This window comes from Sinosporangium album, from assembly GCF_900100605.1.
Classification (GTDB): Bacteria; Actinomycetota; Actinomycetes; order Streptosporangiales; family Streptosporangiaceae; genus Sinosporangium; species Sinosporangium album.
Map to the genome: position 1 here is coordinate 171,475 of NZ_FNCN01000004.1, position 55,792 is coordinate 227,266.

55 protein-coding genes (2 of these 55 running past the window's edge) are annotated in these 55,792 nt (G+C 67.7%); 36 read left to right on the forward strand and 19 right to left on the reverse strand.

Going from position 1 to position 55,792, the window contains the following annotated elements:
- Positions 1–929: the 3' portion of a cytochrome c biogenesis protein ResB gene (gene resB / locus BLQ73_RS05730; protein ID WP_093168995.1), read on the forward strand. The gene continues 658 nt to the left of window position 1, outside the view; only the last 929 of its 1,587 coding nucleotides appear in the window; the start codon falls outside the window, past its left edge; it ends in the stop codon at positions 927–929.
- Positions 916–1,884 (forward strand): c-type cytochrome biogenesis protein CcsB, encoded by a 969-nt coding sequence (ccsB, locus tag BLQ73_RS05735; RefSeq protein ID WP_093168997.1) that lies wholly within the window; start codon positions 916–918, stop codon positions 1,882–1,884. Before resB ends, ccsB begins: the two co-directional genes overlap by 14 nt.
- A gap of 78 nt (positions 1,885–1,962) precedes the next feature.
- Here the strand turns inward: ccsB and BLQ73_RS05740 are convergent, their stop codons facing one another.
- Entirely contained in the window at positions 1,963–2,268 is a 306-nt protein-coding gene (locus tag BLQ73_RS05740; RefSeq protein ID WP_093168999.1) for a PLDc N-terminal domain-containing protein, read from the reverse strand.
- A 130-nt stretch (positions 2,269–2,398) separates the two neighbouring features.
- Between BLQ73_RS05740 and BLQ73_RS05745 the strand changes: the two genes are divergently transcribed.
- Positions 2,399–3,250, forward strand: a complete 852-nt coding sequence (locus tag BLQ73_RS05745; RefSeq protein ID WP_245690821.1) for a hypothetical protein — start codon at positions 2,399–2,401, stop codon at positions 3,248–3,250.
- A 9-nt stretch (positions 3,251–3,259) separates the two neighbouring features.
- On the forward strand, positions 3,260–3,508 hold the full coding sequence (locus BLQ73_RS05750; protein ID WP_093169269.1) for a hypothetical protein: 249 nt from the start codon (positions 3,260–3,262) through the stop codon (positions 3,506–3,508).
- Between the two features lie 140 nt (positions 3,509–3,648).
- Here BLQ73_RS05750 and BLQ73_RS05755 read toward each other — a convergent pair whose 3' ends face one another.
- On the reverse strand, positions 3,649–3,870 hold the full coding sequence (locus tag BLQ73_RS05755; RefSeq protein ID WP_093169003.1) for a BldC family transcriptional regulator: 222 nt from the start codon (positions 3,868–3,870) through the stop codon (positions 3,649–3,651).
- 256 nt (positions 3,871–4,126) lie between these two features.
- Between BLQ73_RS05755 and BLQ73_RS05760 the strand changes: the two genes are divergently transcribed.
- Positions 4,127–4,345 (forward strand): DUF4229 domain-containing protein, encoded by a 219-nt coding sequence (locus BLQ73_RS05760; protein ID WP_093169005.1) that lies wholly within the window; start codon positions 4,127–4,129, stop codon positions 4,343–4,345.
- A 4-nt stretch (positions 4,346–4,349) separates the two neighbouring features.
- Here the strand turns inward: BLQ73_RS05760 and BLQ73_RS05765 are convergent, their stop codons facing one another.
- Positions 4,350–5,618, reverse strand: a complete 1,269-nt coding sequence (locus BLQ73_RS05765; protein ID WP_143020141.1) for a hypothetical protein — start codon at positions 5,616–5,618, stop codon at positions 4,350–4,352.
- Between the two features lie 98 nt (positions 5,619–5,716).
- On the opposite strand from BLQ73_RS05765, the gene BLQ73_RS05770 reads away from it, so the two are divergent.
- From BLQ73_RS05770 to BLQ73_RS05850, 17 genes are all read left to right on the forward strand, one after another.
- Positions 5,717–6,430 (forward strand): demethylmenaquinone methyltransferase, encoded by a 714-nt coding sequence (locus BLQ73_RS05770; protein ID WP_093169007.1) that lies wholly within the window; start codon positions 5,717–5,719, stop codon positions 6,428–6,430.
- A gap of 132 nt (positions 6,431–6,562) precedes the next feature.
- Positions 6,563–7,855 carry a geranylgeranyl reductase family protein gene (locus BLQ73_RS05775; protein ID WP_093169009.1) on the forward strand — a complete coding sequence of 431 codons (1,293 nt, stop codon included), beginning with the start codon at positions 6,563–6,565 and terminating at the stop codon, positions 7,853–7,855.
- 121 nt (positions 7,856–7,976) lie between these two features.
- Positions 7,977–8,336: an NADH-quinone oxidoreductase subunit A gene (locus BLQ73_RS05780; protein ID WP_093169011.1), complete on the forward strand. Its 360-nt coding sequence runs from the start codon at positions 7,977–7,979 to the stop codon at positions 8,334–8,336.
- A gap of 13 nt (positions 8,337–8,349) precedes the next feature.
- Entirely contained in the window at positions 8,350–8,901 is a 552-nt protein-coding gene (locus BLQ73_RS05785; RefSeq protein ID WP_093169013.1) for a NuoB/complex I 20 kDa subunit family protein, read from the forward strand.
- Positions 8,898–9,578 carry an NADH-quinone oxidoreductase subunit C gene (locus BLQ73_RS05790; RefSeq protein ID WP_275936264.1) on the forward strand — a complete coding sequence of 227 codons (681 nt, stop codon included), beginning with the start codon at positions 8,898–8,900 and terminating at the stop codon, positions 9,576–9,578. The genes BLQ73_RS05785 and BLQ73_RS05790 overlap by 4 nt, the downstream gene beginning before the upstream one ends.
- Complete coding sequence (locus tag BLQ73_RS05795; RefSeq protein ID WP_093169015.1) at positions 9,575–10,903, forward strand: NADH-quinone oxidoreductase subunit D; 1,329 nt, start codon at positions 9,575–9,577, stop codon at positions 10,901–10,903. The genes BLQ73_RS05790 and BLQ73_RS05795 overlap by 4 nt, the downstream gene beginning before the upstream one ends.
- Positions 10,900–11,613, forward strand: a complete 714-nt coding sequence (gene nuoE / locus BLQ73_RS05800) for an NADH-quinone oxidoreductase subunit NuoE (RefSeq protein ID WP_093169017.1) — start codon at positions 10,900–10,902, stop codon at positions 11,611–11,613. Before BLQ73_RS05795 ends, nuoE begins: the two co-directional genes overlap by 4 nt.
- Complete coding sequence (gene nuoF, locus BLQ73_RS05805; RefSeq protein ID WP_093169019.1) at positions 11,610–12,896, forward strand: NADH-quinone oxidoreductase subunit NuoF; 1,287 nt, start codon at positions 11,610–11,612, stop codon at positions 12,894–12,896. Before nuoE ends, nuoF begins: the two co-directional genes overlap by 4 nt.
- Positions 12,893–15,340: an NADH-quinone oxidoreductase subunit G gene (locus tag BLQ73_RS05810; protein WP_093169021.1), complete on the forward strand. Its 2,448-nt coding sequence runs from the start codon at positions 12,893–12,895 to the stop codon at positions 15,338–15,340. Before nuoF ends, BLQ73_RS05810 begins: the two co-directional genes overlap by 4 nt.
- A gap of 5 nt (positions 15,341–15,345) precedes the next feature.
- Positions 15,346–16,704: an NADH-quinone oxidoreductase subunit NuoH gene (gene nuoH, locus BLQ73_RS05815; RefSeq protein WP_093169023.1), complete on the forward strand. Its 1,359-nt coding sequence runs from the start codon at positions 15,346–15,348 to the stop codon at positions 16,702–16,704.
- Positions 16,691–17,206 (forward strand): NADH-quinone oxidoreductase subunit NuoI, encoded by a 516-nt coding sequence (gene nuoI, locus BLQ73_RS05820; RefSeq protein WP_093169025.1) that lies wholly within the window; start codon positions 16,691–16,693, stop codon positions 17,204–17,206. Before nuoH ends, nuoI begins: the two co-directional genes overlap by 14 nt.
- Positions 17,199–17,960 (forward strand): NADH-quinone oxidoreductase subunit J, encoded by a 762-nt coding sequence (locus tag BLQ73_RS05825; protein WP_093169027.1) that lies wholly within the window; start codon positions 17,199–17,201, stop codon positions 17,958–17,960. The genes nuoI and BLQ73_RS05825 overlap by 8 nt, the downstream gene beginning before the upstream one ends.
- Positions 17,957–18,253, forward strand: coding sequence for an NADH-quinone oxidoreductase subunit NuoK (nuoK, locus tag BLQ73_RS05830; protein WP_093169029.1), 297 nt, complete (start codon positions 17,957–17,959; stop codon positions 18,251–18,253). The genes BLQ73_RS05825 and nuoK overlap by 4 nt, the downstream gene beginning before the upstream one ends.
- 67 nt (positions 18,254–18,320) lie before the next feature.
- A complete protein-coding gene (gene nuoL, locus BLQ73_RS05835; RefSeq protein WP_093169275.1) occupies positions 18,321–20,162 on the forward strand; it encodes an NADH-quinone oxidoreductase subunit L in 1,842 nt (613 codons plus the stop codon).
- Entirely contained in the window at positions 20,162–21,694 is a 1,533-nt protein-coding gene (locus tag BLQ73_RS05840; protein WP_093169031.1) for an NADH-quinone oxidoreductase subunit M, read from the forward strand. The genes nuoL and BLQ73_RS05840 overlap by 1 nt, the downstream gene beginning before the upstream one ends.
- Positions 21,691–23,241, forward strand: a complete 1,551-nt coding sequence (nuoN, locus tag BLQ73_RS05845) for an NADH-quinone oxidoreductase subunit NuoN (RefSeq protein ID WP_093169033.1) — start codon at positions 21,691–21,693, stop codon at positions 23,239–23,241. Before BLQ73_RS05840 ends, nuoN begins: the two co-directional genes overlap by 4 nt.
- A gap of 8 nt (positions 23,242–23,249) precedes the next feature.
- Positions 23,250–24,245, forward strand: a complete 996-nt coding sequence (locus BLQ73_RS05850; protein WP_093169035.1) for a polyprenyl synthetase family protein — start codon at positions 23,250–23,252, stop codon at positions 24,243–24,245.
- Here BLQ73_RS05850 and rarD read toward each other — a convergent pair.
- Positions 24,221–25,162, reverse strand: coding sequence for an EamA family transporter RarD (gene rarD / locus BLQ73_RS05855; protein ID WP_093169037.1), 942 nt, complete (start codon positions 25,160–25,162; stop codon positions 24,221–24,223). The genes BLQ73_RS05850 and rarD overlap by 25 nt on opposite strands.
- 133 nt (positions 25,163–25,295) lie before the next feature.
- Between rarD and msrA the strand changes: the two genes are divergently transcribed.
- From msrA to BLQ73_RS05870, 3 genes are all read left to right on the forward strand, one after another.
- The gene (msrA, locus tag BLQ73_RS05860) at positions 25,296–25,958 is read left to right on the forward strand and encodes a peptide-methionine (S)-S-oxide reductase MsrA (RefSeq protein WP_093169277.1); all 663 of its coding nucleotides are present in this window, start codon (positions 25,296–25,298) and stop codon (positions 25,956–25,958) included.
- Positions 25,959–26,219: 261 nt separating this feature from the next.
- Positions 26,220–26,531 (forward strand): hypothetical protein, encoded by a 312-nt coding sequence (locus BLQ73_RS05865; RefSeq protein ID WP_176955291.1) that lies wholly within the window; start codon positions 26,220–26,222, stop codon positions 26,529–26,531.
- A 62-nt stretch (positions 26,532–26,593) separates the two neighbouring features.
- Positions 26,594–26,923: a type II toxin-antitoxin system VapC family toxin gene (locus BLQ73_RS05870; protein ID WP_245690822.1), complete on the forward strand. Its 330-nt coding sequence runs from the start codon at positions 26,594–26,596 to the stop codon at positions 26,921–26,923.
- A gap of 199 nt (positions 26,924–27,122) precedes the next feature.
- Here the strand turns inward: BLQ73_RS05870 and BLQ73_RS31005 are convergent, their stop codons facing one another.
- The 5 genes from BLQ73_RS31005 to BLQ73_RS05890 form a co-directional block, all read right to left on the reverse strand.
- Complete coding sequence (locus BLQ73_RS31005; RefSeq protein ID WP_143020142.1) at positions 27,123–27,395, reverse strand: hypothetical protein; 273 nt, start codon at positions 27,393–27,395, stop codon at positions 27,123–27,125.
- Positions 27,392–27,865 carry an ImmA/IrrE family metallo-endopeptidase gene (locus BLQ73_RS05875; RefSeq protein ID WP_245690837.1) on the reverse strand — a complete coding sequence of 158 codons (474 nt, stop codon included), beginning with the start codon at positions 27,863–27,865 and terminating at the stop codon, positions 27,392–27,394. Before BLQ73_RS05875 ends, BLQ73_RS31005 begins: the two co-directional genes overlap by 4 nt.
- A 319-nt stretch (positions 27,866–28,184) precedes the next feature.
- Positions 28,185–30,413, reverse strand: a complete 2,229-nt coding sequence (katG, locus tag BLQ73_RS05880) for a catalase/peroxidase HPI (protein WP_093169044.1) — start codon at positions 30,411–30,413, stop codon at positions 28,185–28,187.
- Positions 30,414–30,446: 33 nt separating this feature from the next.
- A complete protein-coding gene (locus BLQ73_RS05885) occupies positions 30,447–30,884 on the reverse strand; it encodes a Fur family transcriptional regulator (protein ID WP_093169047.1) in 438 nt (145 codons plus the stop codon).
- A 309-nt stretch (positions 30,885–31,193) separates the two neighbouring features.
- Positions 31,194–31,925: an SMI1/KNR4 family protein gene (locus tag BLQ73_RS05890; RefSeq protein ID WP_093169049.1), complete on the reverse strand. Its 732-nt coding sequence runs from the start codon at positions 31,923–31,925 to the stop codon at positions 31,194–31,196.
- A gap of 288 nt (positions 31,926–32,213) precedes the next feature.
- On the opposite strand from BLQ73_RS05890, the gene BLQ73_RS05895 reads away from it, so the two are divergent.
- Positions 32,214–32,618, forward strand: a complete 405-nt coding sequence (locus BLQ73_RS05895) for a hypothetical protein (RefSeq protein ID WP_093169051.1) — start codon at positions 32,214–32,216, stop codon at positions 32,616–32,618.
- Positions 32,619–32,732: 114 nt separating this feature from the next.
- On the opposite strand, the gene BLQ73_RS05900 is transcribed toward BLQ73_RS05895, so the two are convergent.
- Positions 32,733–33,101 carry a DUF742 domain-containing protein gene (locus BLQ73_RS05900; RefSeq protein WP_245690823.1) on the reverse strand — a complete coding sequence of 123 codons (369 nt, stop codon included), beginning with the start codon at positions 33,099–33,101 and terminating at the stop codon, positions 32,733–32,735.
- Complete coding sequence (locus BLQ73_RS05905) at positions 33,098–35,365, reverse strand: sensor histidine kinase (protein ID WP_093169055.1); 2,268 nt, start codon at positions 35,363–35,365, stop codon at positions 33,098–33,100. Before BLQ73_RS05905 ends, BLQ73_RS05900 begins: the two co-directional genes overlap by 4 nt.
- 742 nt (positions 35,366–36,107) lie before the next feature.
- Here BLQ73_RS05905 and BLQ73_RS05910 point away from each other — a divergent pair.
- The 4 genes from BLQ73_RS05910 (at position 36,108) to BLQ73_RS05925 (ending at position 38,475) form a co-directional block, all read left to right on the forward strand.
- Complete coding sequence (locus tag BLQ73_RS05910) at positions 36,108–36,452, forward strand: hypothetical protein (protein WP_093169057.1); 345 nt, start codon at positions 36,108–36,110, stop codon at positions 36,450–36,452.
- A 64-nt stretch (positions 36,453–36,516) separates the two neighbouring features.
- The gene (locus BLQ73_RS05915; protein WP_245690824.1) at positions 36,517–37,401 is read left to right on the forward strand and encodes a DMT family transporter; all 885 of its coding nucleotides are present in this window, start codon (positions 36,517–36,519) and stop codon (positions 37,399–37,401) included.
- Positions 37,398–38,021, forward strand: coding sequence for a GntR family transcriptional regulator (locus BLQ73_RS05920; RefSeq protein ID WP_093169059.1), 624 nt, complete (start codon positions 37,398–37,400; stop codon positions 38,019–38,021). Before BLQ73_RS05915 ends, BLQ73_RS05920 begins: the two co-directional genes overlap by 4 nt.
- Before the next feature lie 46 nt (positions 38,022–38,067).
- Positions 38,068–38,475 carry a hypothetical protein gene (locus BLQ73_RS05925; protein ID WP_093169281.1) on the forward strand — a complete coding sequence of 136 codons (408 nt, stop codon included), beginning with the start codon at positions 38,068–38,070 and terminating at the stop codon, positions 38,473–38,475.
- Positions 38,476–38,489: 14 nt separating this feature from the next.
- Here BLQ73_RS05925 and BLQ73_RS05930 read toward each other — a convergent pair whose 3' ends face one another.
- Entirely contained in the window at positions 38,490–40,076 is a 1,587-nt protein-coding gene (locus BLQ73_RS05930) for a CBM96 family carbohydrate-binding protein (RefSeq protein WP_176955292.1), read from the reverse strand.
- Positions 40,077–40,329: 253 nt separating this feature from the next.
- Between BLQ73_RS05930 and BLQ73_RS05935 the strand changes: the two genes are divergently transcribed.
- From BLQ73_RS05935 to BLQ73_RS05950, 4 genes are all read left to right on the forward strand, one after another.
- Positions 40,330–41,787, forward strand: a complete 1,458-nt coding sequence (locus tag BLQ73_RS05935; protein WP_093169063.1) for a sugar transferase — start codon at positions 40,330–40,332, stop codon at positions 41,785–41,787.
- A gap of 244 nt (positions 41,788–42,031) precedes the next feature.
- Positions 42,032–43,264 carry a phosphotransferase gene (locus BLQ73_RS05940; RefSeq protein WP_093169065.1) on the forward strand — a complete coding sequence of 411 codons (1,233 nt, stop codon included), beginning with the start codon at positions 42,032–42,034 and terminating at the stop codon, positions 43,262–43,264.
- A gap of 26 nt (positions 43,265–43,290) precedes the next feature.
- Positions 43,291–43,740, forward strand: coding sequence for a PssD/Cps14F family polysaccharide biosynthesis glycosyltransferase (gene pssD, locus BLQ73_RS05945; RefSeq protein WP_093169067.1), 450 nt, complete (start codon positions 43,291–43,293; stop codon positions 43,738–43,740).
- A 1-nt stretch (position 43,741) separates the two neighbouring features.
- Positions 43,742–44,278 carry a glycosyltransferase gene (locus BLQ73_RS05950; RefSeq protein WP_093169069.1) on the forward strand — a complete coding sequence of 179 codons (537 nt, stop codon included), beginning with the start codon at positions 43,742–43,744 and terminating at the stop codon, positions 44,276–44,278.
- Between the two features lie 90 nt (positions 44,279–44,368).
- Here the strand turns inward: BLQ73_RS05950 and BLQ73_RS05955 are convergent, their stop codons facing one another.
- From BLQ73_RS05955 to BLQ73_RS05975, 5 genes are all read right to left on the reverse strand, one after another.
- The gene (locus BLQ73_RS05955) at positions 44,369–47,152 is read right to left on the reverse strand and encodes a fibrinogen-like YCDxxxxGGGW domain-containing protein (RefSeq protein WP_093169070.1); all 2,784 of its coding nucleotides are present in this window, start codon (positions 47,150–47,152) and stop codon (positions 44,369–44,371) included.
- Positions 47,153–47,367: 215 nt separating this feature from the next.
- A complete protein-coding gene (locus tag BLQ73_RS05960; protein WP_176955293.1) occupies positions 47,368–48,234 on the reverse strand; it encodes a sulfotransferase domain-containing protein in 867 nt (288 codons plus the stop codon).
- 82 nt (positions 48,235–48,316) lie between these two features.
- Positions 48,317–49,870, reverse strand: coding sequence for an oligosaccharide flippase family protein (locus tag BLQ73_RS05965; RefSeq protein WP_093169074.1), 1,554 nt, complete (start codon positions 49,868–49,870; stop codon positions 48,317–48,319).
- Positions 49,867–51,204, reverse strand: a complete 1,338-nt coding sequence (locus BLQ73_RS05970) for an O-antigen ligase family protein (protein ID WP_093169076.1) — start codon at positions 51,202–51,204, stop codon at positions 49,867–49,869. Before BLQ73_RS05970 ends, BLQ73_RS05965 begins: the two co-directional genes overlap by 4 nt.
- Positions 51,205–51,214: 10 nt before the next feature.
- Positions 51,215–52,177, reverse strand: a complete 963-nt coding sequence (locus tag BLQ73_RS05975) for a glycosyltransferase family 2 protein (RefSeq protein WP_218125636.1) — start codon at positions 52,175–52,177, stop codon at positions 51,215–51,217.
- A gap of 160 nt (positions 52,178–52,337) precedes the next feature.
- Here BLQ73_RS05975 and BLQ73_RS05980 point away from each other — a divergent pair, with 160 nt between their 5' ends.
- Positions 52,338–53,381: a hypothetical protein gene (locus BLQ73_RS05980; protein ID WP_143020145.1), complete on the forward strand. Its 1,044-nt coding sequence runs from the start codon at positions 52,338–52,340 to the stop codon at positions 53,379–53,381.
- A 52-nt stretch (positions 53,382–53,433) separates the two neighbouring features.
- On the opposite strand, the gene BLQ73_RS05985 is transcribed toward BLQ73_RS05980, so the two are convergent.
- Together BLQ73_RS05985 and BLQ73_RS05990 are read right to left on the reverse strand one after the other, a co-directional pair.
- Positions 53,434–54,351, reverse strand: a complete 918-nt coding sequence (locus BLQ73_RS05985) for a polysaccharide deacetylase family protein (RefSeq protein ID WP_093169081.1) — start codon at positions 54,349–54,351, stop codon at positions 53,434–53,436.
- The gene (locus tag BLQ73_RS05990) at positions 54,351–55,466 is read right to left on the reverse strand and encodes a GNAT family N-acetyltransferase (protein WP_093169083.1); all 1,116 of its coding nucleotides are present in this window, start codon (positions 55,464–55,466) and stop codon (positions 54,351–54,353) included. The genes BLQ73_RS05985 and BLQ73_RS05990 overlap by 1 nt, the downstream gene beginning before the upstream one ends.
- Positions 55,467–55,722: 256 nt before the next feature.
- Here BLQ73_RS05990 and BLQ73_RS05995 point away from each other — a divergent pair, with 256 nt between their 5' ends.
- Positions 55,723–55,792, forward strand: the 5' portion of a protein-coding gene (locus BLQ73_RS05995) for a tyrosine-protein kinase domain-containing protein (protein WP_143020146.1). 1,613 nt of this gene lie beyond the right edge of the window; the window shows 70 of its 1,683 coding nt (coding positions 1–70); the start codon lies at positions 55,723–55,725; the stop codon falls past the right edge of the window.

The following is a 55,792-nucleotide window of genomic DNA, read 5'->3' on the forward strand; positions in this document are numbered from 1 at the left end:
CCTACGACCGCTACATCCCCGGCACGATGGTCTCGGCCGAGTCGCTGACGCCGTTCTCCTTCCATCTGGAGGACTTCAACGCGACCTACGTCATCGAGGGGGAGCGCCGGGGCCAGGCGCTGGACTTCGCCGCCAAGCTCAAGGTCACCGACAGGCCCGGGTCGCCGGAGCGCGACGTCACCCTCAAGGTCAACGAGCCTCTCGACGTGGACGGCACGATGACCTACCTGCTCGGCAACGGCTACGCCCCCACCTTCAAGATCACCGACGGGAAGGGGCAGGTGGCGTTCGACGCGCCAGTGCCGTGCCTGGTCGTCGACTCCGCCACCTTCACCTCCGAGTGCGCGATCAAGGTGCCGGACGCCGCTCCGACCCAGCTCGGCTTCCTCACGCGCTTCCTGCCGACCTCGGTCAAACTGCATGACGGCACCTACACCTCGGCGTTCCCCGGAGCGGTCAACCCGCAGGTTGAGGTCTGGGCCTTCTCCGGCGACCTCGGCCTCGACTCCGGCGCGCCGCAGTCCGTCTACCAGCTGGAGACCAAGGGCCTCAAGCCGCTGCTGATGCAGTCCAAGCCGTTGAACGTCGGCGACACCATCGAACTGCCGAACGGCGCGGGCAGCATCACCTACACCGGCGTCAAGCAGTGGATCACCCTCCAGACGACCTACGACCCGGGGCGGGTGCCCGCGCTGATCGCCTCGGTGATCGCCGTGATCGGGCTCATCCTCTCGCTCGGTGTGCGCCGGCGCCGTGTGTGGGTGCGGCTCGCGGAGGTGAAGGACGGCAACGGTACGGTTGTCGAGGTGGGCGGCCTGACGCGCACCGAGGGCGGCGACGCCGCGTTCGCCGGCGAGTTCGACGACATCGTCAGGGCACTCGGTGCCCGATCCGCAGGAACCGCAGGAGAGAAGAATGCCCACCAGTGAGGTTGATGCCGGGCTTGCCACATTGAGCGATCAGCTCGTTCTGGTCACCGTGCTGCTCTATGTGGCCGCGATGATCGGCTATGCGCTTGAGTTGGCCTTCGCCGCCCCTCGCACCAACCAGGTCTCCGGCGCGCGGCGCAAGGTGCTCGCCGGCGCAGGCGGCCCGAGCGCCGACGAATCCGCCGGTTCCGAGGTTTCGGCGACGTCGACGAAGCCGCCCGCGTCGCCCGGCTGGGCGCAGCGGGCCGGCACGGTCGCCCTGGTCGTCGGCTGGCTCGGATGGGCGGCCAACCTCGCCGCAGTCGTCATCCGCGGCCTCGCCGTGGAGCGGTGGCCGTGGGCGAACATGTACGAGTTCGTGGTGGCGATCTGCTTCGCCGCGGTGACCGCGTTCCTGTTCATGCAGATCCGCTTCCCGGTGCGCTTCCTCGGGGCGTTCGTCTTCGTGGCCTCGACGATCGGGCTCGGCTTCGCCGTGCGGTATCTGCATGTGCAGGCGGGGCCGGTGCAGCCGTCGCTCAACACGTACTGGATCGCGATCCACGTCTCGGCGGCCATCCTCGCCAGCGGACTGTTCATGCTGGCCGGCGTCTCGGGCATCCTCTACCTGATCCGCAAGGACGGGCTGTCCCGGCTGCCCACGCGCACCGACCTGGAGCGGGTGGCGCACCGCGCGATCCTCGTGGCGTTCCCGATCTGGACCTTCGCCATCATCGCCGGCGCCCTGTGGGCGGACCGCGCGTGGGGCCGCTACTGGGGCTGGGACCCCAAGGAGGTCTGGTCTTTCATCACCTGGATCGGCTACGCGGCCTACCTGCACGCGTGCACGACCGCGGGGTGGAAGGGTAAGAAGGCCACGATCATCCAGATCATCGCGTTCGCCGCGCTGCTGTTCAACCTGGTGGGAGTCAACATCTTCGTCGGCGGACTCCACTCCTACGCCGATGTGCCCTGACGTGCTCTGACGGGCGCCCCGCACGCGTCGCCCCGCACGCGTCGCCCCGCACGCATCGCCCGAGGACGGGCGCGGCGCTCAGCCGCGCTCGTCCTCGCCGCGCATACGGCGGTCGAGGTCCTTCAAGAACTCGGGGTCGTCGTCCGGCCCCTTCGGCGCCTCCGCCTTCTTGCCGCGCGGCTGCGGACGATAGATCACTTTGGGGCCCAGAGGACGGCCAAGCAGCAACCAGAACAAGCTACCGAAAAGCGGCACCAGGACGACGACGAGCACCCACAGAATCTTGGGTAGGAAACGGACCTGATCGTCTGGTGTGGTGATGACGTCGAACAGGCAGTAAAGCCAGAAGGCCAGCAACACCAGTCCGATGAGCACGCTAGGCATGCCCGAACTTTAAGCCATCATCGCGTCGATCGCGCTTTCGGCTCAGCCGGATTCACATGACTGGAGAAGATCCGCGTCGTACGGTGGAACACGGTGCACTTCCCGAATCTCCGCGCTCGGAGCGGAAACGATGAACGAGAGAGGTGCCATGGCGCAGTCCGGCGACAAGGGGCGCCATCGGCGGGGCAGCCGATGGTGGCAGCGGGTCACTTATGCCTCGTCGCACCGGCGCGGGGCTGAGGGAAATGTCGATCGTCCGGTCCCGCGCACCAGCCCGGTGTCCGCGTCGGTGGTCGACTCTCCCCAATACACCTGGCGGGATTTCGAACTGCCGGAGGAACGGCTACGGGCCCGCCCCCATCCGCCCGACGTCCCGGACTACGGCGACGGATTACGGCATTGCGGGAGCCTCGAACGTATTCTTCACCGGGAGTGGGATGACAGGAACGGGCCTCCGTCGGCCGACGCCGTACGCGCGGTGGACAGTCTCGCGCGGTTGCCGGACCGGTTGAAGGCCAAGCTCGCCGCTGGTCTCGAAGGCATCTACGTCGGGCCGGGCGGCGTGCCCGACCTCGACGACATGGGCTACCTGCGGGGAGCGCCGCTGCCGTCGGGCCGTGCCACGTGGGACGTCTGCGCGGGAGCGTACGGCGACCGCAAGATCGTCGTGGGGGACAGGCCGTCGCCGACGCCCGACGTGATGATGCACGAGGTCGGGCACGCGTTGGACGATGTGGACGCCCCGCCGGGAGGCTGGGTGTCGGACTGCCCGGAGTTCGTGGCCCTCTACGAGAAGTGCGAACCCCTGTTCGCGTCGGCGTTCCACCGGCAGCCCGCGGGTCTCGGGCGCAAGGAGTTCTTCGCCGACGCCTTCGCCGCGATCGCCTCGCGGCAGCGCCCCGCCCTGGTTGACATGCTCGGCGGAAACACTCGGATGGCGCTCACCGTCATGTTGTTCTTCAACCGGCGCTATGGAATCTAGGTGGTTCTCATGTACGTCATCCGGTTAACGGACGGGACGCTGCGCGTGCCGCAGAGCCTGACCGCCCCGGACGGGCGTGTGATCGGCAACGCGTTCATCGAGTTGACGCCGGATGATCCGGACTATGAGCGGTGGCTGCCCGAGGCGCTCAGCGAGGCGGAGTTCGCGGAGATGCGGCGCCGGTGGCGCGAGGAGAACGACGATCTCGAAAGGGAGTTTCTCGCGTTCAAGGCGGAGGCGGAGCAGGACGACGCCTAGACGGGCGGCCTGCGGCGGGGGCCGTGCGAGCCGGTCCGGAAGGCGGCGGACAGGTGGGGAGGGGGCGGGTCAAGCCCCGTGGTGACCCTGCGGTTTCGGGGTAGATCCGCAGGATCACCGAGGCGACGTATTCCTCGTCGTCAGACTCGCGGGGATTCGCCAGTCGGCCGGTCGGCCGCCAGTACGTCCTCGCCACGAAGAAGGGCGTGCACTTCCGATTCACGGAAGCGCCGGTGCCCTCCGGGGGTGCGGATGCTGCTGATGCGGCCTGCCGCGGCCCAGCGTGTCACCGTCTTTGGGTCAACCCGGAAAAGGGCGGCAACCTCACCCGGGGTCAGCAGACGCTCGCTGCTACTCTCCACCAATCTCTCCCCCTCGCATCCCGCTTCCTGCCAGCGGGCGGACAGGTACTCCAGTGTGCCGAGCGAAGCCTGATATATCCGTGGTTTTGAGCAAAGATCACGGGTTGTTATCGGCTGAACGCCCGATTGTTATATGATAGAGCCTCTTTGAGAGTCTCATGGGTGTTTCTTTACAAAAGGGCGTCTTGGGCAGACTAGCAGCGCTCCTGCCCGGTGCGAAGGCACTGGCTCAGGGGGAGTGTCGTAACCTCAAGCTGTGCATCCAGTTCTCGTTTACACCGCGTCTCGCATCGGCCTGTTCGTCGTCGCACTCGGAGTGCTCTATCTGCTCGGGCTTCGCAGCTGGTTGATTCTTGCTGTGGTCGCCTTCGCCGTCAGCGGCCTTGCGAGCTATGTGTTGCTCTCCAAGCAGCGTGACGCCGTGAGTGCGCGCATCGGAAAGACCAGCGCGACTCTCGACAAGAGAGAGGATTGAGGGACTACGGCAACGGAAACATGCCGACTCGGGCATGGTACTCGCGGCCGAGTCGAGTTGTATCACTACCGACCAGTAGACCCCCGCGATGCGGAAGGAATGCCTTCACCCCGATCCCGCGTTCGCGTCCCGGGTTCCACGCCAGCGCTTTGCCCGTGCGAGGGTGCAGCGCGGCGATTCCCTCCCGCTTAACCGCGCCGGCACCTGCGGAATCGCTGCCGTGGGGGTTGTTGTGCCAGCGCTGGTGCCCCCCCACATAGATCGCGGCGGAAGTCACCGCCACCGAATAGAGCGAGTCCCCACCGGTGTGGTTCATCCATGTCGGCTGGATCCGATCGCCCTTGGCGAACGTCTCGAATCTTGTTGCGGCGTCGCAGGGTTTGCGTGGTCCGCCGGCTCCGCCGGTCGTGACGATCACGAAATACTTTCCGTCGGAGGAGAAGTCCACTCCTCGGACATAGGAAGGGAAGTCCGCCTTGCACGCGACGGCAAACGTCGGCGTGCGCCAGTCGGCGACCTTGGCCTGCGCGCCGGTGATGTCGATGAGCCCCAGTTGCGGGCGGGAGAGGCCGTCGAGGGTGGTGAATGCGCCGGCGACGGCGAGCCGCCGGTCGCTCAGCGCCATTCCGTAGATTCTCACCTTTCCCTTGACCGGCTTGGCGGGAGTGACGGTGAATCGCGGGTCGGCTGCTCCGGTGGTGGTGTCCACTCGGGCCACGGCCGTACGCACAGAGCGGCCGACGTGGGTGAAGTCGCCGCCGACGTAGAGGTGGGAGCCCCGCAGGGCCAGGGCGCTGACGCCCCCGCCGGCGACCAGGGGGGCGAAGCGCGTGTCGAACGCCCCGTCGGACAGGCGGAACTTCGCGAGCCCGCCCACCTCGCGGTGGCCGACATAGGAAAAGGTGCCTCCGGCGTACACCGTGCCGTCGGCGCCGGCGGCCAGGGCGTAGACGGGGCCGTCGAGATCGGGGGCGAAGTCGGGGAGGACGCGTCCCGTGACCAGGTCGAAGGCGAACAGATGCGAACGTTCGAACTCCTCGGAGCCGTCGGCTTCGCTCACCTCGCTGAAGGATCCGCCGACGATGGCGGTCCGTCCGACGATGGCGAAGGCGTTGACGATGCCGTCGAGGACGTGGGGGGTGTGGTTGACGGGGTCGGTGGACACGATCTTGGTCAGGTCGGTCTTCGCGGGGCCGGCCGTGTTCGCCGCCGCGGTCCCCGGGGGGAGCAGTGCCGTGGTGGTGGCCAGGACGGTTATGAATTGGGCAAGCATGCGCCAAGTCCTAGCAGAGGTTTCGTAGCCATGCGGTTACTTTCCGTGAGTGCGTGAGGCGGCGAAGACCCCGGCCCCCAGGGCCATAGGCTTGAGGTATGACGCGCGCATCGCTGGAGAAGCAGCCTCACGACGTCGCCGCGATGTTCGATCGCACGGCCCGCCGCTACGACTTGGTCAACGATCTGCTGTCCCTCGGCCAGGACCGGCTGTGGCGCAAGATCACCGCCGAGGTCGTCGACGCGGGGCCGGGCGAGCTGGTGCTCGACCTCGCGGCCGGCACCGGCACCTCCAGCGTGTCGTTCACCGAGCTCGGTGCCAGGGCGGTCGCGTGTGACTTCTCTCTCGGCATGCTCCGCACGGGCGTCGAGCGCCAGGGGGCGGGCGGCCCGGTCGACTTCATCGCCGGCGACGGCCTGCGCCTGCCGTTCGCCGACGACAGCTTCGACGTCGTCACCGTCTCCTTCGGCCTGCGCAACATGCGCGACACGGTCGCGGCCCTGCGCGAGATGTTCCGTGTGGCGCGCCCCGGGGGCCGACTGGTGATCTGTGAGTTCTCGCGCCCGACGATCAAGTCGTTCGATCTCGTCTACTCGCAATATCTCGTGCAGATGCTGCCTCGCGTCGCGAGGTTGGCGAGCTCCAACCCCGAGTCTTATGAGTACCTCGCCGAGTCCATCCGGGACTGGCCGGACCAGCCCGCGCTGGCCCGCTTGGTGGGCGAGGCGGGGTGGCGCCGAGTCGCCTGGCGCAACTTGAGTCTCGGTATTGTCGCTCTTCACCGCGGGGTCAAACCGCCCACCGGTCGATAGAGCTACCCATCTGACATCCCGCGTCGGAAAAGCGTTAGACTGCGGAACCGACAAGTTTGTGAAGAGGTTCACAAAAGTACGAAGGCCCCATATGCCGAGGCCATCGACCATGTAGGACAAGGAACTGGTCCCGTGACCGACCCAGCTTCCCCACCAGCTTCCGCGCAGCGGAGACCCGCCGAGGCGGACGCCGACGTCATCGTCGTCGGCGCCGGGCCCGCCGGTTCCGCCACCGCTTACCATCTCGCCCAGGCGGGGCTCGACGTCCTGCTGCTGGAGAAGACTGTCTTCCCCCGTGAGAAGGTCTGCGGCGACGGACTGACCCCGCGTGCGGTCAAGCAGCTCATCGACATGGGCATCGACATCGACGCTCCCGGATGGGTGCGCAACAAGGGATTGCGGGTCGTCGGAGCAGGCCGGCGCTTCGAGCTGGACTGGCCGCTCCTCGCGAGCTACCCCGACTTCGGGCTGGTGCGCACCCGCAAGGACTTCGACGAGATCCTGGCCGGCAACGCGGCCAGGGTCGGCGCGCGCGTGGAGCAGGGCGTCAACGTCACCGGGCCGATCCTCGACGACCGCAGCAGACACATCGTCGGGGTGACCGCGAAGAAGGACGGCGAGGAGGTGGCCTACCGCTCACGCGTGGTGGTGGCCGCCGACGGCAACTCCACGCGGCTGTCGCTCGCGATGGGGCTGCACAAGCGCGACGATCGCCCGGTGGCGGTCGCCGTACGCACCTATTTCACCAGCCCCCGCCACGACGACGACTACCTCGAACTCTGGCTTGAGCTGTGGGACGAGGACCGTCTGCTGCCCGGCTACGGCTGGATCTTCCCGGTGGGCGACGGCACCAGCAACGTGGGGCTCGGCCTGCTCAACACCAATGCCGCGTTCGACAAGGTCGACTATCGTGACCTGCTCCGGCGGTGGATCAAGAACATGCCCTCAGAATGGGGGTTCGCCGACGAGAACATGACGGCCCCCATCAGGGGCGCGGCCCTGCCGATGGCGTTCAACCGCCAACCGCACTACACACGCGGGCTCGTGCTGGTGGGCGACTCCGGCGGCATGATCAACCCCTTCAACGGCGAGGGCATCGCCTACGCCATGGAAACCGGCAGAGTAGCGGCCGAAACCGTGGCGAAGGCTCTGTCTCTTGGCACACCCGCGAGACGGGAGCGTGCCCTGAGGGCTTATCCTCAGGTGCTCAAGGATGCTTACGGTGGCTACTTCACCCTCGGAAGGCTGTTCGTCGAAGCGATCGGCAGGCCGGGTGTGATGAACTTCGCCACGCGTCATGCCCTGCCGCACCCCCGGCTGATGAGATTCGCCATGAAGCTTCTCGCCAATCTCACCGATCCGAGGGACGGCGACGCCTCAGACCGCATCATCAACACGCTGTCGAAGGTCGCACCACCGGCATGACCTCCGTGAACACCCCTCAAGACGGACTGGGGCGCACCGCGGCCCTGCCTAGACTTGCACATCACATCAACGTTCTGAACTGCGCGCCGGCGCGCGTGGAGATGGGAGAGGACGCGTAGCGATGGAGCTGTATGTGCCCATCCTGGTGCTCGCCGTTCTCGCGGCTGGGTTTGCGATCTTCTCGGTGTCGATCGCACCTTTCACCGGTCCCAAGCGCTGGAACCGCGCGAAGCTCGACGCCTATGAGTGCGGGATCGATCCCACGCCGCAGCCCGTCGGCGGCGGCAGGTTCCCCCTGAAGTACATGATCACCGCGATGCTCTTCATCGTGTTCGACATCGAGATCATCTTCCTGTACCCGTGGGCCGTGGCGTTCGACAAGCTCGGGCTCTTCGGGCTGGTCGAAATGGTGCTGTTCATCGTCACCGTCCTGGTCGCCTACGCCTACGTGTGGCGGCGCAAGGGCCTGGACTGGGACTGAGAGGCGAAGAGAGATGGGTCTCGAAGAGAAACTCCCCAGCGGCTTCATCCTCACCACGGTCGAGCAGGTCGCCGGGTGGGCGCGCAAGAGCTCCGTGTGGCCGGCGACGTTCGGCCTCGCGTGCTGCGCGATTGAGCTCATGGCCACCGGCGGCCCCAAGCACGACCTCGCGCGCTTCGGCATGGAGCGTGCCTCGGCGTCGCCGCGTCAGGCCGACCTGATGATCGTGGCCGGCCGCGTGTCGCAGAAGATGGCGCCGGTGCTGCGCCAGATCTACGACCAGATGGTCGAACCCAAGTGGGTCATCGCCATGGGCGTCTGCGCGTCCAGCGGCGGCATGTTCAACAACTACGCCATCGTGCAGGGCGTCGACCACGTCGTGCCGGTCGACGTCTACCTGCCCGGCTGCCCGCCGAGGCCGGAGATGCTGATCGACGCGATCGTGAAGCTGCACGACAAGATCCAGAACACCAAGTTCGGCGCGCACCGCGCCAAGCAGATCGACGAGCTCGAACTGCAGGCCCTGCGGTCGCTGCCGCTGATCGACCAGGGGGCGGCCAAGTGACCAGCCAGGACAACCTCCCCGAGGTGCCGCAGGAGCCGGTCGCCCGCACGGGCATGTTCGGCGCTACGGGCACGGGTGACACCTCCGGCTTCGGCGGACTCGTCGTACGGCGTGCGCCCAAGCTCTCCACGCCCCGGCCGTACGGCGGCTACTTCGACGACGTCGCCGACGGGCTGGAGGCCGTGCTCGGAGAGGGCTACGCCGAGGCGATCGAGCGGGTCGTCATCGTCGGCGACGAGATGACGCTCCACGTCTCCCGCGAGCGCCTTCTGGAGGTCGCGGGGCACCTGCGCGACGACCCGGCGCTCCGCTTCGAGCTGTCCCTCGGCGTCTCCGGCGTGCACTACCCGGACGACGCCGGCGCGGAGCTGCACTCGGTCATCCACCTGTGCTCGATCACCCACAACCGGCGGGTGCGGGTCGAGACGAGCTGCCCGGACTCCGACCGCCACATCCCCTCCACGGTGAGCGTCTACCCGACCCACGACTGGCACGAGCGGGAGACCTACGACTTCTTCGGCATCATCTACGACGGCCACCCCGGCCTGACCCGCATCGAGATGCCGGACGACTGGGAGGGCCACCCCCAGCGCAAGGACTACCCCCTCGGCGGCATCCCGGTGGAATACCGCGGCGCCGAGATCCCCTCGCCTGACCAGAGGAGGTCGTACGCGTGAGCGCTACCTACGACGAGACGACCGAGGGCACGGTCTACACCGCCAACGGCCAAGACTGGAACGAGCTCATCGAGGAGCTCGCCGGAGCCGAGGACGAGCAGCTCGTCATCAACATGGGCCCGCAGCACCCGTCGACGCACGGCGTGCTCCGCCTCGTGCTGACCCTCGACGGCGAGACCGTGACGGATGCCCGCACGGTCATCGGCTACCTGCACACGGGCATCGAGAAGAACATGGAGTTCCGGACGTGGACCCAGGGGGTCACGTTCGTCACCCGCATGGACTACCTCGCGCCGATCTTCAACGAGACGGCGTACTGCATGGCCGTGGAGAAGCTGCTCGGCATCACCGACGCCATCCCCGAGCGGGCCCAGACCATCCGCGTGCTGATGATGGAGCTCAACCGCATCTCCTCGCATCTGATGGCGATCGGCACCTTCGGCATGGAGCTCGGCGCGACCACGCCGTTCCTGTTCGGCAACCGCGAGCGCGAGATGATCCTCGACCTGTTCGAGTACATCACCGGCCTGCGGATGAACATGGCCTACGTCCGCCCCGGCGGCGTGAGCATCGACCTTCCCGCGGGGGCCGTCGACAAGATCGGCGAGTTCCTCAAGGTCATGCCGGAGCGCATCAAGGACATGCGCAAGATGCTCGACGCCAACCCGGTCTACCTGGCCCGGACCAAGGACATCGCCTACCTCGACCTCACCGGCTGCATGGCCCTCGGCATCACCGGCCCCATGCTCCGGGCCGCCGGCCTGCCCTGGGACATGCGCAAGTCGCAGCCCTACTGCGGCTACGAGACCTATGACTTCGAGGTGCCGACGGTGAACACCTGCGACGTCTACGGGCGCTACCTCGTGCGCGTGGCCGAGATGGAGGAGTCCCTCAAGATCGTGGAGCAGGCTCTCGACCGGCTCGCCGGAGCGGGCCTCAAGGGCAAGCCCGTCATGATCGAGGACAAGAAGATCGGGTGGCCCGCGCAGCTCGCGCTCGGCTCCGATGGCCTCGGCAACTCGCCCGACCACATCGCGCACATCATGAGCAGCTCCATGGAAGCCCTCATCCACCACTTCAAGCTGGTGACCGAGGGGTTCCGGGTGCCGGCCGGGCAGGCCTACGCCTCGGTCGAGTCGCCGCGGGGCGAGCTCGGGGCCCACGTGGTCAGCGACGGTGGCACCCGGCCGTACCGGGTCCACTTCCGCGACCCTTCCTTCACGAACCTGCAGGCCGTGCCGGCGACCTGCGAAGGCGGCATGGTCGCCGACGTCATCTCGGCCGTCGCCTCGATCGACCCGGTCATGGGAGGTGTGGACAGGTGAGCGTCAACCCGAAGGCGCAGGAGGGCAGCGCGACCGCCGGCACCGGATATCCGCCGGAGGTCCGGGAGCGGCTGGAGCGCGACGCCAAAGAGATCATCGGCCGTTACCCGAAGACGCGGTCGGCCCTGCTGCCGCTGCTGCACCTGGTGCAGTCGGAAGACGGCTACGTCACCGACGCGGGTCAGGAGTTCTGCGCGGAGATGCTCGGCCTGTCGAAGGCCGAGGTCGTCGGCGTGGCGACCTTCTACACCATGTACAAGCGCAGGCCGATGGGCGACTACCACGTCGGCGTCTGCATCAACACGCTGTGCGCGGTCATGGGCGGCGACCAGATCTGGGATGAGCTGTCGGAATACGTCGGCGTCGGCCACGACGAGACCACTCCCGACGGCCGCATCTCGCTGGAGCGCCTGGAGTGCAACGCGGCCTGCGACTTCGCGCCGGTGATGATGGTCAACTGGGAGTTCTTCGACAACCAGACCCCGGCCTCCGCCAAGCAGCTCGTGGACGACCTGCGTGACGGCAAGGAGGTGTCGCCCAGCCGCGGGCCGAAGCGGCTGTGCAGCTTCAAGGAGGCATCGCGCGTGCTGTCGGGCCTGCCCGACGGCCTGGCCTCCGACGGCCCCGCCGCCGCAGGGGCCTCACTTGAGGGGCTGCGCGTCGCCAAGGCCAACGGCTGGACCGCACCCGCGAAGGGGGACGACCAGTGACCACGCTCACGCCGGTTCTCACCAAGAACTGGGACCAGCCCGACGCCTTCACCCTTCAGGGCTACGGGGAATACGCGGCGGCCCGCAAGGCCCTCGCGATGGACCCCGACGCCATCATCCAGGCGGTCAAGGACTCCGGCCTGCGCGGCCGGGGCGGCGCCGGCTTCCCGACCGGGCTCAAGTGGGGCTTCATCCCGCAGGGCGACGGCAAGCCGCACTACCTCGTGGTGAACGCCGACGAGTCCGAGCCGGGCACCTGCAAGGACATCCCGCTGATGATGGCCAACCCGCACTCGCTGGTCGAGGGCATCATCATCACCTCGTATGCCATCAGGGCCAACCAGGCGTTCATCTACGTGCGCGGCGAGGTGCTGCACGTGATCCGCCGCCTGCACGCCGCCGTGCGCGAGGCATACGAGGCCGGCTACCTCGGCACCGACATCCTGGGGTCGGGCTACGACCTTGACCTCGTGGTGCACAGCGGAGCCGGAGCCTACATCTGCGGCGAGGAGACGGCTCTGCTCGACTCGCTTGAGGGCTACCGCGGCCAACCTCGCCTCAAGCCCCCCTTCCCAGCCGTGGCAGGGCTTTACGCCTGCCCCACTGTCATCAACAACGTCGAGTCCATCGCCAGTGTTCCTTCGATCATCGACAATGGCGCCGGCTGGTTCGCGGGGATGGGCACGGAGAAGTCGAAGGGCTTCGGCATCTTCTCGCTGTCGGGCCACGTGACGCGGCCTGGGCAGTACGAGGCTCCGCTCGGCATCACGCTGAGCGAGCTGCTCGACATGGCGGGCGGCATCCGCGCGGGGCACCGGATCAAGTTCTGGACGCCGGGTGGCTCCTCCACGCCGATCTTCACCGACGAGCACCTGGACGTGCCACTCGACTTCGAGGCGGTGGGCGCGAAGGGGTCCATGCTCGGCACCCGCGCGCTCCAGATCTTCGACGAGACGACGTGCGTGGTCCGTGCCGTACTCCGGTGGACGGAGTTCTACGCGCACGAGTCCTGCGGCAAGTGCACGCCCTGCCGTGAGGGCACGTACTGGCTCAAGCAGGTCCTCAAGCGTCTGGAGAAGGGCCAGGGCACCGAAGAGGACTTGACCACGATCACCGACATCGCCGACAACATCCTGGGCCGCTCGTTCTGCGCCCTGGGCGACGGCGCGACGAGCCCGATCCACTCGTCGGTGAAGTACTTCCGGGACGAATACCTCAAACACTTCGAGATCGGCGGATGCCCGTTCGATCCCGCGGCTTCCACTGTGTGGGGTGACGCATGACCGTACAGACGACCTCGGCGGGTCCGGTCGAGCAGCCCGTCGACCTGGTGACCGTCACCATCGACGGCTTCCAGGTGTCGGTGCCGAAGGGCACGCTGCTCATCAGGGCCGCCGAGCTGCTGGGCATCCAGATCCCGCGCTTCTGCGACCACCCCCTGCTCGACCCGGTCGGCGCGTGCCGCCAGTGCCTGGTCACGATCGAGGGCATGCCCAAGCCCGCCGCCTCCTGCACCATCGTGTGCACGGAGGGCATGGTCGTGCAGACCCAGCTCACCTCCCCCGTCGCAGAGAAGGCGCAGCGCGGTGTCATGGAGCTCCTGCTCATGAACCACCCGCTGGACTGCCCGGTCTGCGACAAGGGCGGCGAATGCCCCCTGCAGAACCAGGCCATGTCCAACGGCCAGGGCGAAAGCCGGTTCGAGGAGAGCAAGCGCACGTTCGAGAAGCCGATCGCGCTCTCCAGCCAGGTGCTGCTCGACCGCGAACGCTGCATCCAGTGCGCCCGCTGCATCCGCTTCTCCGACCAGATCGCCGGCGACCCGCTCATCGAGTTCTTCGAGCGCGGCGCCAAGGAGCAGGTCGGTGCGGCGCAGGGCGAGCCGTTCGAGTCCTACTTCTCGGGCAACACCATCCAGATCTGCCCCGTGGGCGCCCTGACCGGAGCGTCCTACCGCTTCCGGGCCAGGCCGTTCGACCTGATCTCCACCCCGAGCGCCTGTGAGCACTGCGCGGGCGGCTGCGCTCTGCGCACCGACCACCGGCGCGGCAAGGTCACCCGGCGGCTCGCCGGCGACGACCCGCAGGTGAACGAGGAGTGGAACTGCGACAAGGGGCGCTGGGCCTTCACCTACGCCACCCAGCCCGACCGCCTCAAGAGCCCGCTGGTGCGCGACGAGGACGGCATGCTGGTCCCCGCCTCCTGGCCCGAGGCCCTGGCCGTCGCGGCGGCCGGGCTCGCCAAGGCGCGCGGACGGGCCGGGGTGCTGGTCGGAGGCCGGGTGACCGTCGAGGAGGCCTACGCCTACTCCAAGTTCGCCCGCCTGGCCCTCGCGACCAACGACATCGACTTCCGGGCCCGGCCCCACTCGGCCGAGGAGACCCGGTTCCTCGCCCACGCGGTCGCCGGCAAGGGCATCGAGGTCTCCTACGCCACCCTTGAGAAGGCGCCCGCGGTCCTCCTGGTCGGCCTGGAGGCCGAAGAGGAGTCCGCGGCCATCTTCCTGCGCCTGCGCAAGGCGTGGATGAAGCACGGGCTGAAGGTCTTCTCGGTCGCGCCGTTCGCGACCAAGGGCCTGCGCAAGATGGGCGGCACGCTGCTGCGCGCCCGGCCCGGCGCCGAGGCCGAGGCGATCGGCGAGCTGATCTCCGGCTCCGGTGAGGCCGCCGAGGCGATCAGGCGCGAAGGCGCGGTCATCCTCGCCGGCGAGCGCCTCGCGGCGGTTCCCGGCGCGCTGTCGGCCGTCCTGCGGCTCGCCGCCTCCAGCGGCGCCACAGTCGCCTGGGTGCCCCGCAGGGCCGGCGAGCGCGGCGCGCTGGAGGCCGGTGCGATGCCGAACCTGCTGCCGATCGGGCGTCCGGTCGACGACGCCGACGCCAGGGCCGAGGTCGCCAAGGCGTGGAACGTCGCCTCGCTGCCGGCCACGCCGGGCCGCGACACGGCGGGCATTCTCGCCGCCGCGCTCCACGAGGAGCTCGACGCGCTCCTCGTCGCGGGCGTCGACCCCGCCGACCTCGCCGACCCGGAGGCCGCGCTGGCGGCCCTGGAGAACACCCCGTTCGTGGTGAGCCTCGAACAGCGCGCGAGCGCGGTCACCGACCGCGCCGACGTGGTGCTGCCGGTGGCCGTGGTCGCCGAGAAGGCGGGCACGTTCGTCAACTGGGAGGGCCGCGGACGCACCTTCGAGGTGGCCCTCGACGTGCCCGGCGTGATGAGCGACCTTCGCGTGATCGCCGCCATCGCCGACCACATGGACATCCACCTCGGACTCCCCGACGCCGTCACCGCCCGCCGCGAGCTGGCCTCGCTCGGCGTGTGGCGGGGGGCGCGGCCCGCCGCGCCGTCGGTGACCGGCGGCTCCGCCGTACCGCCCGCCGCGGGCCAGGCGACGCTCGCGTCCTGGCACCTGCTGCTCGACGACGGCACTCTCCAGGACGGCGAGCCGTACCTCGCGGGCACCCGGCACCCGGCGGAGGCCCTGCTGTCGGAGGCGACCGCCGCCGAGGTGGGCGTGGCCGACGGCGACACGCTGGAAGTGTCCACGGCCGCGGGGTCGATCAGCCTGCCGGTGCGGGTGGCCGACCTGCCCGACCGCGTGGTGTGGATCCCGTCGAACTCCGCGGGCCGCTCGATCACCCGCGACCTGTGCGCGGTGGCCGGCGACGTCGTCACGATCGCTTCCGGGGCCGTTCCGGCGCCCGCGGGCCACGAGAACGAGGAGCGGTGAGCCCAATGCGGACATTCATAGCGCTCGCCGCGAATCCGGATTACCCCACGCTGGAGGACTTCGGCAAGGACCCGATCTGGATCTCGATCATCAAGGCGGTCGGGATCTTCGTCCTGCTGATGCTCGGCGTGCTGTTCGGCGTGTGGTTCGAGCGCAAGCTGATCTCGCGCATGCAGCACCGCTACGGTCCGAACCGCGCGGGTAAGTTCGGCCTGCTCCAGTCGGTGGCGGACGGCCTGAAGATGGCCCTGAAGGAAGACATCTTCCCCAGGACCGTCGACAAGGTGCTCTACTTCCTGTCCCCGGTCATCATCGCGGTCCCCGCCTTCCTGGCCTTCTCGATCGTGCCGTTCGGCCCGATGGTCACGATGTTCGGGGAGAGGACGCCGCTCCAGCTCACCGACCTGCCGGTCGCCGTGCTGCTGGTGCTCGCGCTCGCCTCGATCGGCGTCTACGGCATCGTGCTGGCCGGCTGGGCCTCGCGCTCGCCGTACGCGGTGCTCGGCGGACTGCGGTCGGCGGCGCAGGTGGTCTCCTACGAGATCGCGATGGCGCTCTCGTTCGTCGCGGTCTTCCTGGTGGCCGGCACCCTCTCGACCTCCGAGATCGTGAGGGCCCAGTCGGTCGGCGGCACGGTCTCGCTCTTCGGGATGGAGTTCTCGACCCCCTCGTGGTTCGTGATCCAGCTCATCCCGTCCTTCCTGATCTACGTGATCTGCATGCTGGGCGAGACGAACCGCGTGCCGTTCGACCTTCCCGAAGGTGAGGGCGAGCTGGTCGGTGGATTCCACACCGAGTACTCCTCCTCGCTGAAGTTCGCCATGTTCATGCTGGCCGAGTATGTGAACATCTTCACGGTGTCCGCGCTGGCCATCACACTGTTCTTCGGCGGATGGCAGGCTCCGTGGCCGATCTCCCTGTGGGACGGCGCCAACACCGGCTACTGGCCGTTCCTGTGGTTCCTGCTGAAGATGGTGATCGTCTTCTCGTTCTTCGTCTGGGTCCGTGCCTCGCTGCCGCGTATTCGGTACGACCAGCTCATGGCCTTCGGGTGGAAGGTGCTGATCCCCCTGAACCTCGGGTGGATCCTGCTCTTCGCCACCTTCCGCGCCCTGCGCATCGACGAGGGCAACCGAACCCTGATCATGACGATGCTGGCGTTCGTGGTGCTGGCCTGCTTCCTGATCTACATGCGCTTCGACATCGTGGCGCAGCGTCGCAAGCGCGAGCAGGAGGCCGAGGTGGCGGCGGAGTTCGAGGAGCTCGGCAACGCGCCCGAGGCCGGCGGCTTCCCTGTGCCGCCGCTTGACCTGCCGCACTACCACGGGGTGCAGCGCAAGGAGGTTTCCAGTGGGACTCACTGATTGGCTGAACCCCGTCAAGGGCTTCGGCGTCACCTTCCACCACATGTTCAAGAAGCCCGTCACGGTGCAGTACCCCGAGGAGAAGCTGCCGACCGCGCCGCGCTTCCACGGGCGTCACCAGCTCAACCGCTGGCCGGACGGGCTGGAGAAGTGCGTCGGCTGCGAGCTGTGCGCCTGGGCCTGCCCCGCGGACGCGATCTACGTCGAGGGCGCCGACAACACCGACGAGGAGCGCTTCTCGCCGGGCGAGCGCTACGGACGCACCTACCAGATCAACTATCTGCGGTGCATCCTGTGCGGCCTGTGCATCGAGGCCTGCCCGACGCGTGCTCTGACGATGACGAACGAGTACGAGCTCGCGGACTACGGGCGTGAGAGCCTGATCTACACCAAGGAGATGCTCCTCGCCCCGCTCGGCCCCGGCATGGAGACGCCTCCGCATCCCATGCGCCTCGGGGAAACCGAAGAGGACTACTACCGTCTGGGACGAGAGCATGGGTGAGACGATCACGTTCTGGGTGCTCGCGGTCGTGTCCGTGAGCGCCGCGCTGGGCCTCGTGTTCAGCCGGAAGGCGGTCTACTCCGCGCTCATGCTGGGCGCGGTGATGCTCTCGCTCGCCGTGCTCTACGCGGTGCAGGACGCGCCCTTCCTGGCGGCGGTGCAGATCATCGTCTACACCGGCGCCGTCATGATGCTCTTCCTGTTCGTGCTCATGCTGGTGGGTGTCGACTCGTCGGACTCCCTGGTCGAGACGATCAGGGGGCAGCGGCTCTGGGCCATGATCGCCGGCCTCGGCTTCGCCGTACTCGTCGCGCTGGCCGTCGGCAACCTGGTGGTCGCGCCCCCGACGGGACTCGCCGGCGCGACGCAGGGAGCCGGCGGCAATGTGCCCGCTATCGCGGAGTTGATCTTCACGCGGCACGTGTTCGCCTTCGAGGTCGCCTCCGCGCTGCTGATCACCGCGGCGCTGGCCGCGATGGTGCTCGCCCACCGCGAGCGGTCCCGCCCCAAGCCCACGCAGAAGGTGCTGGCCCGCGCCCGCTTCCTCAGCGATCATCCCTCGCCGCTGCCCGGCCCCGGCACCTACGCGCGCAACAACGCCGTCGACATGCCGGCGCTGCTGCCCGACGGCTCGATCTCCGAGCTCTCGGTCAACCGGGTCATCGCCCGGCACGAGGCCGAAGAGGGCGGCCTTCCCGAGGACCCCAAGCTTGCCGAGGCCATCAGGCAAGCCGTTGAGGAGGAGAGCAAGTGACCACGCACTACCTGGTCCTCTCCGTGCTTCTGTTCACCATCGGGGCCGTCGGAGTGCTGATACGGCGGAACGCGATCGTGGCCTTCATGTGCGTCGAGCTCATGCTCAACGCCTGCAACCTTGCCTTCGTCACCTTCGCCCGCCAGCACGGCAACCTCGACGGCCAGATCATCGCGTTCTTCGTGATGGTGGTGGCCGCGGCCGAGGTCGTGGTCGGCCTGGCGATCATTGTGACGATCTTCCGAACCCGCAGGTCGGCGTCCATCGACGACGCGAACCTGCTGAAGTACTGAGGGGTGGCCAGTGGAAACCGCTGAGATCATCCAGGGGGCCGGTGGCGCCATCGGCGCCTCCTGGCTGATGATCGCGCTGCCTCTCCTGGGAGCGGCGATCCTGCTGCTGGGCGGCCGCCGTACCAACGGCTGGGGGCATCTGCTCGGGGTCGCCATGTCCCTCGGCGCCTTCGTGGTCGCCGTGCTCTCCTTCGTGCAGATGCTCGGGCTCGACGACAGCCGACGCCGCCAGGCCGTGGAGCTGTTCGACTTCATCCCCGGCATGGTCAAGATGGGGCTGCTGATCGACCCGCTGTCGATCAGCTTCGCGCTCCTGATCACGGGTGTCGGGTCGCTGATCCACATCTACTCGATCGGCTACATGTCGCACGACCCGGACAGGAGGCGCTTCTTCGCCTACCTGAACCTGTTCGTCGCGGCCATGCTGCTGCTGGTGCTGGCCGACAACTACGTCGGCCTCTACATCGGCTGGGAAGGCGTCGGTCTGGCGTCCTACCTGCTGATCGGCTTCTGGCAGCACAAGCCGTCCGCGGCCACCGCGGCCAAGAAGGCGTTCATCGTCAACCGCGTCGGCGACTTCGGCCTCGCGATCGGCATCTTCACGATCTGGACGACGTTCGGATCGGTCGCCTACGGCCCGGTCTTCGAGGTGGCGGGCGAGGCCGACCAGGGCGTGCTCACCGCCATCGGCCTGCTGCTGCTCCTCGGCGCCTGCGGTAAGTCCGCGCAGCTCCCGCTCCAGTCGTGGCTGCTGGACGCGATGGAGGGCCCGACCCCGGTCTCGGCCCTCATCCACGCCGCCACCATGGTCACCGCCGGCGTCTACCTGGTCGTGCGGTCCGGGGCCATCTTCGAGGCCGCGAGCACCGCGCAGTTCGTCGTCACCATCGTCGGCGTCGCCACGCTGCTCGCCGGTGCGATCATCGGTTGCGCCAAGGACGACATCAAGAAGGCCCTCGCCGGCTCCACGATGTCGCAGATCGGCTACATGATGCTGGCCGCGGGCCTCGGCCCGGTCGGCTACGCCTTCGCCATCGCCCACCTCATCACCCACGGCTTCTTCAAGGCCAACATGTTCCTCGGCGCCGGATCGGTCATGCACGCCATGAACGACGAGGTGGACATGAGGAAATACGGTGGGCTGTTCTCCGTGATGAAGGTCACCGCCATCACGTTCGGCATCGGCTACCTGGCGATCATCGGCTTCCCGCTGCTGTCCGGCTACTTCACCAAGGACGGCATCATCGAGTCCGCCATGCACGTCAACCCGGTCCTCGGCTGGCTCGCCGTGGCGGGCGCGGGCATCACCGGCTTCTACATGTCGCGCGTGATGTTCATGACCTTCTTCGGCAAGCGCCGCTGGGCCCCCGACGCGCACCCGCACGAGTCGCCCGCCGTGATGACGATCCCGCTGGTGATCCTCTCCATCGGCTCGGTCTTCCTCGGCGCCTACCTCATCCTCGGCAACCGCCTGATGCTGTTCCTCGCGCCCGCGGTCGGCCGACCCGCGGACCTGCCCGGCTTCCACCCGTTCAGCGCCCCCGGCCTCACCACCCTCGCGCTGGTCGCCGTCGGCGCCGCCATCGCGTGGGCGAAGTACGGCAGGGCCGAGGTGCCGCAGGTCGCCCCGCGCGGCTCGTTCCTCACCACGTTCGCCCGCCGCGACCTGTACGGCGACGCCCTGAACGAGTCGCTCTTCATGCGCCCCGGCCAATGGCTCACCCGCATCGCGGTGTTCTTTGACAACCGCGCCGTGGACGGCCTGGTCAACGGCCTGGCCGCGGGCATCGGCGGCACGTCGGGACGGATGCGCCGCCTGCAGAACGGCTTCGTCCGGTCTTACGCGTTGTCCATCCTCTTCGGTGCCGCGATGGTTGTCGGTGCCCTGCTCTACGTTGGGACCCTGTGATGCCCTGGCTTTCGATCCTGATAGCCGTGCCCGTCCTGGGCTCGGTGGGGGTGGCCCTCCTCCCCAAGGGCGCCGACAAGCTGGCCAAGCAGCTCACGCTGGCTGTCTCGCTGATCGTGCTCGGCCTCACCATCGCGATGGCCGTGCAGTTCTCGCCGGGCAGCACCGACCGCTTCCAGTTCGCCGAGACCTACCGGTGGATCCCGAGCTTCGGCGTCCACTTCGGGGTCGGCGTCGACGGCATCGCCCTGGTGCTGATCGCCCTGTCGGCCGTGCTGGTGCCAATCGTCGTCCTCGCCTCCTGGCACGACGCCGACGCCCCCACCGCCAAACGGTCCGTCAAGGCGTACTTCTCGCTGCTGCTCCTCCTCGAAGCCATGATGGTCGGCGTCTTCGCCGCCACCGACGTGTTCCTCTTCTACGTCTTCTTCGAGGCCATGCTCATCCCGATGTACTTCATGATCGGGTCATACGGCGGAGCCCAGCGGTCCTACGCCGCGGTCAAGTTCCTGCTCTACTCGCTGTTCGGCGGCCTGCTGATGCTGGTGGCCGTGATCGCGCTCTACGTGATCGCGGACAAGGGCACGTTCATGTTCCCCGAGCTGATCGGGGCCATCACCGACCCGGCGACGCAGAAGTGGCTGTTCCTCGGCTTCTTCATCGCCTTCGCCATCAAGGCCCCGCTGTGGCCGTTCCACACCTGGCTGCCCGACGCGGCGGCCCAGGCCCCGGCGGGCGCCGCCGTACTCCTCGTGGGCGTGCTGGACAAGGTCGGCACCTACGGCATGCTCCGCTTCTGCCTGGAGCTGTTCCCGGACGCCTCCAAGTTCTTCACCCCGCTCGTGCTGGTGCTCTCGGTCGTCGGCATCGTCTACGGCGCGATCGTCGCCATCGGACAGACCGACATGAAGCGCCTCATCGCCTACACCTCGATCTCGCACTTCGGCTTCATCGCCATGGGCGTGTTCGCGATGACCGCCAACGCCGCCTCCGGCGCGACGCTCTACATGGTCAACCACGGCTTCTCGACCGGCGCGCTGTTCCTCATCGCCGGCTTCCTGATCTACCGCCGGGGCTCGCACCACATCCAGGACTACGGAGGGGTCCAGAAGGTCGCGCCCGTGCTCGCGGGCACCTTCCTGGTCGCCGGCCTGTCCGGCCTCGCCCTCCCCGGCCTGTCGACCTTCGTGAGCGAGTTCATGGTGCTGATCGGCACCTACGAGCGCTACGTGGTTCCCGCGATCATCGCCACCTCCGGCGTGGTCCTGGCCGCGATCTACATCCTGTGGATGTACCAGCGCGTGGCCAACGGCCCGACCGCCGAAAAGGTGCAGGGCATGCGAGACCTCGACAGCCGAGAGAAGTGGGTCATCGTCCCGCTGCTCGCGCTGATCGTCGCGCTCGGCTTCTTCCCCAAGCCGATCCTCGACGTGATCAACCCCGCGGTGGACAAGACGCTGGCCAACGTCTCGGTGACCGAGTTCAAGCCGGCCGTCCCCGCCGTCGCCGAGCCGAAGGGAGCCGGTGAGTGAACGACATCGCCGCGCCGACCATTGAATACGGGCAGCTCGCACCGATGCTGCTCGTCTTCGGGGCGGCCGTCCTCGGAGTGCTCGTCGAGGCGTTCGCCCCGCGCTATCTGCGCAGGTCCATCCACATCCCGCTGACGCTGGCCGCACTGGTCGGGTCGTTCGCCCTGGTCCTCGTCCAGGTGTTCGTCAGCGGCGTCCCGACCTCGCCCGCCGCCATGGGCGCGGTCGCCGTCGACGGACCCACCCTGTTCCTGTGGGGCGTCATCGCGGCGCTCGCGTTCGTCAGCGTGCTGCTGATCAACGACGAGGACAACTTCGTCGCGCAGGCGGCAGCCGTACCGGGCAGTGCGGACGAGGAAGACGCGGAGATCGCCGGGTTCTCCCAGACCGAGGTCTACCCGCTCGTCCTGTTCGCCGTGGGCGGCATGCTGCTGTTCACCGCGTCCAACGACCTGCTGATCATGTTCGTGGCCCTTGAGGTCATGTCGCTGCCGCTCTACCTGCTGTGCGGGCTGGCCCGGCGCCGCCGCCTCCTCTCCCAGGAGGCCGCGGTCAAGTACTTCCTGCTCGGAGCCTTCTCGTCGGCGTTCTTCCTGTTCGGCATGGCCATGGTGTACGGCTTCGCCGGATCGGTCGGCCTGAGCGACATCAACGCCGCGCTGCCCAATGTCGGCGGACAGGAGCCCCTCCTGGTCCTCGGCACCGCGCTGCTCGGCGTGGGCCTCCTGTTCAAGATCGGCGCCGCGCCGTTCCAGGCGTGGAAGCCCGACGTCTACCAGGGTGCGCCCACCCCCATCACCGCCCTGATGGCCTCCGGCACGCTCGTCGCCGCCTTCGGCGCGCTGCTGCGCGTCTTCTGGGTGGCGCTCGGTAACTTCGACTGGGACTGGCGCCCCGTCATGTGGGGTGTGGCAATTCTCACGATGGTCGCCGGTGCGATCCTCGCCATCACCCAGACCGACATCAAGCGCATGCTCGCCTACTCGTCCATCGCGCACGCGGGTTTCCTGCTCACGGGCGTGATCGCGACCGGCGCGGCCGAGCAGAACCGCGACGCGCTGTCCGGCATCCTGTTCTACCTGCTCGTCTACGGCATCACCACCGTCGGAGCCTTCGCCATCGTCACGATGGTCCGCGACGCCGGTGGCGAAGCCGGCCACCTGTCCCGCTGGGCGGGGCTCGGCAAGCGGTCGCCGATGCTCGCCGGAGTCTTCGCGTTCTTCCTGCTGGCCTTCGCCGGCATCCCGCTGACCAGCGGATTCTTCGGAAAGTACGCGGTGTTCTCGGCGGCGGTGGCCGGCGGCGTGCTGCCGCTCGTCCTCGTGGGCGTCGTCAGTTCCGCCATCGCCGCGTTCTTCTACGTGCGGGTCATCGTGCTGATGTTCTTCAGCGACCCGGCGGCGGACGGACCGACGGTCGTCGGCCCCTCCGTGGGCACTGCTTCGGTGGTCGCCGTCGCGGCAGCGGCTACCGTAGTGCTTGGAGTGTTTCCGGAGCCCATGCTTGATCTGGCCGACAAGGCCGCTTCCGCGTTGTTCGTTCGATAGGAGTTCCCTTGGCCGCGCCACCGGTAGTTGACCTGCCATTCGTCGACGAACGGTTGGCGCGGGACGTGGCCGGCGGATTGGCCGCCGTCGAGAAACTCCTCCGCTCGTCTGTCGAGAGCGAGGACGCCTTCGTCACGGAGGCGTCCAGGCATCTCATCGAGGCGGGCGGCAAGCGCTTCCGCGCCATGCTGGTCCTGCTCGCCGCGCAGTTCGGCTCAGGCACCGCCCCGGGCGTCGTTCCCGGGGCGGTCGTCATGGAGCTCACCCACCTCGCGACCCTCTACCACGACGACGTCATGGACGAGGCCCGCGTCCGCCGTGGCTCGCCCTCGGCCAACGCCCGGTGGGACAACACCGTGGCCATCCTCACCGGCGACTACCTGTTCGCCCAGGCCTCCGAGATCCTCGCCGACCTCGGGGCCGAACTCATCCGCATCCAGGCCCAGACCTTCTCCCGCCTGGTGCGCGGGCAGATCCGCGAGACCATCGGGCCGCGGGACGGCGAAGACCCCATCAAGCACTACATCGACGTGCTCGCCGACAAGACCGGGTCCCTGATCGCCACCTCCGGGCGCTTCGGCGCCATGCTCGCCGGAGCCCCCGACGACATCATCGACCGCGTCACCCGCGCCTGCGAGGCCATCGGAGTCGGCTGGCAGCTCGGCGACGACCTCATCGATGTCGCCGCCACGTCCGCCGAATCCGGCAAACTACCCGGCACCGACCTACGCGAAGGCATCCGCACGCTGCCCGTGCTCTACGTGCTCTCCTCCACCGACCCCGCCGACGCGCGCCTGCGCGAGCTGCTCGCCGGTCCCGTGGGGGAGGAGGACATCGAGGAGGCCCTCACGCTGCTGCGGTCCCACGTCGCCATGGAGCGTGCCCGTGCCGAGCTGCTCGACTGGACCGACCGGGCCCGCCGCGATCTGGCCGCCCTGCCCGACATTCCGGCCAGGGCCGCGTTCATGGCCCTGTGTGACTACGTCGTAGAGCGTTCCGGCTGAACGACGGGGGCGGCGGCCTTCACGGCGGTCGCCGTACGGCGTGCGCGGTGGGCGTGGCGCAGGCTGTCCCAGCTGAAGACCGACAGAGCCGCCCACACAATCGCGAACCCGACCCAGCGGCTCGGAGGCATGACCTCCTTGGCGATCAGCACGCCGCAGAGGAACTGGATCACCGGGGCGATGTACTGCAACAGCCCGATCGTCGTCAGCGGCACCCGGATGGCCGCCGCCGTGAAGAACAGCAGCGGCACCGCCGTCACCAGTCCCGCGCCTGCCAGCAGCAGCGCATGCAGCGCCCCGTTGTGGCCGAAAGTGCCGACGCCGCTCTGCTCCAACACGACGAGGTAGACGAGGGCGGGGGCGAGTAGCACCAGCGTCTCCATCGCCAAGCTCTCCGCCGCCCCCACGTTCGCGGTCTTCTTGACCAGCCCGTAGCACCCGAAGCTGAACGCGAGCACCAGCGCGATCCACGGCGGCCGGCCGTAGTCCACCGCCAGCACCACCACCGCCACCGCGCCCAGCCCCACCGCGGCCCACTGCCACGGCCGAAGGCGCTCCCGCAGGACCAGCACGCCGAACAGCACGCTCACCAGCGGGTTGATGAAGTAGCCGAAGGCGCTCTCCACCACCCGGCCGGTGTTGACGCCGTAGATGTACATGCCCCAGTTGATCGAGATGAGCACCGCGGCCAGGGTCAACAGGGCCAGCTTGCGCGGCTGCCGTACGATCACGCGGAACCACGACCAGTAGCGCCGCACCGCCAGGATCGCCAGCACCGCGACCAGTGACCACGCCATGCGGTGCGCGAGGATCTCCAGCGGCGTGGAGGGCTTCACGAGCGGCCAGTAGAGGGGGAACAAGCCCCACATGGTGTAGGCGGCGATGCCGTAGAGGACACCCCTGCGAGACTCAGGCATGTACTACATCTTTACTGCTTACAGCATTTAACACAAATAAGTATCACTTGTTGGACTATTAAGCATTGCTAACGGGAATCGCGGATGCCGCATCATGGTTGATGAGCAAGGTAGAGAGCTGATGGAGGAAGACATGGGCTGGCTGTTCGGCACCACAACCACGATGGTCTCGGCCGACGAGGCACTCCCCGGCCGCGACACCGCCGTGGCCGTCGCCGAGCGCCACGCCGTCCTCGACGCCCCACTGGCTCCGCCGTACCCCGAAGGCTCCCAGGTCGCCGACTTCGCCCTCGGCTGCTTCTGGGGCGCCGAACGCAAGTTCTGGCAGACCCCCGGCGTCATCACCACCGCCGTCGGCTACCAGGGCGGCTACACGACCAACCCCACCTACGAGGAAGTCTGCACCGGCCGAACCGGCCACGCCGAAGTCGTCCGCGTCGTCTACGACCCCGCCAAGACCACCTACAACGCCCTGCTGAAGGTCTTCTGGGAAGCCCACGACCCCACCCAGGGCATGCGCCAAGGCAACGACGTCGGCACGCAGTACCGCTCCGCCGTCTACACCCACACCCCCGACCAGGAAAAAGCCGCCCTCGCCTCCCGCGACGCCTATCAGGCCGTCCTCACCGCCGCCGGCTACCCCGCCATCACCACCGAGCTCGCCCCGGCCCCCACGTTCTACTTTGCCGAGGACTACCACCAGCAGTACTTGTTCAAGAACCCCGACGGCTACTGCGGCATCGGCGGAACCGGCATGTCCTGCCCGATCGGCGTAACCCCCGCCGGCGACGCGTAGGCATGCGGTTGTTCCAACGTCTGGCTCTTGGTCGTCGGCTCAGCCGATCGATCGAGGGCCGGAGTCGTTTTCAGCGACAAGCTAGATTCGCGCCTTCAAGGAGCTCGATCGCCCGATAGCCCGACCCGATGGAAATCCTGGCGACGTCACCCGGTTCGCGGATCGTCCACGGTCGTGATCCAACAGTGCACGCACGATCTTTGCGCACTTTGCTGAAGCCAGGATCCGCCTTTTGCTACTACGAGTAGTAAACTGACTTCTATGAGCATGCCTGAGCGGGAATTCGCCCCGGGTAACGGGCCGGCGGCCAAGGTCAGCGTGTCCCTGAGGGCGGGCAACATCCGCGCTGTCCGAGAGCGGGTTGGAGCGCGCGGATTCTCCGCCTACGTTGATGCCGCGGTGGAGCGTCAGATCGAGCGGGATCTCTTGGAAGAGGCCCTACAGGCCAACGAGGCCGTTTCCGGGCCGATCCCGCAGTCTTTGCGTGACGAGGCGGCGGAGCTGTTCCGCCACGTCAGGTCGGCACCTGAGCTCCAGGAAGAGGACGGATGGCGCGCACACGAAGCAGGCTGAGCACGGGCACTGTGGTTCTCGACTGTGAGGGCCTCGTGAAGTGGTGCGAGGCAGACCAGCGTGTGACCGCATTCGTACGGGAGGCGCAGGATAACGACTTTCGGGTTGTGGTCAGCGCGATGACACCGATCGAGGCGCAAGGCGTTCGCGTCAAAAGCGATCGCCTCAGGTGGTACCTGTCCCGGCTGAAGATCGAACCTGTGACCGAGGACATCGCGTCACGGGCGATCGAGCTTCTTCGAGGCGCCCGCCTGCATGGTCACAAGTACGCCATCGACGCCGTGGTCGCGGCTACCGCGCTGCGCTCGGTGCGCCCGGTCATCGTTCTGACATCCGATGAGGACGACATGAGCAAGCTGTGCGGGAAAGCCGTGCAGGTGGTCCCCGTCTGAGTTCTGCGGCCATCCGGACGTGTCGGCCGCCGTCCTCGGCGTACACGGTGATTGCGAGCATGTCGACCATGCTGGCATGATTCGCGGGGCCGCTGATGAGCACAGGGCGGATCTGTGGGGGAACCGATTCACAGTGCTCACCGCCTCCGGCACACGTGGGACAAGCCGATCGTGAAGACAACGGGGAGATCCTCGATTATCAGGACGTGGACGAGGCGAGAGTCTTGTGATCTGGCTGGCAGGGGGAGCCGGATGACATACCCGATGTGGCCCGCCGACTTCGTGGCCTCGCGAGCCTCCTCGGATATTCATCGGCGTACTTGTCGACCTCCCTTACCACAATAGGTGTGGTGAACAGCCTGGAGACGTTGGCTCCGAGCACGTCGAGGCGATCGGCTTTGGCGAAGTGATGAATGACCATGGCGTCGGCTATGAGCGAGGGAAGAGGTTCTCCCATGCCGGCCACGCTCATGGGGCATCGTCCTCTTCGAGCCGGGGAGGCAGATCCGATGTGCTCTCAAGCTGCCCGTGCATCAGCTCCAGTGCCCGCTTGCTGGTGATCCGTCCTTGTCGGTACGCCGTCATCACGGCATGCGCGAAACTAGGGGGTACGCGGATGGCGTTGAGGTCTGGCTGAGGTGTCCAACCAAGAGAGTCTCTGAACTCCGCGTGTGTCGGTAGACATCCTCGAAGCTCTCTCTCTTCTGGCGGAGTTATCAGCTCAGCATTCCGAGCCTGGCGGAGAGCGAGAGTCCACGAAGTCCGGTACTCGGCCGCGAGTTTGACGAGGATCGATCGGCTTGTCGCCTTCGCTTCGCCAGCTCGGCGAACGGCTTCCACGGGCAGTAGGAGCTCTGCGGCAAAGGCTTCTACCAGCGCTTCGCGTTCTGCCCGCGATGCGCTGACTCCTATGTCGGACGAATATTCGTCACCCAGTACCAGGTGCCCGAGTTCGTGAGCCGCCGTGCTGCGCCGTCGGCCAGGGGCGTCATGGAGGCTCACTACGGCTGCTGCTACGTCACCGTCCACAGCTGAGGCTCCATCACCGGGAAGTTCCTTTGCCGAAGCGATGAGGCGAGTCGATAGTCACGTAGTCATAGAGACGCTTACGTCAATCTTTAGTGGGCGTCTGATCTGGGACGTACAAGGCTGAAGACGCCCAATGTGCAGTTGTCCTGTTTCTCCTCGCGGGCATCCACGCACGATCGTGGAATCGAGAACGTCCAGGTCGGCCCACTCGGGCCGACCTGGACGTCGTTGGTCAGGAGAGGTCGAACCGGTCGAGGTTCATGACCTTGTCCCATGCGGCGACGAAGTCGTTCACGAACTTCGCCTTGGCGTCGTCGCTCGCGTAGACCTCGGCGAGGGCGCGCAGCTCGGAGTTCGACCCGAAGAGCAGGTCGACACGGGAGCCGGTCCACTTGACCTCGCCGGTGGCGGCGTCGCGACCCTCGTAGGTGTTGCCGTCCTCGGAGGTTGACTTCCACGTCGTGCCCAGGTCGAGCAGGTTGACGAAGAAGTCGTTGGTGAGCGACCCGGGGGTCGTGGTGAAGGCGCCGAGCGGCGACTGCTGGTAGTTCGCGCCGAGGACGCGGAGACCACCGACGAGGACGGTCATCTCGGGGGCGCTCAGGGTGAGCAGGTTCGCCCGGTCGACGAGCAGGTACTCGGCCGGCAGCCGGACGCCCTTACCGAGGTAGTTGCGGAATCCGTCGGCGGCCGGCTCCAGCACGGCGAAGGACTCCACGTCGGTCTGCTCCAGCGACGCGTCCGCGCGGCCCGGCGTGAACGGGACCTGGACGTCGACGCCGGCGCTCTTGGCGGCCTGCTCGACGGCTGCGGCGCCGGCGAGGACGATCAGGTCGGCGAGCGAGACCTGCTTGCCGCTGGTCTGGGCGGCGTTGAAGGACTTCTGGATGTCCTCCAGGGCGCTCAGCACGGTCGCCAACTGGTCGGGCTCGTTGACCTCCCAGGCGCTCTGCGGCTCAAGGCGGATGCGCGCACCGTTGGCGCCGCCGCGCTTGTCGCCGCCGCGGAAGGTCGAGGCCGACGCCCACGCGGTGGAGACGAGCTGGGACACCGACAGGCCCGAGGCGAGGATCCGGCTCTTGAGGGAGGCGGCGTCCTCGGCGTCGATGAGCTCGTGCGTCACCGCGGGGATGGGGTCCTGCCACAGCAGCGTCTCGGCCGGAACCTCCGAGCCGAGGTAGCGCGCGACCGGGCCCATGTCGCGGTGGGTCAGCTTGAACCACGCACGGGCGAAGGCGTCCGCGAACTCGTCGGGGTTCTCAAGGAACCGCCGCGAGATCTGCTCGTAGATCGGGTCGATCCGGAGCGAGAGGTCGGTCGTGAGCATCGTGGGCGCGTGGCTCTTCGCCGGGTCGTGGGCGTCGGGGACCGTTCCGGCCCCGGCGCCGTCCTTCGGCCGCCACTGGTTCGCCCCGGCGGGGCTCTTGAACAGCTCCCACTCGTAGCCGAAGAGGATCTCGAAGAAGCTGTTGTCCCACGTCACCGGGGTGTTGGTCCAGATGCCCTCCAGACCGCTGGTGATCGTGTCACCGCCCTTGCCGCTGCCGTAGCTGCTCTTCCAGCCGAGGCCCTGGTCTTCGAGCGAGGCGGCCTCGGGGACGGGGCCGACGTGGTCTGCGGAGGCCGCACCGTGGGTCTTGCCGAAGGTGTGGCCGCCCGCGATCAGGGCGACGGTCTCCTCGTCGTTCATGGCCATCCGGCGGAACGTCTCACGGATGTCGCGGGCAGCCGCGAGCGGGTCCGGGTTGCCGTTCGGGCCTTCCGGGTTGACGTAGATGAGGCCCATCTGGACCGCGGCGAGGGGGTTCTCCAGTTCCCGATCGCCGGTGTAGCGCTCATCGCCGAGCCAGGTGGACTCGGGGCCCCAGTAGACGTCCTCGTCGGGCTCCCAGACGTCGGCGCGACCGCCGGCGAAGCCGAAGGTCTCGAAGCCCATCGTCTCCAGGGCGACGTTGCCGGCGAGGATCAGGAGGTCGGCCCAGGACAGGCTCTGGCCGTACTTCTTCTTGACCGGCCACAGCAGGCGGCGGGCCTTGTCGAGGTTCGCGTTGTCGGGCCAGCTGTTGATGGGGGCGAAGCGCTGCTGGCCGGCCCCGGCGCCGCCGCGGCCGTCGCTGATCCGGTAGGTGCCCGCGCTGTGCCAGGCCATCCGGATGATGAACGGGCCGTAGTGGCCGAAGTCGGCGGGCCACCAGTCCTGCGAGGTGGTCAGCGCCTCGGCGATGTCCCGCTTCACGGCCGGGAGGTCGAGGTTCTTGAATGCCTCCGCGTAGTCGAAGTCCTCGCCGAGAGGGTTGGCCACGGCCGGGTTCTTGGCAAGGATCTTCAGGTTGAGCCGCTCAGGCCACCACCGCTGGTTCACGCCTCCCTGGGTGGGGTGTGGCGTGCGCCCGTGTGCGACCGGGCAGCCGCCGGCCTCCGTCGTGGCGTCTACGACTATTGCGTCATGGTTCTCAGTCATGGGAATCCTTCCGGACTAAGCGGCCCACGGTGCTCAGGAGCTGCGGGCGGTGGAACAGTTGGGGCACAGGCCCCAGTAGATGACCTCGGCTTCGTCGATAGAGAAGCCGTGGTCGTCGGCCGCGGTCAGGCAGGGAGCCTTCCCGACGGCGCAGTCAACGTCGACAACGGCACCGCATGACCGGCACACCAGGTGGTGATGGTTGTCACCGACGCGTCCCTCGTAGAGGGCCGGGCTGCCGGGCGGTTCGATCCGCCGTACGAGCCTCGCCGCGGTGAGCGCGTGGAGGGCCTCGTACACGGCTTGAAGTGAGATGTGGCCTACGCGGTCGCGCACCCCCGAGGCGATCGCCTCCACATCAAGGTGGTCACCTTCTCGAACGGTTTCGAGCAGTGCGACGCGCGCGGCCGTCACTCGCAGGCCTGCACCGCGCAGCTCCTCTGCGGTTGTCGGAGTCTGGGATGCGGTCATGGGACTAAAGGTACTCAAAAACACGAACTATGCAAAATAACGAATGATCCAAGTCTAGGCCTCAAGTGGCGTCGTCGTCCGGTTAGCGCGCTTCGGCGTGTCTTGGTGGCGGCGCGGGTCACGCGGGTCACGAGTGCGTGAGATCGATGATCAAGGGAAACGGTCCCGTGTGAGGGCGGGGACCGCAGGTGGCAGTTCGGCCTCCTGCAGTGGTCACCTCTGAGGATCGCCGTCTGTGAGTGCGAACATGCGCTGACTGTGACTTTTCGCCTGTTGTGGGTGATGGCTTGGCGCGGGCCTTGCGAGGGGTCAGCGGGGGCCGGGGGCGATGAGGGGGTTGGCGGGGTCGGTCGGGGCGGGGTGCTGGTCGAGATCGAGGTCGGCGTAGAGGTCGTGGCCGTCGGCCCAGCGGTTGAGCCAGTCCCGCAGGGTGGGGATGGTGAGGTGGATGCCCTGCGCGGGGTCGTCATCGGGGTCGTCGCAGGCGTCGGCGTCCCAGAGGTGGACGGGGTTGCCCGGTTCGGTGAGGGAGACGTACCAGTAGACCGAGCAGCCGGCGGCGACGAGGGGGAGCCCGAGGGTGTCGTAGGTCGTCGGCCACGTGGCGCTGCCGTACGCCCGGTGGCCGTGGGGTGGGATGCCGAGAATGTCGTAGGAGGGGCCGAATCCGCCGTTGCTCACCTCGGTATAGATCCTCCGGAGGAGTTCGGGGAGTTTGTGGTTGATGTGTCGCTCGTAGGTGTCGACCTCCGCGGGTGAGGCGGGGGCGTACGGAGGCTCGTGGGGGGCGTCCCGGAAGTACGCGAGGGCGGCCGGGGCTCCGGCGTCCACGATGGCGTCCTTCAGGTGGTCGGGGGCGTCCGGGGGCCACTCCGACGGGTCGGAGTCGTCGGTGCGGACTCGGTAAGAGGTGGCGTATGCGGTGATGGCATCGCCGTACTCGCTTTTGAGCCAATTCAGGGGCACGTAGACGGTGTCGTGGCGGCGGGCGGGGTCCCAGGCTCGGCGCCGAAGACGTTCGATCAGGTCATTGTCCGACATGTGGGACAGGATGCCAGGGGCACCGTACAGGCAGGTAAGCGTGGGATGACGTGTTGCGTACGGCACTGCCGGGCGCCGATGAAATCGGCGTGGAGCTGGGAATTCTGTCAAGTTTGTTATGTGTAAATGTTGATATGTGTGGAGGTGTGTCGGTGGCGGACTGTTCCCAGCTCAGTGCCACCGTGAGTGGCCGGGATTGGCGCCCTGAGGTTTCCAGGTCTGAAACCAGCCGATGTCAAAAGGTGCAATCACCATGTACGACAGTAAAGATTGATCTAACCTCTAAAAATGGATAGCGCCAGTCAAGGGGCGGCCGACCTGCTGACCGGGCTCGGGCAGGCCGCCGTGCGATTCGGGAACGTAGGCCGGGCTGTTCACCAGGCCCATCAGCCGTTCGTTCGCTGGGAGCCCTTCAGCCGGTTGTCGAGATCCGGTGTGGCCACGGGCATGGTCTTCGTCCTGCCGGATGGGCGCGAGGTGTGCTTCGAGGTCGGGGTCGCCATGGACGGCCAGGGGTTCCGGGTGCGGGGCGAGGTCTCCGACGAGGGGGAGCGGCTCGTGGAGCTGCCCGTTTCCGACACCGCGAACGTCCGCGAATGCCTGGTGGTGCTGCGTGCTTATGTGGGCGAGGTGACGGGTCCCGCCCGGCGGATCCTCGACGAGCGGATGGCGGCGCTGCACGAGCCGGACTGACCCGGAGCTGACGCCGACCGACGCCGCACTTCGCCGGCTCCAGCATCGCGGTCCTTCAGCATCGCGGTCCTCCGGCGTACAGGTCAGGTGTACGCCGGAAACCCCTTCACGTGGTCACAGGGCCTTGAGCCCCTGGAGTACTTCCCGCAGCAGCCCTTCCTGGGGCAGTTGGGCGACGGTGGCGGGCGGCCGGATGGAGACGAGGCCGCGTTCGCGCAGGTCGCCGAGGAGGACCTGCACCACGCGGAGGGGCAGCTTGGCCTCGGAGGCCACCTCCGCGATGGAGGAGGGCATGGAGCACGCCTTGAGCACCTGGATGTGCTCGGGGGCGAGGCCGACGGCCGGCGTGGCGTTGCCGGCGGCCGTACGGGTGACGATGGAGATCAGGTCGAAGCTTGCCCCCGTAGGCCGGGTGCGTCCGCGTGTCATCGTGTACGGGCGGATGATGGGACCCGCGTCGTGATCCATCCATCGTTCGCTCACGGGCCTGTTTCCTCCTCCGCGCGCCGCCATCCGGACTGGAACGTGCTCAGCAGGGTGCGGGAGGGGCCGTCGTCCGAGGTCGGCGACGCCACCTTTCCCGCGCCCGTTCCCGCGCCCTTTCCGGCACCGTTGGCCACCCCGTTCCCGGCCGCGGCGTCGGCGGCCGAGTGGAGAGCGGGACCGGTGTCCGTGAGGACGGGCGCGAGCATGGTCGGCTCCACGTTGAGATGACGGACCTGCCCCCCATTTTTCCCATTCTGCCCAATTGGAGCGCTCCGAGTGGCGGTCTGGCCGTATCGGCCTTTGCCGTTCTTGCGCACCCGCTTGGGCAGGCCGTTCTCCAGCTCCGCGTCCTCCTCAGGGGCGGACGGCTCCTCCGCCACCACCAGCGGGCGGGCGATGAGCACGATCGCCGTGGTCCCGCCGTACGGCGAAGCCCGGAACGAAACGTGGACGCCGTGCCGCTGGGCGAGCCTGCCAACGACGAACAGGCCGAGCCGGTCGCTGTCGGCGAGGTCGAACTCGGGCGGTTCGGAGAGCCTGGCGTTGAGCCGATCGAGCTCCTGCTGGGTCATGCCGAGCCCGCGGTCCTCGATTTCGAGCACATAGCCCCGCGCGACGTCTTCACCGCGCACCTCGACCTGGGTGTGGGGCGGGGAGAAGATGGCGGCGTTCTCGACGAGTTCGGCGACCAGGTGGATGACGTCGGTGACGGCGTTGCCGACGAGGGCGGGGCCCGGTGGCACGTTGATGGAGACCCTGAGGTAGTCCTCGACCTCCTCGACGGCCGCGCGCACGACGTCGAAGATCATGACGGGGTTGCGCCATCCGCGTCCGGGCACCGCGCCGGACAGGATGATCAGGCTTTCGGCGTGGCGGCGCATACGGGTGGTGAGGTGGTCGATGGCGAAGAGCTCGTCGAGGGTCTCCGGGTCGACCTCCTTGCGCTCCATGAACTCCAGCATCGAGAGCTGGCGGTGGAGCAGCGACTGGCTGCGCCGGGCGAGGTTGAGGAAGACCATGTTGACGCCCTTGCGCATCTCGGCCTGGCCGACGGCGGCGTCGACGGCGGTGTGCTGCACTGAGGCGAACGCCTCGGCGACGACCGCGATCTCCTCGGTGGTGCCGGTCTGGATGTCGGGCGCCTCGGCGGCGACGTCCACGTCTTCGCCTGTGCGGAGCCTGGTGACCAGGTTCGGCAGCCGCCGTTGGGCGAGGTCGAGGGCGGCGTTCTGCAGGCCGCTCAGCTCGGCGACCATCCTTCGGCCGAACCGGATCGAGATGAAGATCGAGGCGGCGACCGCGACGAGGCCGAGCCCGCCGGCGATGGCGATCTGCATGAGGACGGCCGTCGCGAGGGGGGTGGAGCGGTCCGTGATGACCTGGCCGCTCTCACCGCTGATGCGGTCGAAGGTGTCGGCGAGGTTCTTCGTGACGGCGTCCCAGGTGGCGGCCTCGCTCGGCAGTGGTTGGCCGGGGCGCACACTGGTGACGACGGCCCTCTCCACCTGCTCGAACTGCTGGTAGTCGCGTGAGCTCTGGACGCGCGAGTATGGCACGCGCAGCTCGTCGTCGAGCTGCCTGTAGCCCATCGAGTAGAGCATCGCTCGGTTGGTCACCATGTCACGGAAGGCGGCGTGCTCTTCGGAGCTGATGCGGCCGGAGGTGAGGACGCCAGACAGGAGGGCGGCCTGCTGGCTGAGGAGCTCGCGGCTGAGTCCGATGAGGTTGGCGGCCCTGGTCTGGTCGACGAGGTCGATGTCGGGGGAGACCCGCATGCGGTCGTAGACCTGGAAGGCGGCGCCGATGATCGCGTTGTAGCCCTCAAGGCTCTGCATCCGGGTGAAGTTGTCGGTGTCGACGCGGGCCCTGAGGTCGGGCAGACGGTTGGTCTGCTGGATCAGCTCGTTCAGCCGGTGCCGCATCTCCACAGGGGTCTCGGCCTGGATGCCGGTGGTCAGCGCCTTACGCTCAAGGTCCTTGAGGGCGATGGTGGTGGTGTTGCGCTGGCTGTCGAGGGCGGTGCGGTCGCCCACGTCGTCGCTGAGGAATATCAGTGAGAGCATGCGCTCGTGCTGGAGCGATGAGGTCACAGCGCGAACGGGGACGATGACGTTGTCGTAGACGGTCTTGATCCTGAGCAGTTCCTGCCCACTCCGGATGGTGATCGTGGCCGCGAATCCCCAGATCGCCACCAGGGAGACGATCGGGATGAGGAGTAAGGCGGCGATTTTCACCCGGATGGGGCGTCTGCGACGGCCCATCGGCACCTCGCATTCCGGGTTTCTCGATATCTAACAGTGGCGAAACAGTAGCAACCTCTGTGACCCCTCACTAGAGGGGTATCCAAAGTGGCGGCATTTTATTGAGTGATGGGTGTGACGGAGAGGCACGTCGCGTCCCATCCGGTGCGGAGTGGGAGCGAGTCGAAGATGCTCTCTCCGAGGGAGGCTCAAACGGTCCCCCCACACGCCTATCGTTGTATTTGTCGGGGAATTGAGTCAGGAATCGCGGCCCTGAGCCGCGTGTCCGGCGTGTGGGGGTGAAAGTCGACAGCCCCCTCTCCGTGAGGGGATCACCGCAGGAGGCGGCGGTGAATCGGGCGACGTCGCGTTGCGATGGGTAATCGATGAAATGCGTATCGTAGTCGCTGCTGCGGCGTAATAGTCAGCACCCCGGTTGACGGAGTTCGCGAACACAGTGAAAGGCATCGCAACCACTCAGAAGCATCCTCGGGGGAGGCGTTAGGAGAAGGCGATGCGTGCATAGTTTCCATGTCCAGTTGCATACTCTTTTGTATCCAATTTCTGGCATAGGTCTATGAATGGAACTGCCGGAAGCTGAAGCGCGTCTTCTTTGGGTAGTGGGTCTTCTTCAGCCGCGCACGATGAGTCGCGGGCCGGACACGGCTTGTAGGTGACTTGTCGGAAATGGAAACCGGTTTCACAGGCGATCCTTGCGAATCCGGTGGAAGAACTCCCGGTGAGACCGTACGAGGGAGATCGGATGACGTCCGTTCCGGAGCTGGTCGAAGTGGAGTTGGAGCGGGCCTGCGAGGCGGCCCGTGCGCGGGGGGCCGAGCTGGAGCGCGCCGGGGCGGTGCAGCTCGTCAGATACGCGCCGTCGGTGGTGACGGCCGAAGTGGACGACCATGCCGCTCATGTCGAGTTCGCCGTCGTGGACGGCGTGCTCACCTGCTTCTGCACCTGCCGGGACGGCCGAGCGGGCGAGTTCTGCGCACATTGCGTGGCCACCGCGCTCGCCGCCTGCCGACGGCGGGTGCGGTGGAGCGCAGGTCGTGACGGCGCCCGCCGCGCCGACCCCGACGCGGGGCACGCGCAGCGGGCGTAGGGCAGGGAGGTCTAGGGCGTAAACCGACTTGTCGCACGTTGTCTTGTTGTCAGACAATATGCCGATGATGCGTCATGGACCCCGCATGGTGGTCGCCGCCGGCGTGCTGTGGGGCACCGCGGCCACGGCGGGCACGATCGCGCTGCAGGCCGGGGTGGCGGCCGAGCCGCGCTCCCTGGCCGCGGCGCGCCTGGTGATCGGCGGAGCGGCGCTGGCCCTCGTGGCGGGAGCCGCGGCCTGGGGAGTGCTCCGCCGCCACCCGGTGACGATCCTGCTCGGCGCGGCGGCCGTCGCCGCCTACCAGCTCTGTTACTTCGCGGCCGTGGCCAGAACCGGCGTCGCGGTCGCGACCGTGGTCGCCATCGGCAGCGGCCCGGTCTTCACCGGGCTGCTGTCCTTCCTGTACGACCGGGTCAGGCCGACGCGGCGATGGGTTCTCGCCACGGGGGCGGCGGTGGCGGGCAGTGCCGTACTGATCGTCGGTGGCGACGCGCGGGTGGGCGGCGAGGTGCTGTCCGGCGTGCTGCTGGCGCTGGGCGGCGGTGTGCTCTACGCGTTCTACGCGGTCACCGCGGCCCGGGTGATCGGCTGGGGGTCCGACTCCAACGCCGTGATGGGCGCGATGTTCGGCGGTGCGGCGGTCTTCATGGCGCCGCTGCTCCTGGTCTTCGGCGCCTCCTGGCTGACCGGCCCCGCCGGCCTGACCGTCGCGCTCTACCTCGGCATCGCGACCACCGCCCTGGCCTACGTGCTGTACGGCAAGGGCCTGCGCACCACGCCCGTCGCCTCGGCGGCCACGCTGGCGCTGGCCGAGCCGGCGGTGGCGGCGCTGCTGGGCTTCGCCGTACTGAATGAGCCGTTGACGGTGATGTCGGCCTCGGGGCTTGCCCTGCTCGGGGTCGGACTTGTCGTGGTGGCCCTGCCCGAGAGGGCACAATCGACGGTGTGATCCTTCCCCTGCGGCCCGTCTCCGCGGTCGACGCATTGGCCGACGCGCTGCGCGGACGCGTGCTGTCGGGTGAGATCGCGCCGGGGACGCCGCTGCCGGAGCAGGAACTCGCGGCGGCGTACGGCGTGGCCAGGCCGACGGTTCGCGAGGCGCTCGCCGTCCTCGTGCATGAGGGGTTGCTCCGCAGGGAGCGCAACCGCAGCGCCTATGTGCCGGAGGTGACCGCGGCCGATCTGGCGGATTTGATGTTCGTGCGGGCGGCGCTGGAGGACCTCATGGCGGAGAGGCTCTGCGGGCGGCGGGTCGAGGCCGCCGAGCGGGCCCTCGACCGCATGGGGGCCCTGAGGTCCGACGCGCCCTGGTCGGAGATCGTGGCCGAGCACATGGCGTTCCACCACGCGTTGATCGACGCGGTGGGGAGCCCGCGGCTTTCGCGGCTCTACGGTGTGCTGGCGGCGGAGATGCGGCTGGGGGTGGTGCGCATGCGGCGGATGTATGAGGACCGGGAGGTGCTGGTGGCCGAGCACCGGGCCCTGCTGGAGGCGATCTCGCGGGGGCCGGTCGACGCCGCGCGGGCGGCCGTCGCCTCACATCTCGACCATACGTGGGGTGAGGTTTGACCGTGTCTCTTGCACCGGGGGCGTGGAAGTCGTCACAATCGCGGCCATGCACGGCGACCCAATGCCGGACTCCTATGTGTACGTGACCGAGGAAGGCGTGACCCGTCACTACGCCGACGGCAGCGTTGAGGCCCTCGCGTGGGAAGACGTGGTCGAAGTCCGTGTCGGTGGTGATTTAGAGGTGGATGTGCACTACATCCTTCTGGACCGTGAGGGCCAGGGGTGCGTGGTGCCCCGCTCCGCCACCGACGCGTCGTTCCTCGCCAGGCTCCGCTACCTGCCCGACTTCGACCTCGACAGGCTCGCCCTCGCGGTCGAGCAGGCGGTGGATGCGGTGGATGCGGTGGATGGGGACGAGTCGGACGCCGACGGCGATGCCGTTGATGTTGTTGATGTCGTGGTCTGGCGCAGTCCCGACCCGCCCGCACCCCTACCCGATCTGGAATACGACTGATACCGGGGAGATCCTCAGTCGTCCTGGTTCAAATAGCTGTCCAGACCTGCGAGGGCGTAGCCTTGCCACCCTTCGGTGGTGAGGGAGTACGGCATATTGGGCCGGTCGAAGTAGAGCACGGCTCGGATTTTCGGGAGCCGCTTGAGATCGTCCGCCATATCCTTGAAGTAGGCCTCCTGGCACTTCTTGCCGAAGCCGAACTCCATGATCCCGTAGTTCTTCTCGCGCGCTCCCTGTCCGAGGAGACCGGCCTCTAGTCGGGAGTAGAACCGGTTCAGGGTCGCGTAGGCCGAACCGTGGGCGCAGCCGTTGTCGTAGGGGTCCCAGGAGATCCAGTCGACGTACTCGTCTCCCGGATAGGACTCCGTGTAGATCGCGTCGTCTTTCGCGAAGCCCCCTACGACGTAGTTCCAGGAAACGTTTGACACACCTTCCTTGACAAAAAGATCATGGACGTGCCGCCACATCTGCTTATAGCCGGCCAGCCATGCCTTTCTGAAGGGGCCGTTCTCCATCCACTCGACCTGGCTATCGATTTCTCCGGAGATATCCACGACAAGCTGTCCCGGGAAGGATTTGAAGCGTTTGGCGATCGCTTTCAGCAGCGGATCGAATCTGCCCGAGGCGACGTCCTTGGGGTGGAACCACTCGCCGGTGAAGTCCGTGGGCACGTTGGGGTCGGTGAAGGTCGCCGGTTTGGGCAGCGGCACGCCGTTGAAGGAGGTCGGGCATGTGCCGAAGCAGCCGCTGTCGAACTGGAGGAACAGCACCCTGTCGCGGGCGAGTTCGGCGTCGCGCTTGCTCGGCCAGCTCACCGTTTGGTTGGGGGAGGAGCCGGTGAGCTGGGAGAAGCTGTAGTAGCGCCGGAAGGCGTCGAACTTGCGGGGCACCGTGCTGGACGTGAGCTGGGTGCTCTCGTGGGCGGTGATGTCGGCGTTTCCTGAGCGGTACAGCCCCCACAGGGCGCCGTCGCAGGCGGGGGTGACGGTGTCCGCGGTGAGATCCGCCCCGGCGCTGATCACCAGCTCTGGGGCCTGGTCCAGCACGGTGTTCTCGCGCGAGGCGAAGTCGACGTGGGTCTTGCCCTGATGGGTGATGGCGAAGGAGATCTCGCCCGCCTTCGTCACCGCGCTCGACACGTCGAAGGTCGCCCACTTGCCGGCTTGCAGGCCGCGGGCCGTGGCGACCGGCTTGCCGACGTCGGGTCGCTCGTCCCACAGCGTGTCCTCATCCCACGCCTCGGGGTCGGTCGTGCTGACCGTGGTGATCTCGCTCTCCGCCGTGGACGTGCGCGCCAAGAGGCGGAGGGAGACGCTGACGCCGCAGGTGGAGGGCGGCAGCTTCGGCACGGTGAATTTCAGGAGGGCTCGGCGCTCGCCGGGGGAGGCCCCGGTGCGCAGGCGCCATTCGTCGCCTTTGGCGACGTGGCGGTCATGGGTCGTGACGTAGGTGTCTTCGCTCACCGGGACGACGACGTCGGAGGTCGCCTGGTTCCTGGCCTTCACCTCGTCGCCGGGGGTGAGGAGAGCCGCAACACTGACGAGTGCGGCTCCGGCGGCGCTCGTGGTGATAAGCGTACGTCTAGCTCGCGGGGCACTCATCATCTTCACCTCAAGACTGATTTCGTAACTCCTCGTGGGACTAAGCATGGCCCACAACTTCCACGTTCACCTGTCAAGTGGTGAAATGTCTGCGCATTGTCCACATGTGGACGTTAGTAGGGCCTTTACACCAAAGTCATGATCATTCTACGCTCACGAAATAGGCCTGACAGCTTCGAGTTCGATGACAACCCAGGCGGCGGGTGGGGCGTCTGTTAGGCGTGGGGTGGGAGAGTCAGATCGCGAGGCGAGGATGACCGCTGTTGCCGACGGAGCATTCCGTACGGATGTGTCCCGAGCGCCCTGGGACAGCAAGGAGTGGGAGCAAGGCTATGTGACGGGCGCGGTGCTGGGCGATCTCGCCTGCTCGGCGGTGGCGTTCGCCGGCCTCATCGGCGTGCGCCTGCTCATGGACGCCTTCTACTGGCCCGAACTGCCGCTGGGCGTGTTGCTTGCCCTGCTATGGCCGTTAGCCGTGGCGTTCGCCGGCGGCTACCAGTCCCATCGCGTCGGCGACGGGCCGGACGAGTACCGCTCGGTGCTCCAGGCCGCCGCGGCGATGGCGTCCCTCGTCGCGATCGTCGCCTACGTGACGCAGACGCCGGTCGCCCGCAGCTACGTGATGATCGGCTTTCCCCTGCTCGCCATCACCGGCTGCCTCTTCCGGTACGGCTGGCGCAAACGCCTCCACCACCGCAGATCCCAGGGTGAGTGCCTGCGCCGGATGGTGGTCGTCGGCCACCCGGGCAGTGTCTCCGATCTCATCCGCCAGCTTCGCCGCGAGCGCTACCACGGCATGCAGGTCGTCGCCGTATGCCTGCCGGAGTACCCGCTGGGCAGCCTGGACTGCGAGATCGACGGTGTGCCCGTGCTCGGCGACTTCGCGGACGTGGCCGAGGTGGTGACGAAGGTGTCGGGCGATGCGGTGGCCGTACTCGCCTGCCCGGAACTCGACGGTATCGCGCTGCGCCGTATGGCGTGGCGGTTGGCGGAGACCGACACCGACCTGTTCGTCGCCTCGGCGCTGATGGACGTGGCCGGCCCGCGGACCAGCGTGCGCCCGGTGGCCGGGCTGCCGCTGCTGCACGTCGAGCACCCCGTCCTGTCGGGCATGCGGCAGAGCGTGAAGAACGCCTTCGACCGCCTGGTCGCCGGGCTGGTGCTCCTGCTTCTGTCGCCGCTGCTTCTCGCCATCGTGGTGATGATCCGCTCCACGAGCGAGGGCCCCGCTCTCTTCACCCAGGTCAGAGTGGGCAAGAACGGGCGGGAGTTCCTGGTCTTCAAATTCCGCACCATGATCGTGGAGGCGGAAAGAGTCCGAGTCGACCTCGCGGCACTCGATGAGGGCAACGGGGTGCTCTTCAAGATGAGGAACGATCCACGCGTCACGAGGATCGGCACTTGGTTGCGCCGCTATTCGCTGGACGAGCTCCCCCAGCTTCTCAATGTCCTGCGCGGTGATATGTCGCTGGTGGGGCCGCGTCCACCGCTGCCGTCAGAGGTCGCGCAGTACGGCACCGACGTGCACCGCAGGCTGGTCGTCAAGCCGGGAATGACGGGATTGTGGCAGGTCAGCGGGCGTTCCGACCTGTCGTGGGAGGAGTCGGTGAGGCTGGATCTCCGCTACGTGGAGAACTGGTCGCTGACCCTGGACCTGCAGATCCTCTGGAAGACCTGGGCCGCCGTGGTCCGCGGTACCGGCGCATACTGAAGCGGCGGCTTTTCGCTACGTTTGACTGTTCAGTCCTGTCCGATGCAGATATATAGGACAGGCGCGAAAAATGGTCTTATTATGAAAAGGGAAGATTTAGGCATGAGGTAAAGCATGAAGAATGCTCTTACGCTCCTATGTGTCTGAGTTTTCCGATTCGTAATGACCAGATGGTGGGATCTCCGTGCAACCGATGAGTGACGATGGCCGACCCGCCGCCCCGAGCCATGCCCTGCGTGCTCTCATGACGCAGCTATGGCTCTCCGAGGACCCCGGCGACGGCTGGCCGGTGCGGGTAGCGCTCGACCACGTGCCGGAGGGCGGACGCCCCGTCGAGCGCTACGCGGTGACGCCGGACCCCGCCAGGGCCAGGTTCCTGGTGCCCCTGGCCACGCAGGTCTCGGCCGCCGCCTCGGTGAGCCGCTACAACGGCCTGAGGGCACCCAAACTGCGCGCCTCCCGCGCCCTGCTCGGAGCCGGATTCAGGTCCGGGATCGCACAGCGCCTGCTCCGCAGCCGCCTCGTCGTGGCCATCGACCGGGACACACCGGACCACATGCTCACCGAGTACCTCCCGACCCGCCACCTCGCTCGGGCGCTGGGCGTGGACCTCGTCGCCGGCATCAGCGTGCGCGACCCCGACCCCAACCTCAAGCCGATCCTCCAGCTGTTCCGCGTGACCGACGGGGCCCCGGCGGGGTTCGCCAAGGTCGGCTGGAACGCCGCCACGCGGACCCTCGTCAGTAGGGAGGCCGCGGCGATGGGCCTGGTGCGCGACGCCGTACCCGTGCGCGTGCCCAGAGTGCTCCACCACGGTTCGTGGCAGGGCAGAGTGATCACGGTCGTCGAACCGCTGCCCCAGAGCGTGAGCCGCCACACCGACCCCGATCGGCCGCTCGACCCGGCCATCCCGCTCGCCATCGCCGAGAGCACCGGCACGTTCACCAAAAACCTCGGCGACTCGACCTACTGGCACGAGCTCACCGGTCAGGCCAGGGAACTGTCGGTGTCCAAGCTCGGCGACGACCTGCGCACAACCGCGGCGGCCGTCGCCGCCGCGATGGAGGCGGTCGAAGCCTCCCACGGCCTCACCGAACTGCGCTTCGCGCGCTGGCACGGGGACTGGACACCATGGAACGTCGGCTGGGTCGGCAAGGAGCTCTGGGTATGGGACTGGGAGCACAGCGCGCCCGCCGTACCACTCGGCTTCGACCTGCTCAACTGGCGGTTCCAGGTGGCGGTCGCGCAGCGCGGGCTGCCGCTGCGCACCGGCGTGAGGGACGCCTTCACCTCCGCGCGGGACGAACTGCCGGCCATCGGCGTCCCGGGTGAGGTCAGGGAACTGGTGGCCTGGCTCTACCTCTTGGAGATGTTCGTCCGCACATGCCGGCTTCGCGCGGGCGGCGGTGGATGGCACTCCCAGATCTTCCCCGAGGCCATACTCGGGGTTCTCGGCGAACTGCGGGCGGCGGTGTGACCCGGCGCCGTGGAAGGTGGCATTGAGTGAAGGTGCTTTTCGTGTGCTCGGGTGGCGGGCACCTCGGACAGCTCTACCGGTTGCGGTCGTGGTGGCAGGGTGAGCAACGGCATTGGGTGACCTTCCGGCAGGCCGACGCGGTGTCGCTGCTGGCGGAGGAGAAGGTCACCTGGGCCTACCATCCGACCACGCGCAACATCCCCAACCTGCTGCGCAACCTGATGCTCGCCTTCCGGCTCCTTCCGCGCTACAAACCCGACGTCATCGTCAGCAGCGGCGCGGGCGTCGCCTATCCGTTCTTTCTGCTCGCCAAGCTGTACGGCTGCCGCACGGTCTACCTGGAGGTCTACGACCGCATCGACTCGGGCACCCTGACCGGGAAACTGTGCTATCCGCTGTCCGACCTGTTCCTGCTCCAGTGGCCCGAGCAGCGCGAGGCGTATCCCAAGGGTGTCGTCGTTGGGCAGGTGATGTGACATGGCCGAGCGTCCCCTGGTCCTGGTGAGCGTCGGCACCGACCACCACCCCTTCGAACGTCTCATGGGGTGGGTGGAGCGGTGGCTCGACGCGCGGGCCGGGTCGGTCCGCTGCGTCGTGCAGCACGGCACGTCACGCCCCCCGCGCGGCGCGGAATGCCACGACATGCTGGCGCACGACGAACTCCAGACGCTGATGCGCGAGGCGGACGCCGTCGTCTGCCAGGGCGGCCCCGGCGGCATCATGGAGTCCCGGATCGCCGGTCGGCTGCCGATCGTGGTGCCGCGTACGGCGGCGCTCGGCGAGCATGTCGACGACCACCAGGTGAGGTTCACCCACGTGCTCGCCACCCACGGGCGCATCGCCCTGGCCGTCACCGAGCCCGAGTTCGCGGCCCATCTGGAGAAGGCGCTCGCCGACCCGGAGGGATACCGAGCCGAACACGACGAAAGCGCGGCGGAGGCGACAGCCGTACGCTTCGGCGAGCTCGTGCGCGGCGTGGTCGCACGGCCGCGCCGCGGACTGCTGCGCCGCTGAACACAGGCATACGGCAGCGGCTGAAGTCAGACCTACGGCAAGAGAAGAAGGCCCCCGATCGCCCTCGGGGGCCTTCGCTCGTAGGCCAGGTTACGGCAGCGTCGCCTTGATGCTCATGTCAAAGCTCAGGTCGGCGCTCCACTGGTTGTTCTGGTGCATCTCCACCGCGATCGTATTGGTGCCCGCCACCAGCGCGGACGCCGGTACGGTGAACCGCACCGGAGTGCGTTCCTCGGCGTTGGTCTGCAGACCCACCAGGGCCGCGGTGTCGTGCGCGATCGTGCCTTCCGGCAGGTTGTCCCGCCCGACCTCGGTGCCGTTGATGTAGACCACGGCGCCGTCGTCGCGGATGAGGTCGATCAGCAGCGATTCGTAGGCCGCGGGGTTGGCGACGTTCAGCGTGGTGCGGAAGTAGGCGGTCCAGTGCCGCGGCGTGGTGCCCGCGGGGATCAGGGTCGTCTCGCCGCCGTCGCCGTAGCCGAACTCGCCGTTGCCGGCCGCCCAGGCGGAGTCGTCGAACGTCGTGCCCGACCAGGCGGTGCCCTGGTCGACGCCGTCGTAGACCCACTTCCACTGCGAGCCGAGGTTCATCAGCGAGGTCGTGGACTGCACGTGCAGAGCAGCCGTGCTGGCCGAGCGGTTGCCCGCGTCGTCGATGGCCCGCACCCAGTACTTGTGGGTGCCCTGCGGGTTGGAGTCGGTGAACGTGGCACTACTGGTCTTGGCGATCACGCGGTCGTCGCGCAGGATCTCGTAGTCGGGGGCGCCGGAGTTGTCGGTGCCGGCGTTCCAGGCGAGCTGGGTGCCGCCCGTGGTGCCGGTGGTGCGGAGGTTCGTCGGCGCCGTCGGGGCCGCGCTGTCGGTGGCGCAGAGCCGTCCGAAGCCGCCCAGCCACTGGTAGCTGCTCGTGGCGCTGTTCCACGAGCCGCGGTTCATGTCGCCGCCGAACCAGAGGCACCCGTTGGCATCCTTGATCAACTCCCAGGGGCCGTCGCCGCGGCGGGAGTCGATGGACGGGACGAAGTTCGGGAGGTACTTGCCGGTCTGGGCGTCCCAGGCGCCGATCCACAGGATCTGGTGGGCGTTCGACCAGTTAGCGGTGTTGTCCCAGCTCGTGGCGTCGTTGAACACGAACTCGGGGCAGTGGCAGGCGCCGTAGACCACGCCGTCGATCTCGACCGAGGCCTGGAGGTCACCGCCGCCCCTGGTGATGTGCCCGGTGAGACGGGTCAGGTTGTCGCGGGTGTAGAGCTGGAAGTCGTGCTCGGCGCCGCCCATCCAGACCTTGTCGCCCACTTCCAGAACGGTCTGGCGGTAGTCCCGGTTCTGGGCCGTGGTGCTGGGCAGCCAGTTGTTCATGCCGGGGACGAGGGCGGCGGGGGTGGCCGTGCTGATCACCGCGAAGCTGTTGGCGGACTGGCCGTTCACGTTGGAGAAGCGCCCGCCGAAGTAGACGCGGTCACCCTGCGAGCTGGCGTCGAGCTCGATGACGGTGGCGTCGAAGTGCGGCGTCCAGTCGGCGTCGGGGCGCCCGTCGGACACGCGCACGCGCGCGGCGGCCACGGCCCAGACCGGGCTGGACAGCGGGTTGCCGCCGCTCACGTGGTTGAAGCCGCCGCCCACGTAGATCCAGTCGCCCTGCCGGTCGAGCGCCTTGATCTTGACCGGCAGGCCGCCGGCCCTGGTGAAGGTGGTCCGCCAGCCCGGCACCACCGCACCCGTGGTGGGGTCGAGCGCCGCCATGCCGGCCGTGTTCGGCTCGCCGTTCACATTGGTGAACTCGCCGGCGATGATCACCTTGTCGTCCAGCGTCTGGATGTCCCAGACCTGTCCGTCGAGCGTGGGGAGGAACTGCGTCCGCCACTCACCAGTGCTGACGTCGAACGCCGCGAGGTACTGCTGCTGGACCTTCTCGCCCGGGCCCGGATTCGCGCCCTTCTGGACGTACTGGAACCTGCCGCCGACGTAGATCGTGTTCCCGAGGGTGCCCATCGCCTGCACCTCAAGATGCTCCTCGCCGACACCTCCGCCGACCACGCCGGTCACGCCCCAGGGCAGCGCCGTGGTGGAGTTGCTGACCAGCGGGGTGACCGTCGAGGCGGGGAGCCCCGCCTCGGGGACCGTACCGTAGGACGCGCTGGTCAGCTTGGGCCGGATGAAGACCTGCGTGAAGGGGATGGGGTTCCCCTCCGTGCTGTTCTGCCACAGGTAGCTGGTCGCCGACGTGGACGCGCCGCCCATGAGGGAGCCGTAGCTGAAGCCCTTCTTCCACCCGTGGTTGTTCCACTCGTAGGTGAAGATCCGGTGCGACCCGTTGATGTAGTTCCAGTCGCGGGTGTTGCCGGCCCCGTAGTTCGTCCCGTTCACGCTGACGGAGCTGAGCTTGTGGGTGGGGTTCGCGTCGAACGTCCAGGACCAGGAGTCGAGGTTGGAGAACTTCCAGCGCACCTCCTGCCAGGAGGTGCCGGTGTTGTTCGCCGCGCGGCGCAGCCGTACGCCGTCGGTCAGGGCGTCCACACGACCGCCGTTGAGCAGGCCGTTCACTGTGTCGCCGGGCAGAGCGGCGGGGGCGAACGCGCCGGTACCGGAGGGCGTGTTGCGGATCGCTCCGGGGGTCCGCTGGCCGGGGTAGTAGAACGTCCAGCCCTCACGGCCTCTGCCGATGAGGACCCAGCCGCCGCCGTCGGTGGTCATGTCGCAGTAGAACTGCTGCGGTGCGACGAGCTTGGGCGTCTGAAGCCAGTAGACGCCGTCCGCGCTCGCTGGAAAGTCCTGTTTGATCGCCCAGCAGGAGAGGGCGGCCTTGTTGCTGCTGGTCCCGTCGCGGGCGACGGCGGCCTGGGCAGGTGCCGGTGGAGTGCTGACAACGGCCACACCACTGAGTAAGGCGGAAAACGCCAACGCAGTGAGGGCACGACGAAGGGCGGACATGTGCTCCCCCCAGGGAATGGTGAACAGGGCCGATTTGCCCGAATCAGAAGCCGTGTACGGGCGTCGGGCCCCCCGATCTAAGTAAAAGGAAAGTTAACGCAGTCGTCCGCCATTCGTCAACGCGATATGGCTTATTTACAGAGCCTGCCGGGAAACTGTCAGGAATCCCATGGAAAAGTGGTGTCGAGCAGCCTGAACAGCTCCTGGTTGTGGGGGCGATAGAATTCGGTCAGCTCGGCCTTGGTCTCCGGATTCATCGGTGGCGCGGGGATATAGTTATGCCGCTTCGCCACGGGCAGCTCGAAACCCGGCAGACCCAGGAAGTCGACCACCCGGGAGAATGTCGCCCTTTCGTCCTTGTAAAGATCCTCTGCCGCGATGACAAGGATGTTCTCCCGCGGGAAGAGTTCCAGCCACCGCTCCACCTGCGGCCGGTAGACACCTCGGTCGCGATAGGTGTGGAAATCGTGGGCCGAGCTGTAGTAATAGGGGTCGGCGGCCATCTTCTCGTGCTCGCCGCGCAGTCGGTCGGCCTCGGCCGCCAGGGCATCGTCGAAGGTCAGGGGCTCGGTGCCGGCGTCCACCCGCTCCCAGTAGTGCGAGTAGGCGCGCTTCACGGGGTCGCGCAGCGAGATGATGATCTTGGTGTTGGGCATGCGGTCGAGCACCCGCTGGGCGACCGGAGGGTAATACATGTAATACGGGCACGCCTCTCCGGTCAGAGGGCGCACGCCATATTTCTGCTCAAGCTTGTCGAGATGGCCCTCGGTGGCGAAGTGCGAGCGATACCAATCGTCCCCCTTCGCGTAGTTCACATAGAAATACCACGGGCTTTTGATTTCCCGGGACTCGGGATACATCGGCATGACCAGCGGATGCTGGACCAGATAGTTCCAAAGCGATGTGGTGCCCCCGCGCTTAGTTCCGACGATCAGAAAGTCCGGCAAATGCCGCTGCTCCGCGGTCCGTACGGCATAAGCCCGCGTGGCGGCGTTCGCCGCGTCCTTCGCCCAACGCGGGGACATGTCCTTCAGGCGAGCCCCGAGACTCCGCGACATCGTCACTCCAATTTGAGGTTCATTCGTTTTCTGCCGGCGGTTCCCCGGCCTATTTACGTTTGCGGACGCTTTCGAGGAGCACGTCTGCGTGCAGGCTCTCCCGCTTGACCCACAGCGTGGCGCCGAACCCGGCGCACGCCACCGCCAGGTAGAGCGCGAACATGGCCACCGTCGGCGGGCCGGCGAACCGGAACCCGACGCCCACCACCCCGAACCAGAACACCGCCGCGGCGGCGGACACGCCGATGGTGCGCAGGCCGAGGCGCAGGCCCATGCCGTACCTCACCTGGAAAGCCGCGGCGAGGGTGTCCACCAGGTAGGCGGCGGCCCAGGCGATCGACGCCCCGACGATGCCGTGATCCGGAATGAGCAGCAGATTGAGCCCGATGTTCACAACGAGTGCAGCGACCTTGTTGTAGAGGCTCCACGAGCTCTTGCCGCCCATGAGCAGCACCGTCTGCACGTTGCCCGCCGCCAGCACGACCAGCATGGCGACCGCCAGGATGGCCAGAGCGGTGCCGCCGCCGGTGAAGTCCTCGCCGAACAGCATCAGCACGACCGGCCCGAAGCAGGCCAGCGCCAGGTAGAGCGGCCAGGAGGCGGCCACCACCCAGCCGGTCGCCACGGCGTTGAGCCTTTCGGCGGTGGGGAAGTCCTTGACGGCCAGCAGCGCGGCGATCTGTGGCGCGACCGCGATGCGGGTCGCGGCGAGCACCAGGGTGCCGGAGGTGATGAACCGGCTCGCGGTGGCGTAGACGCCCGCGTCGTGGTTGGAGACCATGGCCCCCACGACGAGGACGTTCAGCCACACGATCGCGATCTCGATCGTCGCCGCAGCGCCGCGCGCCGCAGAGAACCCCCAGAACTCCCGCAGCAGCGGACGTTCTCCGGGCTCGGCGGGCGGGTCCGGAGGCGCGCCCGCCTCGGCCCGGCGGATCAGCCTCCACAGCACGAACGCCGCGGCCAGGAAGGTGAGCCCGACCGGCACCGACCAGGCGAGCATCACCGCCCCGGAGCCGAGTCCCGCGGCGAACACCGCGAGCGCCAGCAGTGGCCTGGCCACCGGCATCGCGGTGTTCAAGACCGTGTAGACGGTCAGGTCGCCCATGCCCCGGACGCCCGACAGCGCGACCTGGCGCGCCGCCGACACCGCGAGGAAGGGGGCCGCGCATTGGATGAACAGGATCGCCACGTCGTGGTACTCCGGCTCGGCGAACAGCGACGCGAGCCAGGGCGCGAGGACGAAGCCGAGCACTGCCGTCAGCGTGCTGAGCAGGAGGACGGGAATCATCGCCGACACCGCGACCGTGCGCACCGCCCTGACACGGCCGAGGGCCTTCAGCCGGGCGGCCGTCCGCACGAGGCCGGTGTCGGTGCCCAGCTCGGTGATCTCGCTCAGGATCATGAACAGGGCGACGACGATGAAGAAGACCCCGGCCTCGGCCGCGCCAAGGGTCCGGGCGACGACGAGCGTGATCGCGAATCCGGCGGCGGCCGACAGGATCGACCCCAGCAGGGTGATCAGACCCGACTTGGCGAAGGTCTTGATCTCCTTACCGCCGTCGTGTTCCTTGTTCGTCGCTGTCGTGTCGGGCACGGTCACCGGCTGATCACCTTGGGGGAGAGGGACTTGGAGGAGAGATGCCTGGGCGAGAGGGAGGGGGGAGGCACGGCGGACAGGCGTCTCTCACGTAATCCCAGTGCGGCTGCCGTGAAGATCACGACAAGCTGTGTGCTGTCGAGGCCGTAGTAGAACATCATGAACACCGCCATCGTCGGCACCACGTGCAGCCAGATCAGGCCGAGGTCGACCTTTCTGGTGGCCCACGACAGACTCGCCATGAACAGCACATAGAACAGCAGGGCCGGGAAGCCGAACGAGAACATGATGTTCCAGAACTGGCCCTGAGTGCCGACCGAGACACCGATGGTGTGCGACGGGCGCGGCGCCCCCCAGCCGAGCAGCGGCGACTCCAGCGTGCGGACGAACGCCTCGGTGTAGATGCCGACCCGGTCGTCGTTGGAGCCGCTCACCTCGGTGCGCGAGGTGATGTTGTCTATCACTCCGGTCAAATAGGCCACGACACCGCCCACCGCCATCACGCCGAAGATGACGATCAGTCCCCGGACCTGGCCCCTCATCGCGTACCGCAGCGCCGCGTAGACCAGGCCGAACCCGACGGCGACCAGCATGCCCCGGTTGAGGGTGGCGAAGGCCGGCACGAGCGAGGCCACGGCGGCGATACCCAGCACGATCCGCTGCCAGGGGGTCGCTCCGATGCGCATGTAGAGCAGGACGAGCGGGATCATCAGAGCGTAGTGGCTGCCCCAGGCGTTGGTGTACGGGAAGGGAGCGGCGGGCCGTACGAACGGTTCGTCGGCCCCCCAGATCGTCTGCACCTCGGCGAACTTCGGGAACAGCAGTGATGAGACCAGCTCGTTGGAGGCGATCGAGCCGGGGATCAGCTGGCCCACCGGGGTGGTGAACGAGCCTTCGGGGAACAAGACGCCGAGGTAGCCGCCGACGACCACGAAGGCCCAGAAGACCACGACGAACCCGGCTGCCTTGCGCACGGGGAGTCTTGCCCGTGAGCAGTTGTAGACGTAGACGAACACGACGGTGGCGCTGCCGTACGCCATGAGGCGGAAGGCGGCCCCGACCAGACGCGGTGCGCTGTCGAGCTGCGTGGCGGACATGATCATGGCCAGCAGGAACAGCAGCCAGACGCCGAACCCGCGGGGCACGAGTGTCCCGCCCCGGCGCACCATAAAACGGATCATGGGAACGGAGACGATGGCCCCCGCGAAAGGGGCGAGCCCCAGCACCCACCAGAGTGGGTACAGCACGAAGAGGGCCTGCAGCGGCCATACCGGTAGGTCTCGCTCGGGCGGCGCGTCGGCGCCGCTCGGGGAGCGCGTGGTTCCCAGTCCGTTCACGTCAGCGGTCTCAGATTCCCCTGCCACGTGCGTTGAGGGCGCTGAGTACGCGTTGCCCGGTGGTCACCCTGCCCGCGACCAGGAAGGCGAGGTAGGCCCGGCGCTCCCGCCAGTTGTGGCGGACCGCTCGGTAGCCCCATCGCCGCGCGCTGCGGTAGTTGCCCGCCGCGGCCTGGTAGAAGGCGATCTGGCCCTCGATCCGCGCGAGGCCGTGCGGTTCGGTGGCGAACTCGGGGTGCTTGTCCAGCAGATGGGTGAGCGCATCGGCGATCATGGGGAAGCGGCGCGAGAAGAACGACCCCTGCCAGTTGATGGCCACCAGGGGCTCGCGCACGCAGTGGATGGGCCCCAGTTTGGCGATGCGCAGCAGCAGGTCGTAGTCCTCGGCGTAGCTGCCGGGGAGCTGCTCGTCCACCGGGCCGACCCGTTCGATCAGGACGTCCCGCTTGATGATCAGAGTGGATCCGTTGAGCGCGAAGATGCGGTCCTTCAGCAGGTCGCGGAAGGTGACGGGGCGCTCGGGCCCGTGCCGCGGGCTCGCCGTGCCGCGGCAGCGGATCTCGATGCCCGTGCCCGCGGCGACGCCGCCGGACGTCGCCAGCAGCTCGGTCTGGGCGCGCAGCTTGCCCGGCAGCCATTCGTCGTCGTCGTCGCAGAAGGCGACCAGCTCGGTGTCGGCCATCGACACGCCGGTGTTGCGTGAGCCGGCCAGGCCGGGGGTGTTGGCGTTGACGGTCGTGGTGACCGTACGGCCGGGCCGTGTCGGGACGCCGATGTCGACCGGTTCGGACTGGTCGAAGACGACGACCACGTGGATCGAGCCGTCATACTCCTGGTCGAGGATGGCGGTGACGGCGCGGCGCAGCAGTTCGAGGCGGTCCCGGGTGGCGACGACGACCGTCACCGAGGGGGCTGCGGTTATGGGGGTGTTCGACCCGTTCAGCGCGTTGCTCCTTTCTGGGATACGAGGCACGTCTAGGCTAGGCTCGCGGACCAGACATGGTGTCTCGCCGCCCCGTATGCGGAGAAGCGGCCAACTTTCATGATTATCCGCGTCTAAGGCAATGGGTGGTTTTGCGGTGCGTGGTGGCAGGGTCCTTGTGTCTTCACTCGCGCTGGGGTGCGCGCTCTCGATGGCTGCGACCGCCCACGCGTCATCAGTCATCGAGGTCGACCCTCCCGAACGTCTCTTCGAAGTCATAGGTGGCCGCATCACCGAGGCCAGCGGGCTGGCCCTGAGCGAAGACGGTGAGCGGTTCTACACCATCCCTGACGCGGGAGGGCCCGCCGAGGTGTACGTGTTTGGAAAGAAAGGTGAGACAACTGCAATTCTCACCCTCCCGACGCGCGACCTGAACGAGGACTGGGAGGACATCGCCGTCGTCAAGGGCAAGGACGGCCGACGGCACATCTACCTGGCCGATACCGGAGACGCGTGGTTTGTGCGGCGGGACAAGGGCATGCCCAACCGCACGGAATACCGGCTTCTGAAGTTTCCCGAGCCCGACCCGTCGGTGAAGGGCGAGACGCCGGTGACGGACGTGATCACCTACACGCTCGCGTACGCCGATGGCGGGTCGCACAATTCCGAGGCGGTAGCCGTACACCCTCGCACGGGTCAGGTCTTTTTCATCGCCAAGACGGAGAAGGCCGGTGCTCCCGTTCGAGCATGGAGCGCTCCAGCCACTCTTTCGCAAAACCGGACAAACACCCTGCGGCAGATTCACGCCGACCTCCGCGTGCAGGGGGCGTCGGGCGCGTCCTTCTCCCCGACCGGCGACCGCCTGGTCGTGCGCAACGCCACCCACGCCTACGTGTGGTGGATCAAGAACAGCGACGTGGCCGCGTCGCTACGGGCCAAGCCGATCACGGTCGAGCTCCCCACGCAGCGGCAGGGCGAAGGGATCGCCTTCACCATCGATGGACAGGCGCTGCTCGTCAACTCCGAGGGTTCACGCCAGGCGGTGTGGAAGGTGCCGCTGCCGAGCGAGGCAGGCGCGCGGGAGGACACCGACAAACAGGTCGGGGCGAGCCTGCCCCCCACCCTCGCCGAGCCCGCTCCGGGCACGGGCGACAACGATCTTCTGATGATCATCATCGCCCTGGTCGCAGGGACCGGCGGGCTCGGCCTGCTCACCTACCACCTCGTGCGGGCACGCCGTACGACGGTCAGCTGACGCGCTCGGCCGACGCGGACACCGCCGGCCGTCGTACGGCACGGCGGACCGCTCAGCGGTCCCGGTCGGTCCGGAGCCTCCCGGCGACCCGGCCCGCCAGCGTCGCCACGAAACCGATGTGCGGGTCGAGCATCACCCGCCTGCCGTGCGCCGCCGGCGTCGTGCCGGTGTTCCACCCGAACTCCGTGGTCAGCCCGTGCGCGTAGCCCGCGGCCAGAGTGGCCTCGCGCGTGGCCTCGCTCACCGCGTCGGACTGGCCGAACGGGTAGGCCACCGTCCGGATCGGTACGTCCAGTTCGCCTTCCAGCCGTTCGCGGGACAGACGCAGATCGGCGAGTTGGGCCTCGGGCGACTCCTGCGCCAGCGTCACGTGGCGCATTGTGTGCGACCCCACCGAGAAGCCGCGCCTGATCAGCTCGTGTGCGTCGTTCCAGTCGAGGAACAGGTCCTCGTCGCCGGGATGCCCCTCGGGCGCGAGGCGGTCGAGCAGATCGGCGAGGGCCTCCTCGCGGGCGTCGGCCGACATGACGCGCAGGACATCGGAGGCTTTGCCGTAACAGAGCCTGCCTGCCTGCCCCCGCGTGAAGAGCCGCATGCCGCGCCACTCGACGCGGTCGCGGGAGCTGCGGGCGAACGCCCAGCCCGCCACCTCCCACCACGCCCGGCTCTCCCGCGACAGCAGCCCGGGCACGAGGAAGAACGTTCCAGGCAGCCCCAGTTTCTCCAGCACGGGTACGGCGAGCCGCAGGTTGTCGTGGTAGCCGTCGTCCCAGCAGAGCGCCACCGCTCGCGGCGGCAGCGGCCTGCCTTCACGCAGCGCGTCAAGCGCCTGTTCCAGGGGGACCACGTTGGCGTAGCGGCGGAGTTGCCGAAGCTGGCGTTCGAGCCCGGAGACCCCCGAGCCCGTCACCGGGAAGCACCATGTGGACTCGACGTTGTGCCATCCGAAGACCGTTAGCTGAGAGGGCATCAGCGATCTGCTCCAAACCCGTACCGGCGAACCCTGTTGATGGAGTCACGTGTCTCGCGGGCGCGTCGGCGGAGCTCGGGGTGGCTCTTGACGAACGCGCGCGCCGCCCGGGGGGGAGCGTGCCAGGCCCGGTAGAGCGCGGAGCGCACCGACGGCCGTGACATCCAGCCCTCGGCCAGCGGGATGTGCGAGCTGGCGAAGAACTCCTTGTACGGCTCGCCGCCCTTGCCGAGGTCGATGGTGGTCAGGCCGTCGGCCGCAGCGGCCTGCGCGAACCTTAGCAGCATGACCAGCCCAGGGGAGTACTGCCCGAAGGCGTCGGCGTCGTAGGAGCCGAACCACCGCTCGTAGACGGTCGCCGACCGCAGCCCGAACTCCACCGCCACCGGTGTGTCGCCTGCGTAGAGGACACTCAGCAGCCCGCCGTACTCCCTACCGGTCTCCTCGAAGCTCTGCTCGAAGCTCTCCTCCACGAGCTGTTTCACCCACGGCCATGTGAACCGGTCGGAGGCGCCGGTGCGGCGGTAGTGGGCGGACTTCCACGTCATCATCAGGCGGAGCATGGCCGGGTCGCGCGAGCCGTACTCCAGCCGGAGTTCGCCGTGTTCGCGGCCGAGCTTGCGGTCCTTGCGCTCGACCGAACCGATCGCGGACTTCGTCAGCGCCCGGCGGGCGTCGCGGTAGGCGGCGTAGCCTTGGCCGAGGTCCATCACGGGGGACCCCACCCGGATCGCGTCCCTGCCGTCTTCGGGGATCTGCGCGGCCAGAAGATGGTCGAATTCGAACACCGACAGCGACGCTGCCTCTAGCATGTCGGCCGGTGACAGGCGCACGCCCGGGCGGTGCACGACCCCCTGGCAGTCCGACACCGACAGTCCGATGGCGCGGGCCACGCCCGAGCCGTGCCGTTCGAACGGGAGGAACCCCGCGATGCCCTGGTCGTCCTCGAAGACGGCGACCTCGCAGTGAGGCCGCACCCGGGCGATCGCCAGCGCGAACCCCGGCGACAGGAACGGGCTGTCCAGGCCGTGGCCGGCCATGTGCCACGTCCGCCACAGGGCCAGGTCGTCGGGACCGAGGTCACCGGGTTTGACTGATTCTGCTCGTGTGCCCATGGCCCCTCGCCGGCTGTGTGGTTAAGCGCGTTGATGACCGATAACGCGCAAAATTAGCGTCCCGATGTTATACGTGATGATCTACAAATTGGGGCTAAACGCCAAGTACATCCCTTTTGGATCATCAGGAATCGGCAATGAAAGGGTATTCTGGGGTGGCCTTTGCCGCTCGCCGAGATCGTCGCCCAGTCAATGAGATCGTTTGGCCGGAGCCACGAATGCCAGAGCCACGGATGGAAGGGTTCCAGGGAACCTGATGAGCACGACCCCTCGCGTGCAAGCCATGGAGATGGCCGACTATGCCTCTCTTCTGCGGCGCCGGTGGT

Excerpts from the sequence above, each read along its gene's own strand:
- ccsB (WP_093168997.1), top strand. The coding sequence starts at position 916 with ATGCCCACCAGTGAGGTTGATGCCGGGCTTGCCACATTGAGCGATCAG.
- BLQ73_RS05740 (WP_093168999.1), bottom strand. The coding sequence starts at position 2,268 with ATGCCTAGCGTGCTCATCGGACTGGTGTTGCTGGCCTTCTGGCTTTAC.
- BLQ73_RS05745 (WP_245690821.1), top strand. The coding sequence starts at position 2,399 with ATGAACGAGAGAGGTGCCATGGCGCAGTCCGGCGACAAGGGGCGCCAT.
- BLQ73_RS05750 (WP_093169269.1), top strand. The coding sequence starts at position 3,260 with ATGTACGTCATCCGGTTAACGGACGGGACGCTGCGCGTGCCGCAGAGC.
- BLQ73_RS05765 (WP_143020141.1), bottom strand. The coding sequence starts at position 5,618 with ATGCTTGCCCAATTCATAACCGTCCTGGCCACCACCACGGCACTGCTC.
- BLQ73_RS05770 (WP_093169007.1), top strand. The coding sequence starts at position 5,717 with ATGACGCGCGCATCGCTGGAGAAGCAGCCTCACGACGTCGCCGCGATG.
- BLQ73_RS05780 (WP_093169011.1), top strand. The coding sequence starts at position 7,977 with ATGGAGCTGTATGTGCCCATCCTGGTGCTCGCCGTTCTCGCGGCTGGG.
- BLQ73_RS05785 (WP_093169013.1), top strand. The coding sequence starts at position 8,350 with ATGGGTCTCGAAGAGAAACTCCCCAGCGGCTTCATCCTCACCACGGTC.
- BLQ73_RS05810 (WP_093169021.1), top strand. The coding sequence starts at position 12,893 with ATGACCGTACAGACGACCTCGGCGGGTCCGGTCGAGCAGCCCGTCGAC.
- nuoH (WP_093169023.1), top strand. The coding sequence starts at position 15,346 with ATGCGGACATTCATAGCGCTCGCCGCGAATCCGGATTACCCCACGCTG.
- BLQ73_RS05825 (WP_093169027.1), top strand. The coding sequence starts at position 17,199 with ATGGGTGAGACGATCACGTTCTGGGTGCTCGCGGTCGTGTCCGTGAGC.
- nuoL (WP_093169275.1), top strand. The coding sequence starts at position 18,321 with ATGATCGCGCTGCCTCTCCTGGGAGCGGCGATCCTGCTGCTGGGCGGC.
- BLQ73_RS05840 (WP_093169031.1), top strand. The coding sequence starts at position 20,162 with ATGCCCTGGCTTTCGATCCTGATAGCCGTGCCCGTCCTGGGCTCGGTG.
- rarD (WP_093169037.1), bottom strand. The coding sequence starts at position 25,162 with ATGCCTGAGTCTCGCAGGGGTGTCCTCTACGGCATCGCCGCCTACACC.
- msrA (WP_093169277.1), top strand. The coding sequence starts at position 25,296 with ATGGGCTGGCTGTTCGGCACCACAACCACGATGGTCTCGGCCGACGAG.
- BLQ73_RS05865 (WP_176955291.1), top strand. The coding sequence starts at position 26,220 with ATGAGCATGCCTGAGCGGGAATTCGCCCCGGGTAACGGGCCGGCGGCC.
- BLQ73_RS31005 (WP_143020142.1), bottom strand. The coding sequence starts at position 27,395 with ATGAGCGTGGCCGGCATGGGAGAACCTCTTCCCTCGCTCATAGCCGAC.
- katG (WP_093169044.1), bottom strand. The coding sequence starts at position 30,413 with ATGACTGAGAACCATGACGCAATAGTCGTAGACGCCACGACGGAGGCC.
- BLQ73_RS05885 (WP_093169047.1), bottom strand. The coding sequence starts at position 30,884 with ATGACCGCATCCCAGACTCCGACAACCGCAGAGGAGCTGCGCGGTGCA.
- BLQ73_RS05890 (WP_093169049.1), bottom strand. The coding sequence starts at position 31,925 with ATGTCGGACAATGACCTGATCGAACGTCTTCGGCGCCGAGCCTGGGAC.
- BLQ73_RS05895 (WP_093169051.1), top strand. The coding sequence starts at position 32,214 with ATGGATAGCGCCAGTCAAGGGGCGGCCGACCTGCTGACCGGGCTCGGG.
- BLQ73_RS05905 (WP_093169055.1), bottom strand. The coding sequence starts at position 35,365 with ATGGGCCGTCGCAGACGCCCCATCCGGGTGAAAATCGCCGCCTTACTC.
- BLQ73_RS05910 (WP_093169057.1), top strand. The coding sequence starts at position 36,108 with ATGACGTCCGTTCCGGAGCTGGTCGAAGTGGAGTTGGAGCGGGCCTGC.
- BLQ73_RS05915 (WP_245690824.1), top strand. The coding sequence starts at position 36,517 with ATGATGCGTCATGGACCCCGCATGGTGGTCGCCGCCGGCGTGCTGTGG.
- BLQ73_RS05925 (WP_093169281.1), top strand. The coding sequence starts at position 38,068 with ATGCACGGCGACCCAATGCCGGACTCCTATGTGTACGTGACCGAGGAA.
- BLQ73_RS05930 (WP_176955292.1), bottom strand. The coding sequence starts at position 40,076 with ATGAGTGCCCCGCGAGCTAGACGTACGCTTATCACCACGAGCGCCGCC.
- BLQ73_RS05935 (WP_093169063.1), top strand. The coding sequence starts at position 40,330 with ATGACCGCTGTTGCCGACGGAGCATTCCGTACGGATGTGTCCCGAGCG.
- BLQ73_RS05940 (WP_093169065.1), top strand. The coding sequence starts at position 42,032 with ATGACGCAGCTATGGCTCTCCGAGGACCCCGGCGACGGCTGGCCGGTG.
- BLQ73_RS05950 (WP_093169069.1), top strand. The coding sequence starts at position 43,742 with ATGGCCGAGCGTCCCCTGGTCCTGGTGAGCGTCGGCACCGACCACCAC.
- BLQ73_RS05960 (WP_176955293.1), bottom strand. The coding sequence starts at position 48,234 with ATGTCCCCGCGTTGGGCGAAGGACGCGGCGAACGCCGCCACGCGGGCT.
- BLQ73_RS05980 (WP_143020145.1), top strand. The coding sequence starts at position 52,338 with ATGGCTGCGACCGCCCACGCGTCATCAGTCATCGAGGTCGACCCTCCC.
- BLQ73_RS05985 (WP_093169081.1), bottom strand. The coding sequence starts at position 54,351 with ATGCCCTCTCAGCTAACGGTCTTCGGATGGCACAACGTCGAGTCCACA.
- BLQ73_RS05990 (WP_093169083.1), bottom strand. The coding sequence starts at position 55,466 with ATGGGCACACGAGCAGAATCAGTCAAACCCGGTGACCTCGGTCCCGAC.